The organism is Enterococcus infantis (assembly GCF_049166715.1).
Taxonomy (GTDB): domain Bacteria; phylum Bacillota; class Bacilli; order Lactobacillales; family Enterococcaceae; genus Enterococcus_C; species Enterococcus_C leclercqii.
The window spans coordinates 1-57,671 of record NZ_JBMHFB010000005.1 but is presented as its reverse complement, the minus strand read 5'-3'; the positions used below and the strand labels follow the sequence as shown (position 1 = coordinate 57,671).

Below are 57,671 nucleotides of genomic sequence, written 5' to 3'. Positions count from 1 at the left end.
CACGCTTTAGTAATCTCTTCATCCACCAAAACCAGGTGCCCAATCAGATTGCCGGCAACAGTATATTCTGTTGCCATCGGTCCGGTGAGCTCCAATACTTTGCCCAGATCGTGAATAATAATCCCTGCGTACAACAAGGATGCATTCAAATCAGGATATTCTTTGACGATAGCTTTTCCTAATCGCAACATGGAGACCGTGTGGTAAGCCAATCCATTGGCAAATGCATGGTGATTGCGTTTGGCCGCTGGGTATTCAAAAAATTCTTTTTGGTACTTGTTCAAAAGAAAACGCACAATACGATTCCAGTGGGGATTGATGATTTCAAAAAGCGTCTGGTTGATTTCTTCTTCCAAATCGTCTTTTTTAATAGGTGCCCGCTCCATATACAGCGTTGGATCAGTCGGCTCATCTGCTTTTGTCAGGCGCAATTGCATGATCTTGACTTGCGGTTGGCCGTTATAGGTTTCCCGCTTGCCGTGAAGAGCCACGACTTTTCCAGGCTCAAAGCGTTCAATCTCTTCTTCTGATGCATCCCAAAACTTGCCGTCTACTGTTCCAGTGGTATCTTGAAAAGTGAAAGCAATGAATTTTTTACCATTTTTTGCCAAGCGCACCTCGGCATTTTTGATCAGATAATACCCTTGAAATTCCTGGTCGACGGTCATTTCACGGATTTTAGTCATGGAAATCTCCTCCTCGGAAGTCGTACTTAAATGTAGGAACTGTTATGTTACAGTGGTTATTTTTCAGTTTTCCCCAGCTGGAGTACCGGTTGGGAAAGCTCCTGATAATAGCTTACCATTTCCCTATCAGAAGACAAACAGATCACCTGGTAATTTTCTCCGAATCGGGCAAATAATTGTGCCAATTGTCTTTTGCGGCGACTGTCATAATGGAGCCAGCCGTCGTCGATAATCACCGGTGAGAGCTTACGGCTGCTTTGCAACTGCAGATAGCCGAAACGAACAGCCATAATCAGCTGGTCTTTAGTCCCTGTAGAAAGTTCAAAAATTGTCGCTTCCTGTCCAGTGCTGCTCTCTCGCAGAACCAGCTGTCCTTCAAAAAAGCTCAACTGGCGATAGCGGCCTTCTGTCAATATCTCCAAATAATTGCCGGCAGCTTCTAGTAATTGCGGCAGTTGTTGTTGTGACAAATCTGTCGCTAAATCTGTCAGCGCCGCTTGTGCTGTCTTGCGGCCCCCCCATTGCACCAGCTCTTCGTAAAGTTCTGTTTCCAGCTCCGCCTGTTGCTGCCGCAGCTCGTCTAAGGTGCCGTCTTTTTGCAAAACCTCCAACTGAACGTTTTGCCGCTGCAACTCTTCTAAAAGAGCCGTTTCTTCTTCTTGCAAGCGCCGTCCTGTTTGCTGATTTGTCTCTGAGTGGTCCCGCAGCTCTTGATGCGAGATTGGCTGTGGAAAAAGGGGAGCTAAAACGTTTTGCAGCTCTTCCAAACGCTGTTGTTGTCCTTGCATCTGTTGCACGGCCTGCAATCGTTGGGGAATGGCTGACAGACTGTCTGTCGTGGTCGCCTGTAGTAGCGGCTCGGCTTTTTTCTCCAAGGCTTGTTGCTGCAAGGTCAACTGTTGCCGCTGCTCTGCTAAAAGAGTGGTCTGCTGCTGGCCGTGCAACTGCTTTTGCCGGATTAGCTTTTGATCCAACTGTTGTAGAAATTCGAAGCGTTGAACCAAATCCAACTCCTGTAAAGGCAGCCAGGCCGCAGCAAAATCAAATTCTGCTGTAAGATCTCCGTATGCCTGATCTTGTTTTTGTAATTGCGATGTTACCTGCTCCAGTTCGGTAAGGTACTGATGATACCGCAGATAATCTTGTTGGTAGCTATAGCTGTCCGCCAGAATCGGTGCCGTTGCAGCAGTTGCCAACAGTTTTGCCAGCCTCGTAGCCAACTGCTGCAAAGACTCCGACAACTGCTGCATTTGCTGTGACAAAGCGGCTAGTTCCTCCTGTCGCTGGACTTGCTGATCCTCTTGAGTCAAATCAGTCGCAACAGCTTCATTTTCAGCTGCTGTGGTCGGCTTGCCCAAAACCTGGTGAAGGGCTTTTTGCTGTTTCCGATGATAAAAATACCAACTACCCGCCACCCCGCAAACAATAGCAGCCACGCCAAAAATTGCTTTATGATTGGGAAAAATGAAAATCCCTGCCAACAAAAAAGCCAGTGCCGGTAAAATCGAAAAAGCCAGCGAATAGTCAGAAACTCTTTTTTGATTGCTGCGGCGATTTTCTTTGCTTCCAGCTTCTCCTGTACGTTCAGAAGTGAAGGTTAAGGTGGTGACTGGTTGTGCCGCCAGCCACTCTTGTTGCATCTTCACATTGCGCAAGTCTTCTGCTTGCTTGCGAATCGTGTTGATCAGCTCGTCAGCAGCTTTTAAGTCTAATTGTTCCGGCAGGTCCAACTGCCAACCGTAGCGACTTTCCAGCTTCTCGATTTGTTCTAACAACTGTTGTTGGCGAGCCAAATCCTGATGAAAGCTGTCCGTCAAGCGAACCCCTTCCACCTGCCGCTTCAGCAGCTCTTTGATAATCTGCTCGTGTTGTAAATAAAATTCATACTGAGGTGTCACTGTTTCTGCTTGCTTGGCCCGGTGATACTCCTGATCAACATTTGCCAATTGCTGGGTCAGACTCTGATTTTCCTGATAAATTTCCTGTAATTGTCGCTGCTGTGAAGCACTGAGTTCAGGCGTATCCTGCACTTTTGTCAGCTGCTTAAGGGTTTGCCACTCCTCGTATTGACTCCAGTGCAGCTGGCGGTCTTTCAAAATCAGTTGTTCTTCTTGTTGCTTTTTCAGTTGGCGTCGGACTGTCTGCAGCTGTTTGGCGGCCTGTGACTGACGAGCAAAGCGCTCTTGCACGGTTGCCTCCAGTGCTTCTTTTTCTCTAATTTGACGACTCAGCTGTTGCCAGCGAACCAGTTGTTCATTGATAGGCAGGCGGGTTCCCCGTGGCTTATAGCGTTTTTGATTTTCTGTTTGATAACGCTGGCCTGCTGCCATCAGTTGACGACTGCCGGTGATTCCCAAAGAAATCAGCGCTTCTTGCAACTCATTTTCCTGCAGGTGTTCCAATTGTGAAAGCTGTTCTTGCTGAAAGGTAAATACATCACTGAATAATTGCGGAGTCAGCCCTCGCAGCACCTGCTTCAAAAGCTCTTCATCTCCGACAGTCTCACCGATTGTCACTTTGGCTCGGCCGCGATCCACCAGTTTGTAACGCTCGATACAGACTTCCCCGATACCCTCTGCCTCTAGCCACAGTTTACCGCCAAAAGCCGTTCCGTCCTTTGGGGTATAATCCCGTTGCCGACCACGGCGTGCAGGAAAACCGAAAAGCATCGTTTGAATAAACTGATACAAGGTGGACTTGCCGATTTCATTGGGTCCATAAAGTAGCTGATTGCCTGTAAAAAAGGTAACCTGTTCACCACGGTATCGGCCAAAGCCGGTGATTTCGCATTTGATCAGCTTCATCTTTCGTCATCCTCCAATGCAAAATCCGCCGCCAAATTTTTCGCGGCTGCAGCCAAAACTTCTTTTTGATAATCGGGATAGCTCTGCAAAAGTTCACCAGCCACGGGGTGTCGATAGAGTTCTTCTACGAGTTCCCCAAAGATCTGCCGGTCTTGATAAACTGCCAAATGCTGAGCGGTTCGAGCCGCTGACAACACTGGCTTGTCTCCTCTGGTAGCGGTTTCTTCACTAATTTGCAATGACGCGATCTGAATCTCAGAATCTCGCCACAATAACTGATTCAAATAATGCTGCAATTCGCCGTTTTCAATTGCCGCTGTCGTTTGCGGATCCAACTGACTATCAGTCAGTTGGACAGTGACCAGCAATGCGCGATCTTCCGCCAACGATCGCAGTTGTTGCTCCAAATCCGCCAACAGCTGTTTTCTGTCAGAATAGTTAGCGGTAAAGGATATTTCACGCCAAAAAACAGCGGCAACCGGCAGTGCTTCTCGACGGCAGCTTCCAGGTGTCAGTTCGACATATTCTACAAAGCCACCGGCAGTTTCTTTGCGGCTGTGTCCTTGAGGTGTCCCCGGGTATAAAATCGGTGGCGCTTCACTCAAGACTGTCGGTACGTGGATATGCCCCAGCGCCCAATAATCATAGCCCTTAGCCTTCATTTCTCCAATCGAGAAAGGGGCATAGACACTAGCTGTCGGATCTCCGTGATACATGCCGATTGCATAAGTTTCGCTTCCTCGGCTTGGAAAATCTGCTACCAGCCCCCGCTCTAGATGAGCAGTCTCGTAGCTGAAGCCACTAATCCGGTAGCTCTCCTTTTGATTAGTCACTCCGTCATAAGAACGGGCGCGTGCTTCTGTGAACAAATGGACATTACTGGGAAAAGCAAACCAGTAACGATCTGCTTTATAATAATCATGATTACCAAAACTCAAAAATACGGGAATGGCGGCTGTCTCCAAGGTTTGGAGGGCCTCCATCAATGCCCCTTGCGCTTTCAAAGAAGGCTTTGCTTGGTGAAAGGTATCGCCTGCCAGCAAGACGAAATCCACCTCTTTAGCGATGGCCGTCGCCACAAGATTGTCTAACATCTGCCGATTGCGCTCCGGCAGCAGGTGGACCGCTTCTTCAGAAAGTCCCTTGAGTCCTTCAAAACTCCGATCGAAATGCAGATCGGCAGCATGGATAAAGCGCAGCATCAGTTCTCCTCATTTCTGCTTTCTTTTGTTCGGGAAGCCCCGAATACTTCCTTTATTCTAACATTTTCCTTTTCTGTCGTCAGTAAAATACGAAAATTTGTTCCCATCTGATTTTTGTGTTTTTAAGGCCAATTTTCCTCGAAAAATACGTTAGACGCATCAGTACCCACTTGCAAGGATATCGTCATTTTTCTTTAAAAAGTCGCTTTCTATGTATCAAAAAAACTCTCCGCCAAATTCTGGCAAAGAGTTTTAAACTAGCAGGGTGATTGTTTTAAGCTTCTGGATTGTAAAGTTCTCGGATTGGACCGGTGATGATGCGGTTCAAGTCATCCAACACGGTGCTGAAAGCTTGCTCCCGTTGCATCAATTGACCAATCAGTTCTTCGTTTTGGATTTTGCTGGTCATTTCTTGTGCAGCTGCAGCATCAGCTTCGGAAATTTCTTCGCCGGCCATCATTTTTTGGTGCAGGCTTTGTTGCAGGCCTTGGAATTCTTTGAACAAGTTGTAAGCTTCTTCGTTTTCTTTCAGACGGTTAAATGATTCTTTCAAGTCTCCGAATTGTTGTGACTCACGGATTTCTTTTTCTAAACTGTTCGCTGTATCATAGATATTTGCCATGGTTGTCCCTCGCTTCTTAAAAGATACTTCTATTGTAGCATGAAACAAGTGCAAAACCACAGGAAAGGGACAGTCCGTGATGCCTTTTAGAAAAAAACAAACCCTTCTTTCTTCATTTTCAGAAGCGCAGTTTGATTCCGTTTCGTTTCAGTTGTCTATTTCGACGAAAAACAGTAGTCTTTAAAAGAAAGCAGGTGGTTTTGTGAAAGAACGGGTGATTTTATTCAGTGACGCCGTGATTGCAATCATTTTAACCGTCATGGTGGTTGAGTTTCCAGTCAAAGTCGTCAATGGCCACATCCAGTTAGCCCCACTGTTCATGACGATTGGAATCTATTTTATCAGCTTTTGTTTTGTAGCTAACATCTGGTTCCAGACAGCGCAGCGTTTCAACAAAGTAACCGAGGTTACCAACAAAGACTTGGTAATTTATTTGATGTCGTTGTTCCTCTTGTCGTTGGTTCCCAAAGCGACTGACGTTTTGATTGAAGAAACTTCACAGTCTACACTGATGATGTACGGGGTCTTAACACTGTTTGTGGTCTTCTTGACTGAATTATTGCTGAATACATTGACTAAACAAGCTGTCCAGGAGAAACAAACACCAAAAGAGGAAATTGACAACGTCCGCCGTCGAGGAATCGCCTTAATCGCCTCGCGAATCTTGCTGCTGATTGTTGGACTATTCTTTCCTCGATTCAGTCTCATCGTCTATATGATTTTGCCGGTACTGGATTTCCTTCAGAATGCTGTGGATCACGAAGAAACCGAATTTTTGCAGCAAATGGGCACCGATCAACGGGAATTTTATCAAGAGGACCCTCACCAAGTTTGGCAAAACAACTGGCAGAAATACGGAACCTTGTTGCGGACAGCTTTAGCCGGTCGCGGTGATGGTGCTGAAGATGATCCGTCGCAACAACAGGGTGAACGACCGGATTGGTGGCAAAGTTTTGACCGCAAATGGCAACAACGCTTGACTAGCGAGCAAGAACATCTGACTCAGCGTTTGAAAACAGCTACCGACGAAAATGAGATTGCCGCACTAAAAACGCAACTTCAACGTCTGGATGACGAACAAGAGGCCATCGACCACAAACTGTCAGCAACGCAAGAGCGCTTCAAAAAGCGACAGGATCAGGAACAACAACGGCTCTGGTGTCATCTGCAGCCGATTCAAACTGAGATGACGGAACTGGAAACTGCACTGCAGCAAGAAACTGATCCAAAAACGATTAAAAAGTTGAATAGTCAGCTCCAGAAGGCTAAGAAAAAATACCAAGAAGAACTCTCCTCCAGTCAAGACCGTACACGGCAAAATGTTCAGCAGGCCCATGCCCGCTTGCTTAACATTTCCAAAAAGCACGGCCCTCGACCGAAAAAGACAACCGGGAAAAATATTTCCGGAGATACCTCTGCTACAGATTCGAATTCAAAGTCATAAGATAACAAAAAAAGCCGCCCCTCGAATATTCCATGAGAGCGGCCTTTTTTGTTATTTTTAGCTAAGTGATTGCTTAACTCTAGCGTCCGTTTATTTTGTCCCAAAGCCCCCCGAAAAGCTCTTTGGTGCCTTCTTTGAGCTTGTGTCCGAAATCAGAAATGCCATCTACGGCTTTTTCGCCGAAGTCTTCCACTTGTTTTTGCCAATCTGGTTTTTCCTGTTCTTCTTTGTACTCTTGGTAGTCCTCTGTCTTGACGACTTTGCCTTCAGTCTGATAGGCATCAACAACTGGAAAGGCGCCTTCCTTCACATAAGGGAGCACATTGGCTGCGACATTCCGGAAGACTTGTCCCACCCCTTGACCTGCAGCACTGGTAAGGTAATGATCCTTGCTGGTTTTTTCAAATCCGTACCAGCTGGCAATTACCACATTTGGCGTGTAACCAATAATCCATTGATCGTTGACCAATTGTGCATCGAAATTGGTTTCGGTAGTACCGGTCTTACCAGCCATTGTGTAGCCGGGATTGGCCGCGGCGGCACTCCCGTTGGAGAAGGTACCCAACAACATGCTGGTCATCTGATTAGAGGTTTCTTGAGAGATGATTCGCTTGCCGTTAGTCGTGTTGTCTACGATTACAGCGCCTTTTGAATCCACAATTTTACGGATTAGATGGGGCTTGTAGTAAGTGCCCCCATTGGCAAATACGGCATAGGCCGCGGCCATGGTCATCGGTGATTCCCCTTTTTCCAGACCGCCTAGACCAACGCCCCCCCAATACTTGTCTTTTTCACTCAAGGAAAGACCGAATTCTTTGGTCTTTTTGAACCCTTTGTCCAGACCAATTTCGTGGAGCAGCCAAACTGCCGGTACATTCAGACTGTTAGCAACAGCTTGATACATCGGAACCTCACCAGATTCAGAATAGGTGCCGCTGTAGTTTTTCACATCGTAAAAGTCCAGCTTCTGGTCTTTGAGCAGATCAGCAGGCTCATAGCCGGCTTCTAAAGCTGGCGTATAAACACCCAATGGCTTAATAGTAGACCCTGGTGAGCGGCGCATTTGTGTCGCAAAGTTAAACCCGCGATAAACATGTTCCCCCCGACGACCGACTAATGCCTGAACGCCGCCGCTATTAGGATCGATAGCAATCGTCGCTGACTGTGGCCGTTCCCCATCAGCCGTTTCGGGATCTGGAAAGACGTAATCTTGTGCATAGGTGTTTTCCATGGCCGACTGCATATTTTGGTCCAGCGAAGTATAAATTTTATACCCCTTATTCAAAATATCAGCTTCTTCCAGACCATAGTCATTGACCGCCTCGTCAATCAAAGCATCATAGTAAAATGGGTATTTATAGCCTTTATCCGACTGAGAGTACCCATCAGAAACATAGTCGCCAATATTGGCAGCAGCTGCTTGTTTTTCCTGTTCGCTAGTGATTTTCCCATTATCTGCCATCACCGAAAGCACTGTATTTCGACGTTTATTCGCCCACTCGACACTGTCAATCGGGTTATAGATGTTCGGTCCTTTCAGCATTCCCGCCAGTGTCGCTGCCTGTGTGAGATTCACATCAGAAGCGTTGACACCGAAATATTTCAATGCCGCATCTTGCATCCCCCACACCCCGTTACCCATGTAGGAATTGTTTAGATACATTTCTAAAATCTGGTCTTTTGAGTATTTTTTTTCGATCTCAATAGCCAAAAACAGCTCCTTGGCTTTGCGGCTAAAAGTCTGATCGAGGTTGAGGTAGGCATTTTTTGCCAACTGTTGGGTAATAGTGGAACCACCGCCACCGGAAGTATCCCCATTTTTCAGGACACGCAAAGCTGCACGGGCAATCCCCTTGATATCAAAGCCTCGATGATCGTAAAAACTACGGTCTTCTGTTGAAATTACAGCGTCTCTGATGAGGGGCGAAATCTTGTCCAAGGAAACATAAGTCCCTTTTTGTGATAGCAACTTGCCAGCTTCCTCATCTTTATTGTCGTACACTACCGTAGAAGTTTTCATACTTTCTTCCAGACTACCCACGTCTACTTGCTTAGACAGATAAAAAAGATAGCTGGAGGTAATCAAAAATGCCAATAGCATAAACAAAAGTAAGATCTTATTGACATGGTACTGTTTCCAGACTCGCTTTCGAGCTCGGTGAAAACGAACCAGATAAGGTTTTAGCCACTGCCAGAAATGCGCCAGTGCACCTTTGATCTTGGTCCATATTTGGTTAAAATCCATGGATTTGCTTCCTTTCTCGGTAATATTCCCTTATTAGACCGATCTTTGCTAAAAATGGTTTTCCTCAGAGGATTCAAAATAATCCCTTGTCTCTGAGTTACAAAATCGGACGAGGGCTTTGCGGCAACTTGAAATTGCGTTAGAATAATGGCTGATATGTTGCCAAATCAAAGTGTAGCACGATTTTTTGTTCCCAACATAGGACTTTGGTCCGATAGTGCTCCTAGTGACGATTTTGATAGGAGCCAAATGTACTCATAGCCGCTATTTTAGCATTGAAAAGCCGTAAAAGTGTCACTTTTTTCTTAAATAACTGTTAAAAATGCTATACTTTTGCTAAAGAAAAATACAAGGAAGGAACCTTTATGGAATATACCATCGAATTGCCCACTACCCAACCTGTACTTACGCTGCGGGAACTATTGGAATCTCAGTGGCTTGTTCCCCGGAAAGTCCGGCATTTCCTGCGCATCCGAAAAAATGTTCAGATCAACGGTGAAGCCGCACTGTTTCATCAGGAAGTTGGCCCCGGCGACCGCATTACACTACGTTTAGAAGAAGGTGACTATAACTATCAGCCGGTGGTATCCGGAAACGCGGCAGCGATTCGCCCACTTTATGAAGATGATCACCTGATTGTTGTGGATAAGCCCGCCGGCATCAAGACTCATCCCAATCAGCCGAAAGAAACTGGGACCCTTTTCAACGACCTGGCAGCTTATTTGAAGCAAAAAGATCAACAACCCTATGTCGTCCATCGGCTAGATAAAGAAACGTCCGGTGCGATTCTTTTTGCTAAAAACCCGTTAGTCTTACCTATCTTAGGGCGACTCTTGGAAGAAAAACAGATTTACCGTCGCTATCAAGCCGTAGTGGAAGGTCCTATTACAAAAGATTTGACCATCACCAAGAAAATCGGCCGTGATCGCCATGATCGCCGGAAACGGGTCATTGATGAACGCGGTGGACAAGTGGCAGTCACCCACATTAACGTCTCTGCCCATACGCAAAAAGAGAGCCGGATCTTCTGTGTACTTGATACCGGTCGTACCCATCAAATTCGTGTTCACCTTGCCTCAATCGGCCATCCTATCGTCGGGGATCCGCTGTATAATCGGCGACAATCTGGTGATCGTCTGCAGCTGCATGCATACCAACTCATTTTGAAGCATCCCTTCACCGACCAAAGACTTGAATTGACAGCAGCTCCTGGATTATGGTGAGCACCGGGTCTTTTTGACAGGTGGTGTCTAAATCGCTAAAATTGCGAATCTTTCTGCCGGCAAGAATTCTACCAGCAGCCACTTTTAGCTAGCCATCAATGACAACCAGTGGCTTCAGCGAGCGACCATAACGCTACAACAAGCGCTGTGACACAAATCATTTTTAAGTGGTAACCGGCGGACATTTCAATCGATTAAACAAAGAAGCTCCACCAAAAAGACGTGCGATAGTTGTTGTATATAAGTTTCTGCAAGAAAACTAGCCCTATTTACAAAGAGAAGTGAACGACGCTGACTTAAGCGTGATGAAAGCAAGGAAAGTCTGTGTTTGAAATTCTTAACAAGTAAAAGAGAAGGCACTTCCACAGTTTTTTTATGGAAGTGTCTTCTCTTTATTATAATGCAAACTTCTCAGTAGCTGATAGTGCTGAAAAAAATGCCTTTTGGAAGTTTCCCTCATAATTTCCCCTGCAAAACCGCCTGCAGGACAATCCCTTAAAATAGCAAAAGACCCACAGAGTGCTGAACATGCCGCTAACTCTGTGGGTCTTCTTTATCTATTATTGTTCTGCCAATGCGTCTGCTGCCAGCAATAAACAGCCGGTAATGCCACTTTCATTAGGCAATGCCCAACGAACGATATATTCACTGGCTTCCGGAGTTTCCATATAGCCGTTCATCTGATTGACAAACTGTTGACGAATCTTCAACAGCAGGTGGTCTTGATTCATTACGCCGCCACCCAAAATCATGATTTCAGGACCAAATGTCAACGCATAAGTCATCAATGCCTGACCGATATAATAGGCTTGAATATCCCAGATTGGATGGTCTTCCGGCAAATCCTGGCCTTTGATTCCCGTACGCGCTTCCAATGACGGGCCTGCTGCTAAGCCTTCCAGACAGTCTTTGTGGAAAGGACACGTGCCTTCGTAGCGATCGTCAGGGTGGCGTTTGACATGGATATGCCCGGTTTCTGGATGTGAGATGCCAGAGAATACTTTGCCGTCAATGACGACTCCGCCGCCAATCCCCGTGCCGACTGTCAGATACAGACAGCTGCTCTTTCCTTGTGCCGCACCTTTTTTCAGTTCACCATATGCCGCTGCATTCACGTCGGTAGTCCAAGCAAAAGGAATCGTCGGATAATGCTCTTTCATATTGCCGAGAAAATCATATTGTGCCCAGCCTTTTTTCGGTGTTGCCAAGACATAGCCATAGCTGTCCTTTTTAGGATCAATGCCGATAGGACCGAATGAGCCGATCCCCATTGCCGCAATCTCAAATTGATCAAAAAAGGCAAAGACATTTTCCAGTGTTTCTTCTGGTGTCGTGGTGGGAATACTCGTTCTTTCCACAATGTTGAAGTTTTCATCACTAACCGCCAAGACGAATTTCGTCCCGCCAGCTTCGATACCGCCGTAATAAGTCATCACGTTTCACGCTCGCTTTCATTTGGTAGTCGGCAGATCCTGATTGTACTGCCGGTCGAACAAAACAAAGCAGTGCTGCCCGCAAAGCTCCGCCGCTGGAAAAATTTCCAACCCACTGAGACAGCAGACAGCACCGTTTTTTATTCTACGATACCGACTGTCCGGATTTCGTAAGGATTCAAAACATCAAGAACGGTGTCTGCTTGTTCTTCCTCCAGTAAGTTTAACAGATGCAACTCTTTGGCACCATCCTTCTTGACAGAAATCGGTGTCGTTTCAGCCGCCAGATTGTAGCCTCGCAAAACTGCAATCTCATCTTCCCGGCGACGTTTCAAAGCAGTAATCGCAAAAGTTGCTCCTTCAACAGCCACATAGGTTTTAACCGCTGGCAGCTGACCTTCGTGGCGGCCAGTTTGTCGGGCAGTTAGCGGTACTTGCAAGGCTTGTGCCCGCTTGTAAGTTTCGTAACGAGTCTCAGGAGCACCGTGGAATGCAATCCCGTAATTGAACGTATGGCGACCCAAGCACTGCGCTTCTGGTGTCGCAAACCAACCCCAGTCACCTAATTCACCCGTACAACGCAACAGCGTCAAGGCAATGGTATCCTCTACGATTTCATATTCATTCAATCCATAGTTGTTCACTGTCACACCGAAATTGTCATCGTGCAAATTGACAAATGCGTGTTGATGCTGCGGATTGGTTGGGTTTTGCCAGTGGGAAGATACTTTGTTTGGTCGAGTCACCGCTTCAAAAATGCTGTCAGCTTCATGGGTATTGACAGCTAAAGTCGTTGGGAACAAGGCCCGCAGGCGATGGTCTTTGGCTTGATTGTCCACTGTTGTTTCAAACTGCACATCAGCATTTTGACGATCAATTGTAATCAGTGTTTCGATAGTGAAAGGAATCAGTTGTTCAGAGCGCCCTGCTTTACGGAAACGGAAATCAATGACCGCCTTTTGTTCTTCTTCCAACAGGTGATCAGCTGACGCCGGAATCATCATTTGGCTGCTCAAACGAACTACACCCCGCAGGTCACTGTTTTCCACAATCTCTACCGTGTGAGGAAAATCAGTTGACAACAGTGCTTTGTCCCCTTCTGGCGCTTTAAAAATATACTCATTCGCGATATCCCCGATGTTTTCAAAGACCAACAAGCCGTCCAACTGACGAGCCAGCTTTTTGTCCAGTACAGACAAGGAACCATCTGCTTTGATCTCAGCTTTGACAAAGTCATTTTCCAGGATACGGCCGTCAGCTTTCACCAAAGCATCCCCCGCAGTCCGAGCCGGACCTTCTACCAATGCAAAAGTTTCCCAGCTAAAAGGCGCCAACTCACTGACTTCAACCGCCACATTCACGAAGCGTTCCATATAAGGAATCCGGAAACGATCTTTTGGCAGATCATAATCAAAATGAACGTCTTCTGCACTGATTTCAGCTGCAACGACTTCCCCTTTTTGATTGACTACATGGTAAGTTTTCGGTGCCAGTTCTTTCAAGGCTTTGTACAAACGTCCTGGTACGCCTTCAGCAAAGGTCTTGCGCTCCAATTCGACTTCCAAAGTAGCCAAGCCACTGCGGACAGTGCCCCCTGTATTGAAGACGACAAATGGTTTGCTGCCTTCAGGAAAAGCGCTTGTATCAATTGCAGCAGTTAATTGCGCTACCGCTTCGTCTGCAACATATTTACCGACTTCGTTTGCTTTTTCAAAACGAGGCATCATTTCCCGGTGAACTTCATCGACAGAACAGCCGCAGATACTGTCATGAGGATGGTTTTGCATCAAGGTTTTCCAAGCATAGTCCAATTGATCATGAGGGTAAGTTCCCGTCACTTCATAAGCCATTGTAGCTAATGGTTCTGCAATATTTTCCAATTGGCGGGAAACCCGGGTATTCCATTGTTTCAAATACACACGAGAAGATGCCGTGTTAGCCAATGTATACCAACCATCTGTTTCTTGGCTGGTTAATTCGCCATACATCGTTCCCAAATCCTCTGGCAGATCATTTTCTACTGCATCCAAGTATTCCATAAAGCTGGAGTGGACAAATTCATAGTCTGGGAACAATTGGTTGGCCAATGCAATCGCTTTGGTCACATCTTTTTGAACCGGCTGGTGATCCACCCCGTTCATCATCAACAGATTACCGGTAGATGCAAATTTTTCAGCATCCGCCAATTTTTGGTTCCAGAATTTTTTCGCCGCTTCTTCTTCAGCAGGAATTTCGTTGCCGTTTGAATACCAGTTGGCAAACAACAGGCCAAAGATCTGGCTCTTGTCAGGGCCTTCCCAATTCATCTCAGAATATTGTGAAGTGAACTTATCATCTTCCAAGACTTCATTATCAAATCCGATTGGCTTCACACCACGACCGTATGCCGCCGCCTTCAAATTGGCTTGTAACATCATTTGTGGTGTTTGCCCCATATTTCCGAAGGTATCTGGGAAGTAGCCTAATGCTACCGGTGTGCCCCATTTTTTGGATTCTTGCATGCCGATCAACATGTTGCGGGTGTTGGATTCTGAGCTGGTCAAAAAATCATCCTGCAAAATGTAGAATGGGCCAATTTGCAATTTGCCTTCGTCGATTGCTTTTTGGACAGCTGCCCGTTTTTCAGGACGAACTTGCAGATAGTCGTCTAAAATGATGGTTTGTCCATCCAGATGGAAGCTGTGGAAATTTGGATCTGTTTCAAAGAGTTCCAACAGATCATCCATCAGTTCGACCAAACGCATATGATGCTGTTCGTAAGCCATATACCATTCCCGATCCCAGTGACTGTGGGAGATGATGAAAACTTTTTTCTTAGTCATTGCTCTTTTCCCCTTATCTTGTCTTGTTCATTCATTATCAGCGGCAGCTACCCCGAAGCTTTCGTAAAAAGGCCCAGAGCAGCTATCCTAGTTCACTTGTCTATTTTTCTACGCGGATGTCGAAGTAATCCATCACCAGTTCACAGAACATCATGTTGGCCCAAGAGAACCATTCCCGTGTGTAATTGTCAGGATTGTCCACATCAAAACCTTCATGCATCAAATGTGTTCCGGCATCAGTAGCTACCAACTGGTTCAAGATGCGTTCTTTTTCTGCCTTGTCGTCGGTGGTCATGCCTTCCATCGCCATAGCAATCGGCCAAACATAGTTTTCCGGCGTGTGGGAAGAACCGATGCCTTTAGCGAATTCTCCTTCATAATAGAAAGGATTTTCTTTACTTAATAGCGTTTTACGAGTCCGCAGATAGCGTTCATCATGGATATCTCCGTAGCCCAAATAGGGAGCGGAAATCAAGTTTGGTACGTTGCTGTCGTCTTGAATCGTAGCATTGCCCATGCCGTCGACTTCGTAAGCATAAATGTCTTCGCCCGCAGCATTTTTCGTGCGGCCGTGGGCTTGAATACCCGCTTCAATCTCAGTTTTCAGCTTGCCAGCTTGGGCAACGATTTCTTCATCAGACAACACACCGCTGAAGATTTCTTCAATGTAGCCCAAAGCAACGACAGCAAACATATTGGAAGGAACCAAGTAGCCATAGATACAGCGGTCATCAGAAGGACGGAAGCCTGACCAAGTCATACCACAAGGAGCCACGGCTGCGCCACGTCCCTCATTGATCAAGGTATCTTCTTCCCGCCAAGTATCGCGAACAAAATTATAAGGTGATTGATTGTGGTCTTGTTCCGTTTCAAAGACCTGCAGAATCTTTTTCACACCGTTGACGAAATCTTCATTGAATTGATCTGTGCGACCTGTATTTTTATAAAGCAGGTAAGCCAATTGAACCGGATAGCATAAAGAGTCAATTTCGTATTTGCGTTCCCAGATCCAGCCGTTCATTTCTGTGTGGTCATCTTGATGGCCGGCACCATTGTCTTCTTCGTTAAAGGCATTCGCGTATGGGTCGATGTTGATATAGAAGAACTGTTTTTTTACCAGACCGGAAATCATCGCCGCCAAGTCTTCGTCTTCTTTAGCAATCACCAGATACGGACGAACTTGTGCAGTGGAATCCCGCAACCACATTGCCGGAATATCACCGGTCAAAAGGAAAGTCGTGCCGTCTTCGTGCCGTTTAACAGTAGTCAACAGTGTATTCGCAAAGGCCGCGTTGAAGTTCACTGCCCAGTCAGCATGGTTTTCCCCACATTTTGCTGTAATGTCATCCATGAATTTTTGAACTGATGTTGGTATGTCTTTATAAGCCATTATTTTGCTCCTTCGCTAATTTGATATATCAATACAAGGTGATTATAACAGGTTCAGCGGGTTTGTCCACGCTTTCAAATGAATTTCTAATGATTTTTTTCTGGCGAACTATGCTATTATACAAATATGATATATCATTTAAGAAAGGAGCCTGCCAGTGAGTCTGCCATTATATATGAAGATCTTAACTGATCTCAAACAACAGATCCTAAATGGTCAGCTGACCGCCGGGGCCAAACTCCCCACTGAAAAAGAACTTTCCGAAAGTTATAGTGTTTCTCGGATCACTTCAAAACGAGCCTTAACAGAATTGGAACAAGACGGGCTGATTTATCGGGTGCGAGGCAAGGGCAGTTTTGTCAAAGCCGCGCACACTTCTGAGAGCAGCACTTCGACAGCTGCTAATGACAAACCCAAACGAATTCTTTTCGTTTTACCCTTTGTCAACGACTTGTCAGTAGGCAACTTTAATGAAGGCTTGGCACCGGTCATGGCGGAAAACCACACTGATGTGATGATGGTAGCCCTTGACTTTTTGGCCAACAAAACTGCCGCCGAAGTCATGGCAGAATTTGACGGCATGATTTATTACGTCAACGATATCGATCAATACCTTGATCTCTTATTGGAACTTTCCCTCAGTCAGTTTCCAGTAATTTTATTGGATAAAAAGCTCTATGATCTGCCTTATCCTGCGGTCTTGTCCGACAACGTGGATGGCGGACGCCAAGCTACCAAAGCGCTGATTGCAGAAGGGCATCGCCACATTGCTTATCTGTTTTGGGATGTTCAGCACCCCCAATCCGTCCGGCAACGTTACTTGGGCTATATTCAGGAATTAAAAGAGGCTGGTCTGAGCTTCCACACATCAATGGACGACCAGACCGCCAATGCCAAAATGCTGACCCGCTACTTAGCCGCTCACCCGGAAATCACAGCATTGATCTGTGAAAACGACTTAGTGGCCATTGATGCGATGCGTCAGATTCGACAAGCTGGTAAAACCGTTCCAGATGATTACTCCATTATCGGATTTGACGACATTCAGGCAGCTGCATTGGTAGATCCGCCGCTGACCACTGTTGCCCAGAACTTCAAAGAGCTGGGAGCAACGGCGGGCCGTGCTTTGTTGGAACAACTGCAACAAAATGCGATTCCCACTGACGCATTGATTCCAGTCACCTTGGTAAAACGCCGTTCAACGCGCCAAATCCACTAACTCTACACTATAATTGTCAGATCTGCCCTCACTGAAGTCTTTGGATAGATTTTTGTACTTTCTAAAGAAAAAACTGGTATATGACTTGCCACTGGCTGATGTAAAACGGAAAAACACTCGACTTTCCCTTTTTCAAGAAACAGCTAACTAATTTGATCCTGACATAATGCAGCCGCTTTTTTGGCTGTTTGCAAAACTATATCTTAATCTATTACACTGCGCGATTTTAAAAGACGCACACAAAGGAGATTGACCATGCATCCACAAATGATTGACACTCGTTTTGGTACCGCCAACCAACACAGCTTTTCTCACGGCAACTGTTTGCCTTATACCGGAGTTCCCTTTGGTATGAACTACTTTGCACCTCAGACGACCGATCAAAAAGGCAGTTGGTGGTTTCATCCGGAAGACCGGACTTTCCAAGGTTACCGGCTGACCCATCAACCAAGTCCCTGGATGGGCGATTACAGTCATCTGCTGCTGGCTCCAGTCAGCGGTCCATTAACAGAAATGAGCCTGTTTGCTGCCCAAAGCTCCTATCGTCCGGAAGAGGCAATCTTTGAACCTTCCCAACTGGCGGTTACGCAATTGCGCTACCAAGCTTTTTCCCGCTTGATTCCTACTATGTATGGCGCAATACTGGACGTGGACTACCGGCAAAAAGACAACGGCCTTTTGCTGCAACTGCCAGGACGATTTGAACTCACCATCACCGATACACACCATGCAGAAGGCTGGCTAATCAACTTTTCCGGTTGTGAAGATCCCGATTTTAAAATGTATTTTGCGCTGGAATTCGATGCACCGCTGAGTAATGCCCTTGAAACCATTACCGGTGAAGATGGCTTGATCCGCTTTGATTTCGCCGCAGCTGATCATTTGACTGCTAAACTCGGAACGTCATTTATTGACCTTACCTTTGCCCGTCGCAATCTGAAACAAGACGTCAATGGTACTCCAGAGGAACTGCTGACTGCCAGTCGCAAACAATGGCGCAACTACTTGGAACGAATCAAAATCACAACTCACGATTCCAAGCATCGGGAAACTTTTTATCATAACTTTTATCGTTGCTTTTTGTTCCCACAAACCTTTTATGAACTAGATGACCAAGCAACGCCCGTCCACTACGATACCCTCAGCCGCAGCGTTAAAGCCGGTGTCCTTTACACGAACAACGGCTTCTGGGATACTTTCCGAACGGTTTATCCACTGTACACCCTGATTGCTCAAGACAAACTCGGGGAAATGCTAGAAGGTTTTTTGAACAGTTATCGAGATGCCGGCTTTTTGCCAAAATGGTTGTCACCAGATGAACGAGGCTTGATGCCTGGTACGCTGATTGATGGAGTTATCGCTGACGCCGCTGCCAAAGGGATTCGGCTAGATTTAATGCCCGAATTATTGGAAGCAATGAAAAAATCAGCGACAATCCAAAGCGACAATCCCAATTATGGCCGCCAAGGAACCGCAGATTACCTGCACTATGGCTATGTACCATTGGATCATCACGAATCCGTGAACCACACCTTGGATTACGCGTATAGCGATTATTGTATCAGCCGGGTGGCAGAAGTCATCGGCGACAGCGAGACCGCAGCCTTCTATCAAAAACAAGCGTTGAATTACCACAATATTTTTGATCCAGAGACTGGTTTTATGCGGGCAAAAGACAAACAAGGCAACTTCCGCGAAGACTTCCTGCCAACTCGTTGGGGGAAAGACTACGCAGAAGGCAGCGCTTGGCAAACCAGTTTCTCGGTCTTCCAAGATTTCCAAGGGTTGATCACTGCTCATGGCGGTAACGATCCTTTCGAAGCCAAACTGGTAGAGCTTTTCAATCAGGAACCGGCCTATGAAGTGATGGGCTACGGTTTTGAAATCCATGAAATGAGCGAAATGGCCGCCATCGAATTTGGTCAGTTTGCCATCTCCAATCAACCAAGCTTCCATTATCCGTATCTAGCCAGCTACATCGGCAAACCACAAATGACACAGCCATTAATCAAACAAACCTTGCAAGAATGTTTCAATACTGGCTTTAACGGCTACCCGGGCGATGAAGACAACGGCACGATGGCTGCTTGGTACATCTTCAATAGCCTTGGTTTTTATCCGGTGACGTCAGGTGCCGGTGAGTACGTAATCGGTATGCCATTAGTAGAAACTGCCACAATTCATTTGGCAAACGGCCGACTTCTGACAATCGACGCCGGTCACAATCAGCCGCAACACCTGTTCCTACAAGACGTATTGCGCAACCACAGCGAACACAGTGAAATGTTCTTCACTCATGAGGATTTGCTGACTGGTGGCGAAATCCAATACCGTTTAGGTTTGGTACCGGCAGTGAAAACCTACAGTAAAGCAGATTATCCATTTTCGTTGAGTAAATAATAGTTGCCCTTCAATTGGCTGTTAGACATGCTTTGTAGAGATAAAATAAAAAAAGATCAGCAGCAATGTGTTATCTGCCGCTGATCTTTTTTTGTTCCGCAAGAATATCGCTGGAAATCCCCACAAAAAAACAAGCCAGTCGCAACGATAGTGATCGTTACAGCTGGCTTGTCAGTTGTCTTTTGTTCCTTTTTTACGTTTTTTTACCGCTTCGGTCAACAGATACTCAATCTGGCCGTTGATACTACGAAACTCATCTTCCGCCCACCCGGCCAATTCTTCATATAACTCGCCGGAAAGTCGAAGGGGCAGCTGTTTTTTCGGTTTTTTTGGTTTTTCTGTCATAGTCATCTGCCCCTCTTTCCGATTCATTTTCACAGCTCTCACGCCTCTTTTAGAAGGCTGACAACAGCCAATGCCTTTGTTACAGCACTATCAATATTACAAATACTTCACAAGATGCTGTGTTCTGCTTACTGGCTTCCAACAATAAATGCTCGCAAATGGGTTTCAGTGGTACATTCAGAAGCCCTCGAGTTTTTCAGTCATCTCTTCATTTTAATACAAGGAGCCGCTGTTGACCACTGGTTGTGCATCCCGATTGCCACACAGAACCACCATCAGATTGCTGACCATGGCAGCTTTGCGCTCTTCATCCAGATCGACAACGCTGTGCTCGTTCAGTTTTTCGATGGCCATTTCTACCATTCCGACCGCACCTTCTACAATCAGCTGGCGCGCATCCACGATAGCAGAAGCCTGTTGCCGTTGCAACATTGCTGCTGCGATTTCTGGCGCATAAGCCAGATGGGTGATCTTGGCTTCGATGATTTCGATACCGGCGACATTCACCTTACTTTGGATTTCTTCGGCCAGTTTTTGGCTGACTTCCAGACTGGAACCCCGCAGACTTTTTTCGTTGGCATCCTCATCGTCGGTGGCATCATATGGATACAGCCGCACGATATTTCGTAGTGCTGAATCCGATTGAATGGACAGGTAATCCATGTAATTGTCGACATCGAACATGGCTTTAGCTGTATCCTTCACTCGCCAGATAACGACAATTCCGATAATGATCGGGTTACCTAATTTGTCATTAATTTTTTGTTTGTTGTTGCTCAGAGCCATGGTTTTCAATGAGAGACGCTTTTTAGCCAGTCCGGCAGCTGCTGTTTTAGCCACGCCCGCTAGACTTTCAGAGTCTTCTGTTGCCGGTACGTCACTGTTTCCTGATTTAGGGACGGCCACTGCCATCATGAAAGGATTGACGAAATAAAAGCCAGCGCCTTTCAACGTACCGACATATTTCCCAAATAGGGTCATCACCAGCGCTTCATTCGGATGAACGATTTTCAATCCGGCAAACAGTAACCATACAGGCAATGCCCAATAAAAAATCGCAATACCCATCAAGATACCACCAAAGGCCCCGCCTGTATCTTCAAGTGAAATAATCCCCCAGACAAATAGCACGATAGACGCGAGGATTCCCAAGAGATTTAAGATTAGAATCGGCATGCCTTTCTTGGCTTTCAAAATAACTTCTTGGGTCGCTTCTTTTACTACCACTTTTTCATTTTCCATTTTTCAGCCCTCCATCATTTGATATCATTTTGATATCATATAGAATACAGATTCATCTTACGCCCACAGAAGCACGCCGTCAAGTAAATTCAAGTCAGAGAGTCGCGCTTTCTTTTTGCTAAACAAAAAACTACCGACTTGCAGGATTCAGCAAAGTCGGTAGGATAAAATTTATTATTTTTCTGAACTAAGAGTGAACATCAGCTATTTCTTACCATCAGTTCTTATGAATAAACTGCAAACCTGCTGCGCTTAACGTCTGATAATTAGGACCCGCGGGTGAAGCAAAGCCCATTCCGCCTTGTGAAAAGGTAAATGTGCCATCACTGTTGACGGATTCCACATAGCCCACATGACCATACTGCGCGCTTGCGCCTTGCTGTCCGGCGGCGAATACGACGACGGCACCGGCTTCTGGCGAGCTATCCACACGGTAGCCATCGGCAGCTGCTGAGTAAGCCCAGTCAGCCCCATTGCCCCAATAAGTGCCTACCCAAGGCGCCACCGTTTTAACATACCACGTACATTGTCCCCAAGAATAAGCATTCCCTGAGTCTGAGTGATCGATTCCTCGTGGTTGATTTGCAGCAGCTTCAGCGGCCGCCTTTAAAGCAGCGGCTTCTTCTTGCTTTGCTTTTTCGGCAGCAGCTTTTTCCTCTTGCTGCTTTTGCGCTTCTAATTTTTTCAATTCCTCTTGTTTAGTGGTGAGTTTCTTTTGGTCGGCTGTTGTCTTTTCAATCAGGTCTTCTTGTTTTTCAGTCAGCTCTTTGAAGCTCTTTTCGGCGCGATTGCTGGCGGTACGGCTGGCGGCTTCATTCGTTCGTTTTTCTGCCAGCTGTACATTCAGTTCTTGCACAGTTTCTTCCAGCTCTTTTTTGCGGGCAGTTGTTAACGCATAGTCGGCTGAATTGACGTTGGCAGTTTGATAGACCGCATTGGCTGTATTTAACAGCTTTTGGGCCTCCGCCAATTCCTTCGCTGCCTGTTTTGTAGCTTCAGAGGCTGCTTGTGAGCGCTGCTTCGTTGTTGAAACATTGGCTGCTTGTTGTTCTATGCGCTTTGACAAGTCCTCTGTCTGATTTTTATTATCTTTTAAAACTGTTTCAGTCTTTGTGATAGTGTTCTTAGTATCGGCGATTTTATTTGTCGTTTCAGAGGCAAATACTGGTGTCGTCATCAAAGCTGCGGCTGTTGCCAGTGTCATGAATACTGTCTTCTTAAATTTCAAAAAATGTCCCCGTTTCCTATTTTTTTCGTAGGAACAATTTAGCACGGGAAATCATGAAGCGGATGACGAGAGCCTTACAGTTACATATCAAATTTCGCCAAAAGCGGTTTTCAAACGACAAAAGTTACAGTGATTTTGCAAAAATACGGGAATGTTGCAAAAACTAAAATTTTTTCTAAAGAGTGTTTAAGAATTTCTTTGTTGAAAATGGCAGCTCCTACAAAATAAGATCGGCAACTTGGAGAAAAAAGTCGCTGATCTTATTTAGCTATTTTTTGTGTAGCCAACACACGTATTTATTTTATCCACAAAAAATGTCGGAACATGGCAATCTTTTTAAAAATCGCATCTGTTTGACACTCACTTTCCAGTCGAAACATGTTTTCCTGCCAGTCTTCCGTGAATTTGATTTCCGAATTTTGGGAGAGTCCATAAAACATCCGAATCCCATAATCGCCAGTAACCGCAGTATCTTTTTCATCCAGCCAGTCCAGCAGCCACTCGTTGGTATAGTCTATGACTTTTCCGAAATTCACAGACTGACCGGCTTTTCCTTGCAGCTCAGCCAAAGCTTGGGCCGGATCATCCCGCAACACCGCGTTAACCATGATACGGCCACGGGGGTTGTGCTTCACAAGCGAAAAATGGCCGCCAGGAACTAACAAGTTCCACAAAAAGTCCAATATTTCGTTGCGATCCTCCACATACTCCAACACGTTATGGAGTAAGATCAGATCATATTGTTCATGCTGCAGCGGAATTTTCACCTCAGCAAAATCACCGCTGAGAAATCGGTAGTTAGCCGTTTGATAGCGATGAGCGGCGATTTCACGGTTGGGTTCATAAGCGGTCACTTGATGTCCAGCTGCTGCTAGATACGCAGCCGTTTTACAAAAACCGGCACCAAAGTCTAGTACCTTCAGCGGTTCTACTGCGCCGAGGTCGGCTTGATCCAACTGTTGCCACAATAGCCGGTAAAATAATTTTCCCCAGGGCATTTCATCGACTTCTTTAAAATAAGCTTCTACATTGACGGTCATGAGCGGTCCTCCAAAGCGATGATTTCGATTGCGGTCAAGGGTCGATAGTCCCCCAGTTCCAGTGCGGGATCCAACGCCAATTTTCCGATACGCAGGCGTTTTAGATAAGTTACTTCTTTACCGACGGCTGCTACCATGCGCTTCACCTGATGGAATTTGCCCTCATGAAGAATCAGTCGGATGTCACTAGTTGCTGCCTCTTGATCTACCGATAAAATGGTTAACTCTGCCGGTAGTGTTTTTTCTCCACCGTCAATCGTCAGTCCGGCGGCAAATTTTGTTACATCTTCTGCTGTCATAATGCCGTCAACTTTTGCATAGTATTCTTTGTCTACATGTTTTTTGGGTGACAACAGGCGGTGGGCCAGCGCGCCGTCATTGGCTAATAGCATAAAGCCTTCCGTATCTTTGTCCAAGCGCCCCACTGGAAAAAGATCTTCTCGGTAGTCTTCATCTGCCAAAAGATCCACTACCGTCTCTTCATAATCATCCACCGTCGCCGAAATCACGCCAGCCGGTTTATTCATCATATAGTAGAAATATTTCTGGTAGATCACCGGTTCGCCGTCAAAGCGAATGTCGTCTTTGTTTTCCTCCACTTGAGTTTTGTCGGATTTGACCAGGGTTCCATTGACTGTCACTAAACCTTTTTTGATAAAAGTTTTGACCTCTTTGCGGCTGCCCAAAGCCATATCTGCTAAAAATTTATCCAATCGCATGTCGTCGGATCACTCCTATCGCTTTTCTTTTGAACCATAACCACAGCACACTGTTACGCATTTTCTCATAGTCTCATCGGTTACAGCTATTTTCTGCATTATAACACGACAGCAATCGGCTTTTCCCGGATACCAAATAGCCCGCTGCTGATTTTTTTGCATACCCCTGTGAAAAAGTTCCTCACGCAAGTCTCACAAAACTTCCTATACTAATCACATAGCAGCGATCAAGCGGAGCGCTCTAAAAGGTTACTTTTGGATTCATCCCAGTCGCTGCATTCAATCAATTAGGAGGACAACCTATGGACTATCATAACAAAACCATCTCACAAACATTGAAACATTTTGATACCTCTGCCAAAGGACTTAATCAAAAGCAACGTAAAAAGCGGTTGGAAAAATTCGGCGCAAACAAATTGAAAGAAAAAGCACCACAACCGCTTTGGAAAAAAATCGGCAAACACTTTATCGACTTGCTGATGATCGTCTTGATGGCAGCCGCCATACTAAAAGGAATCACCGGCGACTACGTGGAAATGGGCATCATCTTGGCGGTGGTAGTCATTAACGGGTTAATTGGCTACCTTCAAGAAAGAAAAGCCGAAAGTTCCTTGAACAGCTTGAAACAGATGATGGCACAAACCGCTGATATCCTCATGGACGGGCATCGAAAGAAGATTGCCGCTGAAGAGTTGGTTCCCGGGGATCTGCTGCTCTTGCAAAGCGGCGATATTTTACCGGCAGATGTCAGATTAATGGAAAGCCACGATCTGGTCGTTGAAGAAGCCGTTCTCACTGGTGAATCACTGCCGGTAGCCAAAAGCACGTCCCTTGTGGACAGCTCTGCTGCTCTGGGAGATCGCCTCAACCTGGCATTTTCCGGGACGCAGGTTCAATCCGGCTCGGCAATAGGTATCGTAACCGCTACCGGTGATCAGACAGAAATCGGCAAAATCAACCAAGCTCTGCAGTCGGTTAAACCACAAACGACGCCATTAATTCGCAAAATGAACCAATTGAATCAGCAAATCTTTAAAGGCCTGATGCTCTTCATCCTCTTTCTCGTCTTCTTCACCACATTACGCTACGGCTTGGAAGCCAATCTGTTGCTGTCAGCGGTCATCGCATTGATTGTCGCTGTCGTTCCTGAAGGCTTGCCCGCCGTTCTGACCATGATTTTATCGCTGGGTGTCAAAGAAATGTCAGACCAAAAAGCCATCGTAAAAAGCATGCCCGCCGTTGAAACATTGGGCTCCATGACAGTGATTTGCTCAGATAAAACAGGTACGCTAACGAAAAATGAAATGACCGTAAAGCAAGTAATTCTACCGGAAAAGTCAAAAAATGATGCCGCAGCTTCATCAGAATTATTGCACTTAATCATGAACAACTGCCAAGATTTACGGACAAGCGATACCCAAAAGGTCAGCGATCTCAAAGGAAACCCCACTGAATTAGCCGTATTGCGTCATGTCCACCAGTACCAAGCGCCAAAACTAGCCAAGCTGCAGCAGTTGCCCTTTCATTCCCGCCACAAATACATGGCAACCACCCATTTGGTAAACAACCAACTGATGCTTTTTGTCAAAGGGGCGCCAGAAGTTCTTTTGGATCGAGCAAACCTCACAACAGAGGAAAAGAACTACTGGGAGCAGGCAATCACCGCAGCAGCCAAACAAGGTCAGCGGGTATTGGCCTTTGCCGCAAAAGAAATCAATACTGAGGCCATCCGCCATGAAGACATTTCTGATTTAAAAATCAGCGGCTTGGCAGGAATCATCGATCCGCCGAAAGAGTCAGCGATTGCCGCTATCGCAAAATGCCATCAAGCTGGCATCACCGTAAAAATGATTACTGGTGACCACAAAGATACCGCCCGTGCCATCGGAGCACAGATTGGTCTAAAACATAGCGAAACGGTTGTGGAAGGCCGTGAAATCGAAAACTTCTCAGACGAAGAACTCCAACAGGCTGTCAAAAAAACCGACATCTTTGCCCGCACCACACCAGAACATAAATTGCGAATCGTGGCCGCTTTGCAACAACAAGGAGAAATCGTAGGGATGACCGGCGACGGCGTCAATGATGCCCCCGCACTGAAAAAGGCTGATATCGGTATTGCCATGGGTATCAAAGGTAGTGAGGTCACAAAAGAAGCAGCAGATATGGTCTTGGCGGATGATAATTTTGCAACAATCGCTGCCGCGGTGAAAGAAGGCCGTCGCATCTTTGACAATCTGAAAAAGACAATCAATTTCTTTCTGCCTACTTCACTAGCACAAGGGCTGTTGGTCATCTTCGCATTACTCACAGATCGACCCTTGCCACTGACACCCGTCCAGATTCTCTGGGTCAACATGGTCACTACAGTCACATTATCTTATGCACTGGGCTTTGAAAAGGCTCATCCAGAGATTATGGAACGCTCACCGAGAAACCCAAATGAGAAGATTCTCTCGCCTCATAGTCTGTTTCGAATTCTCTTTGTTAGTTTGTTAATCACTATTCCGGCTTACCTGTTGAGTTCACAAGCGACCGATCCGCAAGTTGCACGAACACTCTTACTACAAAGTATTGTTGTAAGTCAAGCTTTCTATATGATTAACTGTCGAGAACTTTCCGACATGCCATTGAATAAAAGCCTGCTGCAAAATAAAGCTATCTGGTTGTCCTTAGGTGCGTTAGTGCTCATTCAAGGTTCACTTTTTCTATTACCTTTCATGCAAAACATGATTGGTACTGCTTCTTTAAATGCGGCACAACATATCGCTGTTTTCTTGGCTGCAACCCTTGTCTTTATATTGATAGAGTTGGAGAAAAAAGCAGTCAAAGCATTGGCTCGTCGCACACGAAGTCGAACTGCTTAACGTCACAGGACTCAGCTATCAGCAAGAATGGCTATGTGACACCTGATAGCCTTACAGACCAAGTATCAAACCGGCAAGTTATGAAAAGAAACAGCCACCACCAATTTTTGTTTGGTAGTGACTGTTTCTTTTAATTGTACATCGATACTAGCATTCCATCGCACCACGATGATTGGCCTGTCAGCCGGCTCTGGAGTCTTCGGACAAATTGTTTTAATTTCAGTCCAGATATAGCACTGGCAAGAAGCGCAATTGAGATTTCAGTGACGGTCTACTTTTGTCTTCTCTCATTGGTTTATATATACTGCTTGCGGACCAATTTTTCAAATTGCTGCAGCTCATTAGCGGTTGGAATGGTCGATAAATACACAATTTGCCCGCTGCACTCAAAATTAATTGGTAAATTCGACAAAATAATGTTTTCACTGCCAAGTGTCATTTTTTCCAATTCTTCCAAGCTGATTTCATTCAGCTCTACTCGCCTTCCCGCCAAATCTTGCAGTTCTTGCAATAAAAATTGCTTCCAGGCGGGTTCTCCTTGATAGACTAAAAAGGCTTTAACTGGTTGGGGATTCAGCCGCGCTCGTGCTGTTTGGACCAACAGTACCAGGTTGCTGACTGCATGATCAGAAACACTTTCAATCCCCGCCATTCCTTCTGTCGCCAAGGTTTCTTGAATGCTCTCAAATAGCTGCGGGTAGCGTCTACGACAGACTGTCAACACCTCGGCGTATTCCATCAAAAACTTATCCGATAAGGTTTTGGACTCATAATACTTTACTTGAAACAAAACAAGGTCCTCGAGTAGTTCTGAATCTTGTGTGATACTAAAGGGCATACCTAGCCTTGTCAGGAAGTCTTTCGCCGACTTGAACAGATGAGGGTAAGCTTTTCTCAACAGCTCTGATACTTCCGGTGACAACAGATAACTCCAACTTTCCAAAAAACAGAAAAAGGCAAAGAAACTTTCATCTGCTGACAGGTTGATCCCTTCTTTTCGATACAAGTCTTTTAAAGCGGCCAGATAATCAGCAAACAAAACATCTTCTTCGTAGGCTAACGTTTCGACACGGCAACCGGCTTTGATTCGGATCGTATTGATGAAAAACCAGCAGATTCCAAAAATCTTCTCGGTGGTGACGGCTAAACCTTGCCGCTGCAAGCCTCTGAGAAAGTCGTGATAATTACTTTCATGAACCCCATAGTCCTCAAAAAAGAAGTGTTGATGGGTAAATGGAACTAGGAGCCGATGATAAAAGAGCCGAATTGCTGTTTCCTCACCGCCCCAAGAAATTTCGCTGCGATCCAATAAAATCTTCAGCTGAAAGTTCTGCAATGCAGCGTTCATCTTAGTTACCTGCTTCTTGAGAACATCGTAAGAAAGCCCCTGCTCTCTCAAAAAAGTCGGCACGGCAATCTTTTTTTTCAACAATAAGGCTTGTAATACCACCATTGACAAGGATTGCTGCATGTAAATGTCCCAGATTTCTTGAATACCTTCTGTCGCACTGGTCTTCAAAAAAACGCCGTTGCTGCCATCTGAGTCCAACTCCCAATCCTTTGGCAGTTCCAGCCGGAGACTCTGGAGATCGTTGAAAACCGTTCGCTGAGAAACCGCCATTTTTTGCGCCAATTCTTTGGTAGTTACCAGCGGAGAGTTGATTAACGTCTCCAAGATTGTGATTTTGCGCCTCACCTCTTTTTCTGCAATCATCTGCTTTGCCAATGTAAACAAGTTATCATCTCCTTGAATATCCCTCATGGGTGAAGGCTGCCACAGAAATAAACCGCTTTTTCGTCTCTGGCATTCTCCCTAATCTTGTTTTATAATCATTTATGCTATTGTACCACGGGATATTTTTCCACCTGACAGTCTAAAAAGAAATCCTTCAAAAAACACCTCAGGAGATCAACTGCTACTGCCGGCAGTTGTGTTGTTCAGAAAGCAGGAAGACCCATGACACGAACCTTTGCCGTCGAACTGACGACTATTTGTATGATTGAAAACCAGCAAGGAGAGATTCTGGTGCAGGATCGTAGAAAACCCGACTGGCCTGGATGGACGTTTCCCGGTGGTCACGTAGAAGCTCTCGAGTCACTCTCTGCCGCCATCATTCGTGAGATCAAGGAAGAGTGCGGACTCACCATCACCCCTCAGCTACGAGGAACTGCCGAGTGGCTCAACGATAAATCAGGTATGCGTGAGCTGGCCGGTCTCTTTTATGCCCGCACCAGCGAAGAACCACAAGCCGGTTCCGGTGAAGATGCTCTTTTTTGGATCCCCAAGGAGCAGTTGACTGGTGACAAGCTTGCCGGTACGCTGGGAGAGTTATTGCCGATTTTCTTTGGCAACGACCAATTAGGGACCTATTTCAAAGACAATTCATAAAAAGTAGACACTGTCAGGTAGTTTTTCTACCTACGCAGTGTCTACTTTTTTGCTTGATCAATACCAATTGTCATTGTGAAATCCAATCAAATAATACAAGGAGATATAGCCAAACCACACCAGCCCTAACAAACTGACCATCCACTTAGAGTACTGATACTGCCGTCGATTCATCCCAACCCCTAGAGCTAAAATAATAGCCGGCAGCAAAAAGTTTCTTAACAGGTTTCTTAGATCCGGCTCTTTGTGCCAATTTAAACCGATACTCACCAAAACGATACTCAGCTCTATCATTACAACTGTGATCATCTGCTTATTGTTTTTGACCGAAAATCGTTTCCCATCAGGCCACGATTTAAAAAGGAGGAGGATCCCAATAACCAGAAAATAGAGATTCAAAAATGACAGCAGGTTAATGACAAGCTCGCCATCACCAAACAAATTGCTGAAATCCAGCGGCATAATTATTACAAAAGACAAACTAAGCCCTAGACAGTACAGACTAAGTGAAAGGCTGTTTTTTCCTTCATTCACGCCCAGATACGCATCTTTTACAATAAGATAGCCAGACATCACTATAAAGCCAATCCATAACACCCAATAACAAAGCATAGCTTGACTGATAAATAGTGGTTTCCCCCGAAAACTTTCAATAGCTGCTACTAGAACCAGGCAGATGACCATCGACCAAAAGCCTAACATTACCCCTTGACGCCGCGCCTGCAGTTGCCGTTCATCAAATTTTTGCTTACTCATGTACCACTCCCCCTGTTACGTTTGCCACAAACGCTGTCTTTTGAAAGTCATTTTTTTTAAACCGTCTTTTTAGCTGTTGTTTTATTGCTTATCACTCTCAGTGCCAACGATAATTGTTAAATCCGATTAGATAATACAAAGTACAATAACCAAACCAAGTAAACCCTAGAAGCAATAGAAAGAAGCGGCCTTTTCGATATTTTTTGTCCATAGCAAACGGTAAAAACAGCACCATTGTAGGCAAACCCAGTCCGACAGCAATACCGGAAATATTCAGTTGCTTATCCATATTACGGATAACCGCAGCAATAAAGACAACGATTAAAAGTCCACATATCGCCCATACAGGAGCGGGAATACTTTTTCGTGCTTCCGACCAATTTGATAACGCCTTAATAAGCAGACAAATTCCTATTCCTAGCCACATGATTGACACTACAGCACTTGGATCGGCAGACACTTGCCCGTTTTCAATAAATGGATCAGCAGAAGAAAACAATCTCATAAAATAGAGGAGTCCTATGACAAAAATAACCAACGCACTCAGGCCCAAATTCTTTGATTCAGTAACACTCAAGTAAGCATCCTTAAAAATCCAATAGCCAATCGTGACAGTGATCCCTAAAACAGCCGTCGTCAGTCCCATGCTATATTGTGTTGCAAACAGTTCCTTTCCTCTGAAATCACCAATAAGCGGCAAGAGAAACAATAACGCCAGTATTGTCCAAAATCCAACAGCATAGCCTTTACGCCGCGCCTGCAGTTGCCGTTCATCAAATTTTTGCTTCATTTTCTTACTCCTCCCAAAACAGCTCATCTAAAGTCTTCCCTAAAGCTTTGCAGATCTTGACGCAGAGGTTAATTGTGGGATTGTAATCCCCTTTTTCAATTGCACCAATCGTCTGTCGGGTGACACCAATTCGATCAGCTAGTTCCGTTTGAGTTAAATCTTTTTCCACCCGAGCGGCTTTTAATTTCAGATTTTTCATAGTCCCACCTCGCAAATCTAGTGTAGCATAGGCTAAATAAAATGCAATATATGTTTAACATAGAGACTATTATTCTTTACTTTTCCCCTGCAGTCATGCGGATTCGTAAAAAACAAGTCTTGCCAATTCCATGCTAAAATACAATAAACGATAATTCTTGAAAGGAAGCTTCCCTATGACAGTCATTGAAGATTACATTGCCGCCGCTCCACAAAAAACACAGCCTCAATTAAATCAACTGTATCGCTTACTCAAAGAATTGCTGCCCACAGCAGAAGAGCGGATTCGCTATGGTATGCCCACTTTTTATGCCGGTGAGAATATCCTACATTTTACCGCTGCCAAAAAACATTTGGGCTTTTATCCAACGCCGGGACCCATTGCAGCCTTTCAAGAGGAGTTACAAGCTTTCAAAACTTCCAAAGGAGCTGTCCAGCTGCCTTATGACCAACCATTACCGGAAATACTCCTAAAAAACATGGTCCGCTATCGCCTGGCCGAATTAACGGAAAAAGGCAAGCCTTAGTTGGTAACTTTCAACTGCTCAAAAAGGATTATTGCTGAACACTAGCCAGCTAACAGCTCTAAGATACTGCCTACCAAAAGAAGTTCATCAGCCTTTGACCTGTTTGCCGATAAAAATAGAAGCAACTTCCGTTAAAGAACCGGAAGTTGCTTCTATTTGCTTATAGCTCACACCTGATCATGTTCGCTTCGAAGGACGGTGACACGCTGATTGTCACCCTCTCTTTTTATCTATTTTAAATGTAGTCTGCGGCGAATCTTGGCAGCCGCCGAACCCAATAGTTTGTCAGCTAGACGAACCTTCAATGCCATAAAGATGTAGACAGCGGCTCCAACTGCTGCCACTCCCATCACCATAACAAAGGATTGCAGCTTACTGTCGGTATTCAGGAATAGTCCTAACAGTTGGCGGGTAATAAAAGCTGCCACAACCATGACCAGACTCATCAAAAAGATCAGGACCACACGGCGGGAAGTCAAGACCCGGTCAAAGCGGGACACTTTGTAAAGCTTCCATAAGTTCAAAGAAACCACCACGCCAAACCCGATCATCGTAGAATACAGCGGGCCATAAACTTCAAACACGCGAATCATCGGATATTGGAAAATCAGTTTCACCAACAGTCCAATAGCAAAAAAGATGATTGCTGAGCCATTTTCATACATTCCCTGCAGCATACTGGAGGTCATTGTGTACAAGCCTAAAAATAGACCGGTAATGCAGGCAACGATCAACACCCGTGAACCAAGATCACTGGGCGCATAGAACAAGGTATTCAAAGGATACGCCAACAGCATCATCCCAAAAGTCGCTGGAAACATGACAAAAGCGAATAACTGTAGATTGTTGGAAATCAACTTCGACAATTCCTTTTGCTTGTTCAATGTCTTAGCCTCTGTAATTAGTGGCAAGCCAGTCAAAGCCATCGACGTTGCTAAACCGATTACCACCATTGTCAGCTTGTCGGGATTGGCACTGAAAATTGAGAAGAGCTTTTGCAATTGGGCTGCAGAGTAGGTGGTAAATCCTTGCATCGTCCGTACAAAAGTTACTTGATCGACGATTTTGAAGATTGTAATGCCGGTCCCGATGATGATGAAAGGAATGGCTTCTCTGATCGTCTCGACAATCAGTTCACGCGTATCTAACTTGATATTGTTGGCGCTGTGTTCCACCAAATAGTCCATTCGCACCCTGTTTTTTTGCAGATAGTACAAGAGTAGTGCGATACTTGCCAAAGCCCCCAGAAAGGCCGCAAAGGTCGATTGAACGACTGCTTCTTCATATTTGCCAGAACCGACTTTCATGATGAAGAAAGTCGCCAAAAGCATATAGAAGACTCGGGCCACTTGCTCTGCCAACTGGGAGATTGCATAAGGCATCATATCGTGTTGTCCTTGGAAATACCCCCGCATGACACTCATACAAGGAATCACCAGAACCGCTACACTCAACGAGCGTATCACCGGAATCAGCTCAGTCCCACCGCCAGAAATCTTAGCTAGCCAAGGCGCCATCAGATACATTACCCCGCTACAAATGGCACCAAAAATCGCCATCACCACTAGCGCATTTTTGAAAAGACGGCGGCTAGTAGCGTATTCGTTCAGGGAATTATAGTGGGCCGTCTGTTTACTGAAAGCAGCCGGAATTCCGGCAGTAGAAATCATCAGAAACAGGGCATAAAAATTGTAACCCATATTGAAAAGGGCATTTGCTTGGTATTGATCGCTGCCCAGCCAGTAAAACCAAGGAACGACATAGATTGCACCCAACAGACGGGAGCCGACATTCCCCAGCGTCAGCCAGGTAGAACCACGGGCCATCCGTTCTTCGGCGGACAGCGTTTGTTGCGGGGACTTATTTTCTGCCATGTAGATTCTCCTGCTCCATAAATTTAAACATACTAGCTTATTTTACTATATTCCCCAAAGCAAACAACAGATTTTGTGAACTTTTAATCTCTTTGAAATATGGATGAGAAAATCGCGAAGTTCTCCTGTCAACTACCCGGAGAAAAAAATGAAAAGCATTCCATAAAAAAGCGACTACAACCACGCTGCTTTTACCTGCAGACAGTTTTTCATGTAAACTTGGTTTTGCTGTCCAGCCTGCTAGAAAGCACCGGCCACCTGTCCATATTTCGTACTTTTTTTCCTTATGCTATAATAGACAGAGAATTTTGACGAAACGAGGCGTTTTGATATGGCTCTGACCCTGGAGACAGTTTACAATATTTTGCATCAGCACCATCTGTTGAAAGAATTTATTTTAGCAGATGGCTGGCATTTGGATAAAACAAAGTTGCCGGCGTTGTCCTTTGCTGCCATTTCTTACGATTCCCGCAAAGCTGATAGTGAGACGCTGTTTTTTGCCAAAGGCGCGGCCTTCAAAGAAGAATATCTGGCTGGTGCTATTGCCAAAGGATTACAGGTCTATGTGGCAGAACAACCCTATGAGGTCGCCGCTGCTTGTGGAATCATCGTCACAGATATTCGTAAAGCGATGGCCCTTTTAAGCGCCGCTTTTTATGACTATCCTCAAGACAAATTGAAGATTGCTGCCTTTACCGGAACCAAAGGGAAAACGACTACAGCCTATTTTGCCCACGGAATTTTACAAGAAACTACCGGCGGTAAATGTGCCATGTTTTCTACCATGGAAACAACCCTAGACGGCAAAAACTTTTTTAAATCACATCTGACTACACCGGAATCTTTGGATCTATTTGCCATGATGGCAAAAGCGGTGGAAAACGGCATGACACATCTGGTAATGGAGGTCTCTTCTCAAGCTTACAAACTGGATCGGGTTTATGGACTAAACTATGATGTGGGGATCTTTTTGAATATCTCGCCGGATCATATCAGCCCTATTGAGCACCCGACTTTCGACGATTACTTCTATTGCAAGCGAGAATTGATCTATCATTCAAAAGTCGCTGTTTTAGACGCTGATATGGATTATTTTCAGTTGGTCGCGGAAAGCTGTCAGTTGGCCGCAATCCCTGCATACACCTATGGGCGGAGTGCCGGTGATTATCGGATCAGCACCTCAGAGACCGATCAGCGGGAATTTTTCGTAGAAAGTCGCATTGATCCTTTGAAAATGACGGGCAATTACCGCATCAAGCTCCCGGGTGACTTCAATCAGGACAATGCTTGTGCAGCGCTGTTAGCTGCAGCTTTACTGGGGGCGGATACCGAATCGGCTTATCGAGGTTTAGCCGAAGTGAGTGTACCAGGACGGATGTTGCAGTTGCACACCGCAAACGGGGCTGTCGTCTACGTGGATTATGCCCACAACTACATCAGCCTGAAACTCTTCTTGGAATATACTCGGCAAACTCATCCTGCTGGCCGCCAGATCGTTATTCTTGGTTCTCCGGGAAACAAGGCTATCAGCCGTCGCCATGACTTTGGCGTTGTTCTGGCAGAATTGGCAGATGTGGCCGTCTTAACCGCTGACGATCCGGCATACGAAGATCCCCAAGCAATCGCAGAAGAAATCGCTGCTGCTATCGACAATCCGGCGGTAGAAATCATCTATGAGATGGATCGAGAAAAAGCCATCACTTTGGCATTAGAGCTGGCTCGTCCTGAAGATGTTGTCTTGCTAGCGGGTAAAGGCGAAGATCCCCAACAGAAAGTCAATGGCGTGGATACGCCTTATGATGGGGACTACGTCATCGCTAAACGTCTAATTGAAGCCGGAAAATAATCTTAATTCATAGCAGTTCCCCAATCAGAGGCTAATTTAAACTAGGCAATCAAAGAGGTTGCGCCAATCATTTTGCTGTCTTCCTCCAAAGTGAATATGACCAAACGTCAAATACAACGAAAAGCCAAGTCCCTCCCATTAAAGAACTGTGGAAGTGACTTGGCTTTTCATTGCTTAAAATTTCAAACGCTGACTACCTTTGATTCTATTAAGACAAATCAGTGGTATTTACTTTTCTTTACACACATGACCCAGTTCCGCTTATAAGTAACAAAAACAGATTGATTATTGCTTAATCCCAATATTTTTTAAGAATCTATATATCAATAAATTTCAATTGATTTTAAGCAGTTCAGACATTAAAAGCACACCAAAAATTCGCATACCAGAACACGTCTACCTAGTACAAATAACAAAAAATGTTTGCGTTTGATCTATCGTACTTAGATATATTCGAGATTAATTCCCTACAGTCACCTTAAACAACATTGTATCTCGCAAGCTTTCTAACTCAGACGTCGATATTTCTCAATAACTAGTTTTAATATCTCAATAATTTCAATATTTCCATCTACATATTCTTTTACTAATTTCATCGTATTTTCCGAAGGTATCATTGCTGCATCCAATGCTGCGTATGCCAAAGCAGTGTCTCGAAACTTTTCTCGCTCAATTTTCATGGCGTATTTCATATATTTCTCGTCAGCAGCCATACCCTACTGCCCCCTTAGAAGTTACTCATTCAAGTAAGTTTTGTTTTCATTCTACCTTTAAAAAGCCATGATTTTTCAGAGTGTACAAAAATGCAACAGCACAAAATAAAAGGGCTTAAAAAAACAATTACTGCCTAGTTTTCTTAAATCACCACGACTCTTCGGTACCTTCTTATAACGAAAATATCGATAATCTAATAAAAAGTTAATACGACTTTTTATTAGATATATATCTTGTTCATCAATTTCTTATTAGCTACAATTTTACTTTTTCCGAATAATTACGCTATTTACAAATTAGAGAGAAGTACAATTAACAATTGTCAGCCTGTGGCATTCTCAATATCGTTAATCATTAAGGATTTTTTGATAATCACACTTTAATTAACTAATGAAATTTCCCAGTTATTTTGTGTTATTATTAATAATATTTAGGAGCGTGATATTAATGAAAAGAGTGTCTATATTGTTATTTAGTGTACTCGCACTAGCTGGTTGTTCACAAAGTAAAACCGATGCCAGTTCAACTAATAAATCCTCTGAAACAACCGTAACTTCGACCACGGTTGTTCAGTCCTCCTCATCTCAACAAACGAGCGTTGTTCAGTCCTCTTCTTCTCAACAAACGAGTAGTAGTGATACACAGGATGAATCGCTTTCTTACGCCGTAAACTTAGATGATTTCACACAAGAATTGACCTTGCAAGATGGCCGCAAACAAACGGTCCATCACCTCGAGTTTGAATCGAAACAAAAAAATCAACCTGTGACCATCCTGCTAAATACCAAAGATTTAAACAACACCGGTAACGGCCTCTACATCACTACCATCGCAGGAGACGAGTTTTTTTATCCTGCGTCCATAGCAGAGGAACCTACCAAAACGATTACCGTCACAAATGATGCTGGCAAAAAACGGGAAGTGAAAGTGAACACTGTCGTAAAAGTAGCCACACCTGAGGATAGTTCCGATCCCATGCAAATCGTTGGCGACACCTACTTCCTGTTTTACAATAATCAAGGAACGATTTCTTTAGCAACTCGGAATTTCGCCGAAAATGCAGTCGGTACAACGCTTGACACCACTAATCTAGTGGAATACCTCCAAGCGGATTCCATAGCTGAAGCGCCTGTTGCTCCTGCCGAAAGTGAAATCGACAGCGATGCTTACTACAATTCCATCCTTGCTGCATGGCAACAGCAACAAGATTACATCGACTCCATCGATGATGATGCAGTGAAGCAATCCGTCCAAACGTCTCACTCTGCCGCCATATTCGAAGCCAATCGTTTAGAGATGGAACATCCCGAAGATGTAGCTATGATCAATGAAAGTCTCCAAAAAGTATTAGCCGGTGAATAACTAAAAAAGGAAAGCAGAGAAGTGAAAAATCACTTCTCTGCTTTTTCAATCACCACAGCTTTTCCATGTATCTATTTAAATTCGATTAACACGCTAAAATCTAAAAAATTCTGGATTAATCAAGTCAGCTAGAAAGTCTGCTTATTCAACTGACGTTAATTGTCGTATTTGGATAAAAAGTTCCAAACTCCTCAATTCTTGTAAATAGTTCTGAAACGCCCCTCCATTTCTTGTCTATACTTCCGGCCATTGAATTACTAGGGTCTCCCCAATGACTTTCGATAAACATTTAAGCTATAAAAAAGCTAGGTTTCATTTTGTACATTTGTTGACAACTAGTTTCTAACAGACAGTACGTTGTTTGAGCTACCGGCTAATAATCATATAAAAATGGTTGCTGTTACACCACATTTTTTAGGCTACCTGCTGATTAGCATCGGCCTTCTTGTTTTGTGTAAACGCTATCTCCACTGAGTCTCCCCGCTTTCCAAAAAAAATGAGTGAGCGTATAGTTTAAGAGTAAACGGCAAATAGAAAGGATGTTTTCTCATGACTAGTTATGCACCTCGTGATCCGCAAACCGACGAACTGCTTTCGCCGGACAACAGCGTTTTTGTCTTGATTGATTATCAACCCACCCAGATCAACTCCATCAATTCGATGGATCGCCACCAGTTGATTGACAGTATTGCCGCGGTTACTTCTTTGATGAAATCCTACGGTGTACCGATTATTTTATCCACAGTGAATGTGGCTACCGGCCGCAACCAAGATACGATTCCCCAATTGAAGGCGCTGCTTACAGACACTGCCAGCTATGATCGCACCTCCATCAATGCGTGGGAAGACCAAGAATTCAATGCTGCCGTCAAAGCGACCGGCCGCAAAAAAATCATTATCTGTGCGTTATGGACCGAAGCTTGTCTGACCTTTCCCACATTGGATGCCTTGAAGGAAGGCTTTGACGTTTATCCAGTAGTCGATGCGGTTGGCGGCACCAGTGTTATCGCCCACGAAACTGCATTGCGTCGAGTGGAACAAGCCGGCGCCCACTTGACCAGTTTTGCACAGTTGGCCTGCGAATTCCAGCGGGACTGGAACCGTGGCGAAACAGTTCCTACTTTTGTCAAAGCCATGCAAGATCGAGGAATCTTCCTGAAACTGCAATAAGAAAGGGGACGAGCAATATGCTTGATGTCCAAGGCGCTTTGAAAAATTTACAATCAACAGTCACGAGGCATTTTTTGCACATCCAAAACCAGCACCCTTTCATGCGAGCCTGGGCCGTTCAATTCGAGCTGGCCTATACAGATTTTCGGGTCATCCAGCTGGCATTGCAGTTAGCCGATGAAATGGATTTGTTGAAAGAATTCACCACCGCCTACGACAAAGTCTACCAATATGAATCTGCTTTTGCCTTTGACGGCTTGGACGGCTTCAATGCCAAGTATGCTACTAAAATGACAGACTATGAGAAAGCGAAAGAGGAACTCTTGACCGCTATCGCCAAGATTACTAAGGAACAGCCCGACGATCCCAACGATTTGATTTGAGGTGAAAGCCATGAATAGTGAAACAGATATCCTCTATAATAAAGAACAACAGCTGACCCTTGATCTTTATTGGCCGACACAAAATGCAGACAGCAAGCCTGCCAATAGTGTTGATCAACAGGCAGCCCTTGCCATTGAAACACCTGCAAAAAACAACACCTCCTCACAAAATACCAAGGGGACGATTCTCTTGCTCCACGGCGGCGGTTGGTTTCGCGGTGACAAGCAAAAAGAAGCCTTTTTAGCAGAAAAATTCACTGCTCAAGGCTATCTAGTAGCAGCTCCTAATTATCGACTGGCACCGGCTGCGATTTATCCGGCAGCAATGACAGATGTACTAGCGGCCTTCGACTGGTTAAAGGCGTCTGTCCGCCTTCCCAAAGAGCGACCAATTTTTGCCCTCGGTGCATCCGCTGGCGGAAATTTGTCCATCGAGCTGGCCTTGCAGCGAGGAATTCCTGCTGCTTCTTGGTCCGGGATTATCGACATGGCCGATTGGGTGAAAAACCACGAAAATGTCCCGGCTGTCATGAACCAAACCCAGCATTTTGATGAACACGAAAGCCGTCAGATTGATCAAGACGGTCAAAACGAATCTTTTTACAAATGGTTTGTCTTGAACTATGTCGCTGATGACCCGGCGTTGTTACAAGAAGCAACACCCTTGACCCGGGTCTCACCACAAAGCGGCCCACTGTTTTTAGCCAATTCCTTACACGAATTGGTCCCTATCAGTGGTGCCCTCATGCTACAAAAAGCATTGGCAAAAGCTAATGTGGTTTCTGAGGTCAAACTGCTCGCGGGTACGATCCACGGCGAAGGGTATTGGGAAACTGCATTGCCGGCAACCCTAGACTTTTTTGCTGAGTATCTTTCTTAGCATGATCAAGTAAAGCCCAGCTTATGGGATACAGGGTATAAAGTTGCACATTTACGACGCAGATTGCGGTGAACAGGATCAAAATATCTACCACTGAAGTTTTCAGACACACCCAAATCAGCCAACATCAGCGAAAAGATTCTGCCTGCCGAAAAAACGGCCATGGCAGGATCTTTTTTATCTATTGTCAGCTGCGCTTGCGGCCGATAAATTCCCAACCGGCATCTGACAGTCCGGTCAGCCCTAACAAGAGCTCACCGGTCGCATTCTGCCGCCAATAAGGGACGAACTCCCCAAGACTGCAGCGCCACACGCCGTCTTCCAATGCGACATCCATCAATTCTTTCAGAACTGATTGTTCGACACCGCTGTCCTGTGTAAAGGTCACGATATCCCAAGTTCCTGTCAGATCTTGCGGAAGGATCGGTGCTGCCGACAGCTCTCCTTGATAACACTCGCCGCTCACCACCGGCCAGCCGTCACTGAGCCAATAAAGTGGCCGAATTTCTACGAAGAAGTCGGCACTGTGGGGGTGGCGGCGGATATGATGTACACAAAATTCAGCACCGTCTGAACGACGAAAAATCGAATTGTGCCCCGGACCATACAGCGGTGCTTCACCAGTAAACTGATAGCTGCCCAGAAGCTTGGTTCCCACTTCCTCCGGTACAAGCGCCAAATTCGTCAATTCGGCACCGCTGCGATCCACATATGGTCCGGTGATTTCTTTCGCACGTCCGACACGGATATTGTAAGTATCGTTCAATGAATCAAAGGAGACGAACAAATAAAAATAATCGGTCTTTTCATTGTAATAAACGAACGGTCCTTCCACAGCCCCGTCAACTGAGCGGGGGCGGATTGCCAGCAGCTGACCGTAGTCGCCGGGCGTTTTCAATTTGCCGGTGGCTTTGTCGACAGGTGTGATATGGATCCCGCCGAAAAAGGAACCGTACGCCAGCCACTGTTCCCCTTTGCGATCGGTACAGATATTGGCATCGATGGCATTATGAGCGGCCAGTTCCCGACTGGTTTTGACCACCTCCCCTTGATCTTCCCACGGCCCCAGCGGATGAGTGGCTGTCGCCAGACCGATAAAAGAGGTGGTACTGCCGAAGGTCGAGGCAGAATAGTACATCCGATATCCCCCCGCGTAAGCAATGATCTCCGGTGCCCATAACCCCATGGCACCGCTCCAAGCGGCGGCAGTTGTAGGAACACCGTCTTCCAAAGCTGTTTTTTCAAAGCGCCAGTTCACCAGATCTTTGGAGCTGCGAATGGGCACGCCGGCAGTCGGCGGCTCCTGGGTATCCGTGGAAACCAGGTAATAGGTGCCGCCAACTTCGATGATCGTCGGATCGTGGACACCGTTGATTGCGTTAGTCATGAGGATCCTCCTTCTTATGATTGTACAACTTTTCTCGATTTGCCTCACTGAGTTAGCTAATTCAGAAGCGGCTCGTAAAAAAGACAAGCCCACCAAGCAGGCCGGCCTATTATCACCTTGAAGTCACAGCTCAGACTTCCTTGTCGTTGGCTACCGGCTCGCCGAAAATCGGTAGCCCATCAGACCCCCAAGTGAACTCCTGTGCAATCGCATGACGATTCGGATTGTCCAGTGGATCGCCCTCTTTGTTTTTCTCTGGGCGGGCATGGTAGATTAAAATATCGTTGCCGAATTCATCCACTGTGAATGAGTTGTGGCCGGGGCCGAATTGCCGATTTGTCTCAGAGGATGCAAAGACCGGTTCGGGTGATTTGTGCCAAGCGCCTCCATCCAGCAAATCATCATCCGCATCGGCCCACAGCAACCCCATAGCATAGTTTTCATCAGTGGCGCTGCCGGAATAGGTGATGATGATCTTTCCGTAGCGTTTAATGACAGCCGGCCCTTCATTTACCCAAAAACCGATTTTTTCCCAATCATACTCTGGAATTGACAATATGATCTGCGGTCCTTTCAGCGTCCATGGATTAGCCATTTCCGAAATGTACAGATTGGAATTCCCCGGAATACGAGGATCTTGTTGTGCCCAAACATAATAGAGCTTGCTGTCGTTTTCAAAAACGGTGGCATCCAGACTGAAGCTGTCAAAGGCTGTCTTCACTTGTCCTTTAACTTCCCACTCCCCTTCAAAAGGATCGGAATTCTCATTTGCGATGACAAACATCCGGTGATGATGTTCCCGTGAACGACCGTTTTCTTCATCACTGGCAGCAAAATAAACATACCAGACACTATCGATAAAATGAATTTCCGGTGCCCAGATCAGATTCTTCATCGGACCACTGTCAGGGGCCTGCCAAATAGTTTTGATTTCACCGTCTTCAAGATTATTCAACGAGTCGCCTCGTCGCAGTTCAATCGACTGATAACCGGGAACCGAACCGGTAAAGTAATATTTCCCGTCAGTGTGCTTACAAACCCAAGGATCTGCTCGTTGCAAAACGATGGGATTATGGATTTTATTCTTCGTGATAGTCATTTCCTACTTCCTTTCGATCAAGAACACCGGGGTGCCATCCGAAGCGGTCCCGGTAAAACTCATGACTTGTTTTTTCTGCCGAGTATCCCAAGCTGAGATAAAGCGGCCCTTGTAGTTTTCACCAGCGATGGTCAACACAGCATCTTGCCGACTGTTGTCTGCAGCCACCTGCCAGTCGCCGGAGACCGCGCCACTCACTTGACCTCGTTTGGTCAGTCGAATCTCCTCAGGTTCAGCGATTTGGTCACTGATATCCTTAGTAAAGCGGATCAAATCATAGGTACCGATCAACTGCTTTTCCTGATAAGAGCCGATAGTCTCGTTACCATAACGCAGCGGGCTGACAACCGGCCAGCCGTCTTCTGTGAACCACATTTGATGGACCCGCAACAGGTGCTGTTCTCCCGAGTTTGGAAAGCGGCTGTGAAAAATCAGGAAATAGCGGTCCGTCTTTTCATCGTAGTAAACAGAATTGTGTCCCGGTGAGACATAACCGTCATTAGTCATGCCATCGTCTTTCGTATAAGTAAAATTTCCCATCAGCTTTACTCCGTAAGGTTCGATACTTACGTCGTCAAAGCTGGTACTGGGTCGACCCATAACAGTTTCCATCGACTTGCCCTGGCTGTCTTCATACGGACCATCGGGAGATTTGGAACGAACGACCCGCATATTGTAGCCGCCGTAAGAATCCAAACCACCAAAGGACAAGAAAAGATAGTAGTAACCAGTATCCTTGTTATATTGAATATAAGGAGCTTCAATCCGACTATGATTGCCACCGATCAATCGTTTGCCATATGAGTTGCGATCTTTGGGCAACCCCGTTGTCTCATCCATCTCCAGGATATAGATTCCTCCCGAATACGACCCATAGACCATCCACAACTTGCCCGTTTCATCATAAAACATGTGAGGATCGATCACATTCGGATCAGTGGTAGCGTCATAATCAGCCTCAAATTGCGGTGATGTCCCCGAATACAGAAAGGATTCCATTTTCTTGTATGGCCCATCGACCTGATCGGAAACAGCGAGCCCTAAAACCGATAACGGGGATGTTCCCTGGCATAGGCAGTAATACATATAGTAACGGCCATCTTTTAGGCGTATAATATCGCCTGCCCACAGCGTATCGGTGTTGGCGTAGCCGAACTCAGAGGACAACTCTTTACGGATATCCTCGAATAAACGATCTTCTGCGACTGATCCCTGTAACTGCTCCCAGTTCATAAGATCCGGACTTTTGGCAAACATCATGTGGGAACCAATCACATAGAAATCATCTCCGTCTTTGATCACAGAAGGATCATGAACGGAAGCTTCTTCAAAAATCGGTTCTTTCAGCGTCGGTACAGCCTCAGCACCGCAGGCAGACAATAAAAGTACGCCTCCACCAAGGATCAGATACCGGCCCAGCTTATTCATGAACCACCAGACCTTTTTTGCGATAGCCGCTCTCCAACAGTTTGCAAGTAATAAAGAGAACAGCTGCAGCCAGAACAAAAAACAACCAGGTAAAACGCAGACACAGGATGAAGAAACTGACAAATACTAGGAGGCTCAGCAGACTTTCCACCGGTAAAAGCAGCGGTGCAGTCAGTGCAGCAAGCAGTTTAGCTTTTAGAGAATCGCCACTGACTGTTTGCACATAGCAAAACTGAACCATCGCCAGCAATAGATAACACAGCAGTAACAGCGCCGGCCACAAAAACAACGCCTTCATCAACGAATTCTCCTGCACTACCAGGATGTCCAAATAAGTCACCAAGAGAGCTATCGGAAACAGCAATACACTCAAGTTGAAAGTTTTCAATCCGGTCAGCCATTCAGAGCAAAAACGTTTGACGACTTGCCAATACGCGGTATAGCCGTCAAAAAGCTCCCGATCTTGGCAGAGTTCAATCAATGCATACGTACTGGGAACCAGGCCGCCAAAAAAGAGTCCGCACACGATTCCCGCCGCCCACAGCAGATTTAAAAGAACGAACATCATCAAGTAATTGAGGCCTTTCATCATTTGTGTGGTCATCAGTCATTATCCTTTCATACCGGAAAGTGCGACAGACTCGATAATCTGCTTTTGAAAAATAATAAAGCAGATCAATACCGGCAGCAATGAAACAACAGATGCAGCCATAATCAGTGGGTAGTCTGTCTGGATCGCATAAGCAGCATTCAAGTTGGCGATCACTACCTGCAGTGTTTGTTTTTCAGGACTGTTCAGGTAGATTAACGGTGCCAGATAATCGTTCCAGGCACCCATGAACCAGAGAATAAATTGGGCAGCTATCGCCGGTCGGATCAGCGGGAAGATTAGTTTAAAGAACGTCTGTAAGTACCCAGCGCCGTCGATTTTCGCCGCTTCCACAATGGAATCAGGAATATTGGACAGGTATTGCTTCAGGAAAAAGATCATCGTGATATTGCCGAACATCCCGGGAATGATCAGCGGCAGCAGAGTATCCACCCAACCGATTTTTGAAAAGATCATAAATTGCGGAATCATGACTGCCGGATATGGAATCATTAAAGCCGACAACAAGCATAGAAACAAGACATTTTTAAACGGCATCCGTAATTTAGCAAAAGAAAAGGCTGCCATACTGGAAGTCAGTGTCCCCACGATGGTCACCGATAAGGACACGATGATCGTATTGCGGATACCGGAAACCAGTGTATCGACTTCTGTTAAACGTTTGTAAGCATCAAATTGGATTGGATCCGGGACCCATTGCGGTGGTAGTTGGAAAACACCGGCTTTATCTTTCAATGAGGTCGAGATCATCCACAACAGCGGTCCTACCATGACAATAGCGCCAATGGACAGGATGAGCACGATGATGATATTGGAAACTTTATTTTTTTTCTTCATTTGATTCACCCCGTTAATCTAACGTATAGCTGTTGCGGCTGTTCATATAAAATTGAAAGGCTGTGATTGCAAACACCAGCAGCGCCAGGATTAGCGCCATACTGCTGGCATAACCCATCTGCCAGTTTTTGAAAGCTTTCTGCCATAAATACCAGACAACAGTAGCTGAACTATATTTCGGACCACCCGTCGGCGTCATGATATTGACTTCGGTAAAGATCTGAGAGCCACCGATAATGTTGGTCACCACCAGGAAAAAAGTTACCGGTTTGACCATTGGCCAGGTAATATTTCTGAAACGTTGGATGGAAGAGGCTCCGTCCAATTCTGCAGCTTCGTAAAAAGTTTTCGGCACGCTTTGAATTGCCGCCAGATACAGCAGCATAGAATACCCTAATCCTTTCCAAACAGTCATGATGATAATCGCCGGCTTGACGGTATCCGCATTCTGCAACCAATTGGGACCTTTGATCCCTATCAGCGCCAGCACTTGGTTCACCAAACCAAAATCTCCGTTGTAAGCCCATTGCCACAAGATGGAAATAGCTGCCAGTGAGGAAATCACTGGAATATAATAAATCGTCCGGAAGATTGTCGTTCCTTTGATCCCCCGACTCAAAGCGGATGCTAATAAAAAGGACAGCAGCAAGCCGATAGGAATCCCCAACATCAGATAGACCGTATTAAACATTGTTTTATAAAAGTATTCGTCTTTAAATAATTTTCGAAAATTGTCCAAACCGACAAAATTCATTTGACCCAAACCATTCCAGTCGGTAAATGCCGCATAAGTTGAATAGAGTAAGGGAATGGCTGAAAACAATACGAAACCGATTACCGGCAGCAATACGAATAAAAATGCCACTCGATGTTCTTGTACATATAATTTGCTAGTACGCTTTTTCTTTGCGGAGACTGTTTTTGCTTGTTCCACGATAAATCCTCCTTTATACAGGTACTCACTGGCTGCGACCCGCTTATCTGCTTAATAAGCAGCGCCTTTTGCCGGCAAAAAACATCTGCGAAAAGACCCGTTGTGACAGCTTCAAGACTTTTAACGGGTGCTTTTGCTTGCATCCACCTGCAGCTTTTCATTGAATGGGATCGCAGATGTTTTCACCTGCAATCCCACCATTGTTATTGCGCTGTTTTTTGTTGTTGAATCGCACTATCCAGTTTTTCCTGCATCCGTGGCTGCACTTCTTTTACATAATCGGCAGCTGTTTGATCGCCGTCCAATACGGTTTGGATATTAATAAAGAATTCATCGTACCATTCGGCATTGTAGGTTTGAGCAGCCGGCATTGGACGACCGTAATCTTGTACGATATCCAAAAATTCCTGTTTATTGCTTGGTACAGATTCTGTATCCGAAGCCCAATTTTCAGCCATGTCGATCAAATTTGGAATCTGAATCTCCGCATCCAAGAGCTGTTGCTGCCCTTCTTCTGAAGCAGACAGATATTCGACTAATTTGACTGCTTTGTCCGGCTGCTTGGTTTTAGACGAAACACCAATACCTAAGGAACCTACGTAAGTGGCTGATTTCCCGGTTTTACCTGCCGGCCAAGGAATCAAATCGTATTCAAAGTCAAGTTTTGCATAAGTACTCATATCCCAAGGACCTACCGGGAAGAAGGCAATTTCACCATTCATCCAGCGTTGGTAGGTATCCAGCGTTTGGGCATCTGATATTGAAGGGGTGACTTTATATTTGTTTTGCAGATCAGAGAAAGTTTGCAACGCTTCTGCAAATTCCGGTGTATCGACTGTGACTTTGGTTTTGTCTTCATTGATCCAATCGCCGCCATTGCTCCAGACAAAAGACTGCAGACTCCAGTTAACGTTAAACCCGGTCGCCCATTGATCCAGTTTGCCATCACCATCTGAATCTCTGGTCAATTTTTGACATATCTCGATAAACTCAGCCCAAGTTAATGGTGCATCTTTATCCGGCAGTTCTACACCGGCATCCTTAAACATATCTTTGTTGTAGCCTAAAGCAAACGGACCTACGTCTTTTGGCAAGCCGTACAAAGCACCTTGACCGACTTTTTTACCGTCATAACGATAGCTGTTGACGCCATATTCCCAGATGTTGCTCAAGTCGAAATCGCCGTTTTCCACTTTGTCAGTGATGTCCAAGAGTACGCCATTGTCTACATAAGGCATCAGGTTGCTTTGCTCAATATAAAAGACATCGGGGACTTTACCGCCTGAGATTGCTGCCTGGAGCTTGGTGGCATACTGATCTGCATCGGTGACAACCATTTTTACTTTGACATCTTCTTTTTCTTCAAATTTCTTGATTGCTGCTTCGTAAGCTTTCTTTTCATCTTGTCCCCCCCGGAACATGAAAGTCAGTTCTTCATTCGAACCGTTGTCTCCGGAACCACCCTTTGAATCGTTCCCACATGCAGCCAGCATGACAATCGAACCCAATGTAACCATACTTACGCCCATCAATTTTTTGAACTTCATCTTTTCCATCCTTTCTTAAAACCCTTTTTCTATTCCATCAACGACTAAATCCAAGATAGCTTCCTCACTTCAGATAAATAATAATATTAAGGAATAACGTTCTCAATAAAGAATCGTTAATGAATTTACAACCAAATAATACCTTTATATGCAAACGCTGTCAACTGTATTATTATTAATTAATGATAATACCGCCTCATTATAATTAGCTATATCATTAATCCTTAGCTCTTCGAACTCTTATATTTACAATTATTAATATATATGTTAACATAAACCCAACGATTAAGATTGAGGTGTTAGTATGCAACTAGATATCAGTGATGATTCTTTAAAAGTTTATGAAGCATTGGCCAGTAGCGTCCGAATTCGGATTATTCAGCTACTTTCAAAAAATAAGATGAGTATCAAAGATTTAGCACAAGCACTGGGACTTTCCAGCGCTATCGTGACCATGCATATTCGTAAATTGGAAGAGGCAAACATTATAAAAACAGAAAAGGTCGGCCAAAGTAAGATTTCCAGCCTAAAAGTTGACCATATTGACATCAACTTTCCTGAAAAGATATTCAATGCATTTGACATTCAGGAAAATGACATTCCAATCGGCCTATATACTGATTTTCAAGTAGAGCCTACCTGTGGTCTAGCAACCTTAACGGATTTCGTTGGCCCAGTGGATGAGCCAAAATTCTTCATGGATCCTAAACGAATGGATGCTCGTATTCTCTGGTTTACTAAAGGATTTGTGGAATATCAAACGCCTAACTACCTCTCTTCAGAAAACAAGCTGGAGATGATGGAAATTTCGTTAGAAATTTCTTCAGAATTTCCTTTTGCAAATGACAACTGGCCGTCAGATATCACCTTTACGTTGAACGGGATCGAACTAGGGACTTGGACCAGTCCCGGGGATTTTGCCGATATTCGGGGAAAACTAAATCCAGACTGGTATCCCGATAATCTCAACCAATACGGTCTATTGAAGACGATTCGAATCCTTAATCACGGTACCTACATGGAAGGTGATCCGCTTTCTGGAGTTACCATCAATGATTTTCCCACTGATGCCGATATGTGGCGGTTGAAGGTTGAAGTCAAAGAAGACGCTGAAAATATTGGCGGTTGTACACTCTTTGGTAAGGGCTTCGGAAATTATGATCAAAATATCAAGTTGAAATCCTATTACAGCTGATAAAGTACGAAAAAAATAACATTCAAAAAAGCGCTGTTGGACTCCTGAGCTATTCAGGAAATCCAGCAGCACTTTTTTTAGGCAGCCATTTTTAATACCAAACCATGTTTTGCCTAGAGAACTTAGCTCCAGACAGCACAGCACCGTTCAATTGATAGTCGTTATCACGCATTATAAGCCGCTTCAAACAGTGCCACGATGTCTTCTGTCCGTCCTTTGCGGGGATTGGAGAAAGCATTGCCGTCTTTTAAGGCGTTTTCTGCCATCAATTGGAAGTCTTTAGGATCGGCACCAATAGATTTGATGTTGGCGGGAATCCCCACGTCTTCTGAAATCCGTTCCAGTGCGGCGATTCCTCTTTCTGCGGCAGCCATTTTAGATAATCCGTCGATATTTTCACCTAGAAAAACAGCGATATCCGCAAAACGTTCTGGGCTGGCAATCATATTCCAACGCTCAACTGTTGGCATAAGTACTGCGCAACAAACACCGTGAGGAGCATCGTATTGACCACCTAGTTGATGGGCCATTGCATGGACGTATCCCAAGTCAGCGTTGTTGAAGGCCATCCCTGCTAACAAAGAGGCATAGGCCATATTGGTACGCGCCTCCAAATCGTGGCCGTTTGCAACAGCACGACGCAAGTATTGGCTAATCAATTTTATTCCTTTTTCAGCTTGCGCATCAGTGATTGGGTTACGGTTTTCAGAGACGTAGGATTCTACACAGTGGCAAAGTGCATCCATGCCGGTAGCGGCGGTGAGTTTTTGCGGAACATCTAACATCAGCAAGGGATCATTAAATGAAACTAATGGCACATTGCGCCAAGAAACAACTACAAACTTCAAGTGCGTTTCTTCATTGGTGATTACCGCATGACGAGTAATTTCAGATGCAGTTCCGGCGGTAGTATTTACCGCCATTAGTGGTGGGAGCGGCTCTGTTAAAGTTTCAATACCTGCCAATTTTGTCAGATCGTCGCCATTGGTCAGCAAAATGCCAATTCCCTTACCGCAATCATGGGCTGAGCCACCACCGACAGTGATGATGGCGTCACAGTTTTCCGCTTGGTACAGCGCTACGCCGGATTTGACATTGCGGATTTTGGGGTTGGGTTCTACTTCATCAAAAATTACATAGTCGACACCAGCTGCTTGTAGACTGGCTTCCGTCTGTTTAACCGGACCGTTTGCCATGTTCCGCAAAAAACTATCTGTTACGATCAAGACTTTTGTCATGTGAAGCATTTGTGCTCGATCACCGATTTTTTCAATAACACCAGGACCAAAAAAGTTTACACTAGGCATCATAAAATCAAAATTTGTTTTCATATTACTCGCTCCTTTTTTTGAAAAGCTTTCAAACTGCCGCGGCTCAAAAAACAAACCGCTGTACTCAAAACGCGTTCTGTAATTGTTTCAATTCTTTTAGACAATCACTACACAACGAATTTATAAATATTTCAGCAAGGCTACAAACAACAACTCGCTGGAAGCTGCTCCAGGATCAATGTGACCAATAGCTCGTTCTCCCAGATAGGAAGCCCGTCCTTTTTTCGCTACTAGTTCAGCGGTGTGCTCTTTCGCTGTATGAACCACGGTCTCCGTCAGTTGCCCTTTTTTTAAAGCCGCTACTGCAGGAAGCCAGACATCCACCATGGTTTTGTCCTCGGCTGCCGCTTTCCCTCGCAGCTGAATCATTTGCAAGCCTTGTTCCATGACTTCGCCCAGCTGTTCTTGGCTGTCGATTTCAACGATATCTTTGACGGCTTTGGTGATTCCCATAAAGGCTGAGCCGTACAATGGGCCGGAAGCACCGCCGACTTTTGAAATCAATGCCATGGCTAGAATTTTGGCGGTATCGGTAATGGATGTCGGCTGTTTTGCTGCGAAATCGGCTTCATAGGCAGCCATGCCGCGAGCCATGTTGTTTCCGTGATCTCCGTCGCCGATGGGAGTGTCCAACTCGCTGAGGTAGCCTTTATTTGCTTCGATGGCTTGACCAAAATCAGCGAGCCACGCTTGAAATTCTGTGACCGTCATTTTCATTGGTACAATCGCTCCTTTGTTCTTTCTATCTAAAAATCAATGGTCTTATTACCAGCTGATGACCTCAACCGGGCTTTGCAATGCGAAAAGCCAGCTCTCTTCTTGCAGATCCACCAGTGTCAAACTGATGCCCACCATATCCAAAGAAGTCATGTAGTTGCCCACTTTGGCAAAAGAAACAGCCACCTTTTTTTCTGCTAAAAGATTTTGCACATCATTCATAAAGACAAACTGCTCCATCAAAGGTGTGGCTCCCATGCCATTCACCAATACAGCCACTTGTTCTGGTTTTCGATCATAATTTGAAAGCAATTTGGTCACCAGCTCTTCGGCAATCCCGCGAGAAGTCAACAGTTTTTCTCGACGATAGCCCGGCTCACCGTGGATTCCCACGCCAAATTCCATTTCATCTTCAGCCAATTCAAAACCAGGTTTGCCTACTTCTGGGACAGTCGCCCCACGCAATGCCACCCCGATGGTCTTGATAGCAGGCAGTAATTGTTCACCCAATGCCTTCAGCTCTGCCAAGGAGGCACCATTACGAGCAGCATCCCCGATGATTTTGTGCACCAGAACGGTTCCGGCCACGCCCCGCTTGCCAGCTGTATAGGTACTGTTTTCCACAGCGACATCATCGTCCACTACCAGCATCTCCACTTGGATATCTTCCATTTCTGCCAAATCTTTGGCCATTTCAAAATTCAAAATATCGCCAGTGTAATTTTTTACGATCAATAAAACGCCCTGTCCTTGATCTGCATCTGCTATTGCCGTCTGGATCTGATCGGGTGTCGGTGAAGTAAAGACATCCCCCAAAACGGCTGCACTCAGCATTCCGTCGCCGACAAAGCCGGCATGGGCGGGTTCATGACCGCTGCCACCACCAGAAACCAGGCCAACTTGGGGTTGCTGCTTGTTTTTAGCGATGACCCGGCTGTCAGCAACTTGATGAATCAGATAAGGATAGCTCTTCACCAATCCTTGTTGCATTTCACTGATGATTTCACCGGGTTTATTGATGATCTTTTTCATTAAAATCCGCCTTTCTCTTGTGTCTTTTTACTTTCTTTACAGTAGTCGGTTCAAGACCAGCCTTTTTGGCCAGCATTTTGTGCTTCTTGTAAAATATGTGCCAAGTCATCGGAGACCCCCGCTGTGATCGCAGCGGCAAAAGCGCCTTCTACCAGCGGTGCATCCACCAATTTATACTTTGCCTGCAATTCCGGTTCCAGCATGTCATAGGCCAGCTCACTGGAAAGTACCGCACTGCCCAAATCGGCAAAAACCAAAAAAATATCACTGTCTTGCGCATCTTCGGCAGCAGCGATAATTTTCGTAGGATCACTGCCCAGTTCTCCTGTGGCTGTTCCTCCCAGAGAATAGATGGCAACATCCGCTGATTGTGACATTTGTCGGATCATTTCTTTGATCCCATCTGTGATTTGTTGGCTGTGAGAGACCAGAAAAATACTTTTTTTCATTTTTTCACCTCATCTGTTTTGAAGGGAGCTTGTTTCACGTAAAGCTGTCGTTTTTTAGCTTCACGAGGATAGCCGGGACCTCATCTGAGCGTCCCGGCCCGCCTTTTATGCTAATCCGTTACGAATTTTATAGTCCTGACCGATACGGTCGGCCACAATCAATGCATTCGCCACTGCTTCTTCGGAGATTGGAAATGGCATGGAATGGATGGATTCTTCTGGGATGCAGGCAATCTTAGCCACTGCCAAAGCTTCTTCAAAACTGATTTCGGTCACACCCAGATCTGCCAATGTCAGTGGCAAACCGACAGAAGCGCAGAAATCCATGACAGCTTCAAGCTCTGATTTAGCGGCATCTTCCATTACCAGTTGGACAATGGTGGCAAAAGCAACTTTTTCACCATGCAGGTAGTGGTGTGTGCCTGCCAACACCGTCATGCCATTATGAATTGCATGAGCCGCTGCCAAGCCGCCACTTTCAAAACCTAAACCGGAAAGTAAGATATTGGTTTCGATAATCTTGTTGAAAGCTTCCGTCACTAAGTTGGCTTCACAGGCAATTTTAGCTTGGAGTCCGTCTGCCTTTAGATTTGTCCAGCACAGTTCAGCCAATGCCAAAGCTGCATAGGTCCCAATTGCGGGTTCCGTCAATCCTTCGCGAGAGCCCATAGGCAAGCTGGCATTGACACGTGAGTATGAATTATGCGTCGCGCGAGCTTCAAAATACGTGGATAAAGCATCTCCCATCCCGGCTACCAAAAAACGAACCGGCGCTGCGGCAACGACTTTGGTATCAACCATGACCACACTAGGGCTTTGTTTGAAATAGGCATAATCATCAAAAGAACCGTCTGCATGATACAGTACAGCAGAATGGGAAGTCGGGGCATCAGTAGCGGCAATCGTCGGCACAATGATTAAATGTTCGCCTTCTGCTACGACTTTGGAAGCATCAATAGCTTTGCCGCCCCCTAAACCAATAATGCAGTCGGTATGATTTTCGGCTGCGACTTGTTGCAAGCGTTTGGTTTCTTCACGAGTTACTTCGCCATTGAAGCCGCCTTCTACAAAGTGGATACCAAATTTTTTGGCCGTTGCATCTAGTTGGGGACGGACCCGATTAACATCATCTGGGTTGGCGATCAACAGAGCCGATTGACCGAATGTCGAAACAAAGTAGCCCAGATTCAATAGTTCATCTTCGCCTTGCACGTATTTTGTTGGTAAGATCAATGCTTTTCTCATTTTCAAAAACCTCCAGTTTTTTTCAAATCAACAGAGCTTCACTGTTCCCGTCTGCGGCCACAATCAGGATTTCTCGTCAGTTGTTCATCAGCTTTCTATCAACTGAAAGCGCTGCAACTGATTACATTGCTATAATAAGCCCCCCGCCGATAAAAAGCATGACACTGCGATAACGCTTTCTTATCTGTTTAGATGGGATTATCTTGCAAAATGGTAATTATTTGTTATCCCACAGGAAAGTTCTATAATGAAGACAACACAATGTCGCGGCGCAACCTAACTAAAGAACGTTGCAGAAATTGAAAGCACAAGAATGGAGAGGCACAAATGGCTGAACGCTTTGATATCGAACGGGTCTTAGATCTGAACAAGTGGGAGATCTTACAAGAAAAAATCGCGATTGCGACTGACTTAGCCATCATTCTGGTGGATTATCGTGGCAAACCGATTACCCGCCACAGCCAGGTGAAACCTTTTTGCCGACTGGCTCGTGATCATCCACAGCTGTCTGTTTACTGCGAAAAGTGCGATGCCCGCGGTGGTGTCGAGGCGGTTCGAACCGGTGAACCTTTCATTTATCGTTGCCATTTTGACATTATTGATATGGCGATTCCCATCATGGTCGACAATCATTATGTCGGGGCAATTATGGCTGGTGAAATTATGGCTGAGCATCACCAAGAGCAGTTGGAACAAGTATTGAACCTGTCTGAACGAGAAGATGTCCGTTCTTTCAAAGCGCAGCACCAGGACTTGATTGATGCTTATCCCAGACTCTCCTTGACTAAATTAACTGAAGTCGCTGCCATGTTGGAACAACTAAGCGAATACATCGTCACCGAAGCCATCAAGAAAGACTATCTTGTCAAAGCCTATAAGCAGACCTTGCGAATCGCCAAACGAGAGACTGATGACGCGTATCCTTCGACAGAAGATACTGCCGACTTAGAATTTGTCAGAGAAGATCTCCGCCAATCCCTCTTGGAAAAACGGTTAACAGATACCGGCATCTATCAAGCAAAAAATCGGACACTGCAGCCGGCCATTGATGCGGTTTTTGCCAACAAAGCCGCACACTTAGATTTGGCAAGTCTGGCAGAATTGGTTAACCTCAGTCCCACCTATCTGAGTCGATTGTTGCGGGAAGAATTTGGCGAGCCCTTCAGCCAAATCTATGCCAAGCTGAAAATTCACTGGGCAGAAGAATTACTGTCTTCCACTGAACTGTCCATTGCTGAAATCAGCGACACTCTCGGCTATTTGGAACCCAGCTATTTCATTCGCTCTTTCAAAAAAATCAAAGGAACCACTCCGCTAAAATGGCGACAGAGTTTGGGGAAATGAGCTTGCCGGGTTCCCCACTACGATGGTCAAAAAAAATCTCATCCGACCATGACAGAAAATTCCTCTCGTATAATCAAAAAAACGGAGCACCGTATCTGGAAAAAGGTGGCTCCGTCTTTCTATTTCTTACATATAATCGTAAAAATTTGTAACAAACCCCTCGAAAATCGGACTAATAAGTGAAAGGTGGTGCAGAGTTTGAAAATTGATCAGCTTTACTTAGTTCATGAAAAGACAGTGTTTCGCTTTCTTCTGAGTCTCACTGGCAACCCCCAGCTTTCCGAAGAACTTACTCAGGAGACTTTTTATCAGGCGGTAAAATCCATTGCACGATTCAAAGGCAATTCAAGTGTAGCTACTTGGCTCTGTCAAATTGCTAAAAATCTCTGGCTGCAATACTTAGAAAAAGAAAAAAAGCATGGCGTCTTTCATGAATTAGATCTATCTGCACCGGATCCTCGCCCCTTACCTGATGAGCTAATTGTACAAGGTGAAGATAGATTAAGAGTATTTCGTGCTATCCATCAATTAAAAGAATCTGAAAAAGAAATTGTTCTGCTGCGACTCAATGGAGACTTCTCATTCAAGGAAATCGGCGAAGTTTTCAGAAAAACAGAGAATTGGGCCCGTGTCACTTTTTATCGCGCCAAGCAAAAACTTATTGAAAGGATGAAGGAAGATGGATATTGAAATACTGAAAGATTTACTGCCAAGTTATATCGACGGCATCACCAGTGCAGCAAGCAATCGATTGATTGAACAAGAGCTGCAGAAAAATCCCGAACTTAAAAAGTATTACGAAACAATGCTAACCAATCTCAAAGTAGAACCCCAAGCAGAAGTTGCCGAAATCAATTCCCTAAAAAAAATCCGACGAGTTAATCGGAGAAAAATTGTCCTAGGAGTACTGAGCACATTTGCTGTCATCTGTTTATTAATCTATGGCTTCTTTTGGTACTACAACAAATCCTGGCAAGCAGATTCCCGAGAAATTGTCTTGTCGAAAACAGTCAGTCACGGCATTGTCACGTTGGAATTCTCTGATCGAAATAGCCGGAGTGGGATTCGAACACTAGCTTTTCTGCAACCGGATCAAGACTTACAAAATGGCTATCAGCCAGAGCTCCTCATTAAACAGTCGCGTATCAATCCTTTTGATTCTCCCTTTGAAAAAAGTGTTTCCACTGGTATTGTTCGCCTTACTTTTGTCGATCAAAATACCCTTTTGGTCAATAATCAGGAAGTCAAGATAGGCGATACAGATATCTTAACGCTTTGCTACGATGACAAAACAGAAACCATCAAAATCAAAGACTTGCTAAAAGAGAGCACACCCTAAATTACCTGTGCTCACAAAAATACATGTCACATGAATCAATTCTGAATGGCAACTAGCAAAGCATTTAACAGCCTAAGCCTACTAAGCAAATAGCTGTCAGAAAACTGTTTTCGACAATTGTCGCCTCTGAGTCCATAGAAGGCACACTGTCCTAAGTTCAAGGTTAGTCAGCTTTAAGATTTTTAATAATGAAAAAACGAACAACTTCCACTGGAAATAGCAGAAGTTGTTCGTTTTTTGTTTGTGGCTCACATATGGTCCTGTCCTCTTCAAAGGACGGTGACAGGACCATTGTCACAAGTTTTTTCATCGATTACTCAAGTGATTGGTTTATCTCAATACTTATTCGCTGACAGTTACGTCGCCTTCGACTTTGGCGCCGTTTTCGTCAAGTTTAGCAGAATCTTTGTATTCTTGTTTTTCAAAAGTTACTTTGCCAGTTACTGTTGCGCCGTCCAGAACAAAGCCATTTGCTTTGACCAAGACATCACCTTTGACTGTACCATGTACGATGTTCAAATTTTCTGATTCAACTACCAATTGAGGTACGGTGATTGTGTATTCAGCAGTCACTTTGCGGTCGGCATCTTGAGAATACAATGCCAATTTACGGTAGATATCGTTCGCTGCTTCCCCTTTGTCATGGAATTCACCAGTTACGGTCAAATCTTTGTCAAAGTTTACATCGCCAGTCACGCCGATAATCCAGTTTCCGTCAGCACTCAATGCTTTTTCCAAAACTGATGGATCCGCACTTACAGAAGCAGAAGAAACAACTTCTGGTGCGCTAGTAGAAGTTTGTTCTGTCGTAGCTGCTGAACTGCTGGAAGCTGAGCTGTCTGCTGTTTTGTCGCTGCTGCAGGCGCCTAAAGTTACGGCTAACAGACCCATTGCTGCGATACTTGCGATTTTTTTGGTGATCATGTTCATTACCCCTTTTTTGTTCAATCATTATTTAACAACCCGTATCATACCACCCTCTGCCGAAAAACAAAAACAAAAGGCACTTTTTTTGTAAAATGACATACTTTTTTTAAGAATTGTGAGCGTTCTCATTTTGCTGTTATCACTTAAAGACCCGCAAGATAGATACCTCTTCACATCGTAATTTTTCTAGAGTTTTGTCCTTCCTTTTTTATGGTTTCCGTTCTCAATGGAACTTCTGCAATAAAAGATTAAGCGGTGCTCGTAAATGACATGCACAAAAAAGACGCAAGCCAATTTGAAAGCTGTAGTGAGACCCAAAAGTTAGACCTTATACCGACTAGATTTTCTAGTCGGTATTTTTATGCGGTCATTCGTTGCCGATACTGCACTGGGCTGCAGCCCAGTTTTATTTTGATTCGTTGATGATTAT

The 57,671-nt window shown here is 45.1% G+C and carries 48 protein-coding genes (1 of these 48 running past the window's edge); 16 read left to right on the top strand and 32 right to left on the bottom strand.

The window, feature by feature from the left end:
* From ACOMA8_RS06990 to ACOMA8_RS06975, 4 genes are all read right to left on the bottom strand, one after another.
* Nucleotides 1-686, bottom strand: partial view of a 3'-5' exoribonuclease YhaM family protein gene (locus ACOMA8_RS06990; protein WP_421369603.1) — the 5' portion only. 259 nt of this gene lie to the left of the window's left edge; the window shows 686 of its 945 coding nt (coding positions 1-686); its start codon is at nt 684-686; the stop codon falls past the left edge of the window.
* Between the two features lie 56 nt (nt 687-742).
* A complete protein-coding gene (locus ACOMA8_RS06985) occupies nt 743-3,490 on the bottom strand; it encodes an ATP-binding protein (protein WP_421369601.1) in 2,748 nt (915 codons plus the stop codon).
* The gene (locus ACOMA8_RS06980; protein WP_421369599.1) at nt 3,487-4,692 is read right to left on the bottom strand and encodes a metallophosphoesterase family protein; all 1,206 of its coding nucleotides are present in this window, start codon (nt 4,690-4,692) and stop codon (nt 3,487-3,489) included. The genes ACOMA8_RS06985 and ACOMA8_RS06980 overlap by 4 nt, the downstream gene beginning before the upstream one ends.
* Before the next feature lie 274 nt (nt 4,693-4,966).
* Nucleotides 4,967-5,314 carry a YlbF/YmcA family competence regulator gene (locus ACOMA8_RS06975; protein WP_421369597.1) on the bottom strand — a complete coding sequence of 116 codons (348 nt, stop codon included), beginning with the start codon at nt 5,312-5,314 and terminating at the stop codon, nt 4,967-4,969.
* Between the two features lie 202 nt (nt 5,315-5,516).
* Here ACOMA8_RS06975 and ACOMA8_RS06970 point away from each other — a divergent pair, with 202 nt between their 5' ends.
* Nucleotides 5,517-6,758 (top strand): TMEM175 family protein, encoded by a 1,242-nt coding sequence (locus ACOMA8_RS06970; RefSeq protein WP_421369595.1) that lies wholly within the window; start codon nt 5,517-5,519, stop codon nt 6,756-6,758.
* A 79-nt stretch (nt 6,759-6,837) separates the two neighbouring features.
* On the opposite strand, the gene ACOMA8_RS06965 is transcribed toward ACOMA8_RS06970, so the two are convergent.
* Nucleotides 6,838-9,003: a PBP1A family penicillin-binding protein gene (locus ACOMA8_RS06965; RefSeq protein ID WP_161898349.1), complete on the bottom strand. Its 2,166-nt coding sequence runs from the start codon at nt 9,001-9,003 to the stop codon at nt 6,838-6,840.
* Nucleotides 9,004-9,368: 365 nt separating this feature from the next.
* Here ACOMA8_RS06965 and ACOMA8_RS06960 point away from each other — a divergent pair, with 365 nt between their 5' ends.
* Nucleotides 9,369-10,226 carry an RluA family pseudouridine synthase gene (locus tag ACOMA8_RS06960; RefSeq protein ID WP_421369592.1) on the top strand — a complete coding sequence of 286 codons (858 nt, stop codon included), beginning with the start codon at nt 9,369-9,371 and terminating at the stop codon, nt 10,224-10,226.
* Nucleotides 10,227-10,786: 560 nt separating this feature from the next.
* Here ACOMA8_RS06960 and ACOMA8_RS06955 read toward each other — a convergent pair.
* The 3 genes from ACOMA8_RS06955 to ACOMA8_RS06945 all read right to left on the bottom strand — a co-directional run bounded on the left by ACOMA8_RS06955 (nt 10,787) and on the right by ACOMA8_RS06945 (nt 15,871).
* Nucleotides 10,787-11,659, bottom strand: a complete 873-nt coding sequence (locus tag ACOMA8_RS06955) for an ROK family protein (protein ID WP_161898400.1) — start codon at nt 11,657-11,659, stop codon at nt 10,787-10,789.
* A gap of 140 nt (nt 11,660-11,799) precedes the next feature.
* A complete protein-coding gene (locus ACOMA8_RS06950; protein ID WP_421369590.1) occupies nt 11,800-14,481 on the bottom strand; it encodes an alpha-mannosidase in 2,682 nt (893 codons plus the stop codon).
* 100 nt (nt 14,482-14,581) lie between these two features.
* Nucleotides 14,582-15,871, bottom strand: a complete 1,290-nt coding sequence (locus ACOMA8_RS06945) for a glycoside hydrolase family 125 protein (RefSeq protein ID WP_161898352.1) — start codon at nt 15,869-15,871, stop codon at nt 14,582-14,584.
* Nucleotides 15,872-16,028: 157 nt separating this feature from the next.
* Here ACOMA8_RS06945 and ACOMA8_RS06940 point away from each other — a divergent pair, with 157 nt between their 5' ends.
* Together ACOMA8_RS06940 and ACOMA8_RS06935 are read left to right on the top strand one after the other, a co-directional pair.
* The gene (locus ACOMA8_RS06940) at nt 16,029-17,090 is read left to right on the top strand and encodes a GntR family transcriptional regulator (RefSeq protein WP_421369588.1); all 1,062 of its coding nucleotides are present in this window, start codon (nt 16,029-16,031) and stop codon (nt 17,088-17,090) included.
* A gap of 255 nt (nt 17,091-17,345) precedes the next feature.
* The gene (locus ACOMA8_RS06935) at nt 17,346-19,490 is read left to right on the top strand and encodes a GH92 family glycosyl hydrolase (protein ID WP_421369587.1); all 2,145 of its coding nucleotides are present in this window, start codon (nt 17,346-17,348) and stop codon (nt 19,488-19,490) included.
* Nucleotides 19,491-19,661: 171 nt separating this feature from the next.
* On the opposite strand, the gene ACOMA8_RS06930 is transcribed toward ACOMA8_RS06935, so the two are convergent.
* From ACOMA8_RS06930 to ACOMA8_RS06910, 5 genes are all read right to left on the bottom strand, one after another.
* Nucleotides 19,662-19,835: a type II toxin-antitoxin system antitoxin gene (locus ACOMA8_RS06930; protein WP_161898355.1), complete on the bottom strand. Its 174-nt coding sequence runs from the start codon at nt 19,833-19,835 to the stop codon at nt 19,662-19,664.
* A 213-nt stretch (nt 19,836-20,048) separates the two neighbouring features.
* A complete protein-coding gene (locus ACOMA8_RS06925; protein ID WP_421369585.1) occupies nt 20,049-21,077 on the bottom strand; it encodes an SPFH domain-containing protein in 1,029 nt (342 codons plus the stop codon).
* 217 nt (nt 21,078-21,294) lie between these two features.
* Nucleotides 21,295-22,281 (bottom strand): CHAP domain-containing protein, encoded by a 987-nt coding sequence (locus ACOMA8_RS06920; protein ID WP_421369583.1) that lies wholly within the window; start codon nt 22,279-22,281, stop codon nt 21,295-21,297.
* 320 nt (nt 22,282-22,601) lie between these two features.
* On the bottom strand, nt 22,602-23,345 hold the full coding sequence (locus ACOMA8_RS06915) for a class I SAM-dependent methyltransferase (protein ID WP_421369581.1): 744 nt from the start codon (nt 23,343-23,345) through the stop codon (nt 22,602-22,604).
* Nucleotides 23,342-24,064, bottom strand: a complete 723-nt coding sequence (locus ACOMA8_RS06910; protein WP_421369579.1) for a pseudouridine synthase — start codon at nt 24,062-24,064, stop codon at nt 23,342-23,344. The genes ACOMA8_RS06915 and ACOMA8_RS06910 overlap by 4 nt, the downstream gene beginning before the upstream one ends.
* Before the next feature lie 302 nt (nt 24,065-24,366).
* Between ACOMA8_RS06910 and ACOMA8_RS06905 the strand changes: the two genes are divergently transcribed.
* Nucleotides 24,367-26,931, top strand: coding sequence for an HAD-IC family P-type ATPase (locus ACOMA8_RS06905; RefSeq protein WP_421369577.1), 2,565 nt, complete (start codon nt 24,367-24,369; stop codon nt 26,929-26,931).
* Nucleotides 26,932-27,226: 295 nt separating this feature from the next.
* Here ACOMA8_RS06905 and ACOMA8_RS06900 read toward each other — a convergent pair whose 3' ends face one another.
* Nucleotides 27,227-28,693 carry a global transcriptional activator MafR gene (locus ACOMA8_RS06900; RefSeq protein ID WP_477181483.1) on the bottom strand — a complete coding sequence of 489 codons (1,467 nt, stop codon included), beginning with the start codon at nt 28,691-28,693 and terminating at the stop codon, nt 27,227-27,229.
* A 195-nt stretch (nt 28,694-28,888) separates the two neighbouring features.
* Between ACOMA8_RS06900 and ACOMA8_RS06885 the strand changes: the two genes are divergently transcribed.
* Nucleotides 28,889-29,320: an 8-oxo-dGTP diphosphatase gene (locus tag ACOMA8_RS06885; protein WP_421369575.1), complete on the top strand. Its 432-nt coding sequence runs from the start codon at nt 28,889-28,891 to the stop codon at nt 29,318-29,320.
* Nucleotides 29,321-29,377: 57 nt separating this feature from the next.
* Here the strand turns inward: ACOMA8_RS06885 and ACOMA8_RS06880 are convergent, their stop codons facing one another.
* From ACOMA8_RS06880 to ACOMA8_RS06870, 3 genes are all read right to left on the bottom strand, one after another.
* On the bottom strand, nt 29,378-30,076 hold the full coding sequence (locus ACOMA8_RS06880; protein WP_421369573.1) for a hypothetical protein: 699 nt from the start codon (nt 30,074-30,076) through the stop codon (nt 29,378-29,380).
* A 97-nt stretch (nt 30,077-30,173) separates the two neighbouring features.
* On the bottom strand, nt 30,174-30,866 hold the full coding sequence (locus ACOMA8_RS06875; RefSeq protein WP_421369572.1) for a hypothetical protein: 693 nt from the start codon (nt 30,864-30,866) through the stop codon (nt 30,174-30,176).
* A 4-nt stretch (nt 30,867-30,870) separates the two neighbouring features.
* Entirely contained in the window at nt 30,871-31,065 is a 195-nt protein-coding gene (locus ACOMA8_RS06870; protein WP_161898365.1) for a helix-turn-helix transcriptional regulator, read from the bottom strand.
* Nucleotides 31,066-31,240: 175 nt separating this feature from the next.
* Between ACOMA8_RS06870 and ACOMA8_RS06865 the strand changes: the two genes are divergently transcribed.
* Nucleotides 31,241-31,591 carry an iron chaperone gene (locus ACOMA8_RS06865; protein ID WP_161898366.1) on the top strand — a complete coding sequence of 117 codons (351 nt, stop codon included), beginning with the start codon at nt 31,241-31,243 and terminating at the stop codon, nt 31,589-31,591.
* A gap of 230 nt (nt 31,592-31,821) precedes the next feature.
* Here ACOMA8_RS06865 and ACOMA8_RS06860 read toward each other — a convergent pair whose 3' ends face one another.
* Nucleotides 31,822-33,465, bottom strand: coding sequence for a putative polysaccharide biosynthesis protein (locus ACOMA8_RS06860; protein ID WP_161898367.1), 1,644 nt, complete (start codon nt 33,463-33,465; stop codon nt 31,822-31,824).
* Nucleotides 33,466-33,796: 331 nt separating this feature from the next.
* Here ACOMA8_RS06860 and ACOMA8_RS06855 point away from each other — a divergent pair, with 331 nt between their 5' ends.
* Nucleotides 33,797-35,311: a UDP-N-acetylmuramoyl-L-alanyl-D-glutamate--L-lysine ligase gene (locus ACOMA8_RS06855; RefSeq protein WP_421369569.1), complete on the top strand. Its 1,515-nt coding sequence runs from the start codon at nt 33,797-33,799 to the stop codon at nt 35,309-35,311.
* Between the two features lie 506 nt (nt 35,312-35,817).
* Here the strand turns inward: ACOMA8_RS06855 and ACOMA8_RS06850 are convergent.
* Nucleotides 35,818-36,024 (bottom strand): hypothetical protein, encoded by a 207-nt coding sequence (locus ACOMA8_RS06850; protein ID WP_421369567.1) that lies wholly within the window; start codon nt 36,022-36,024, stop codon nt 35,818-35,820.
* A gap of 448 nt (nt 36,025-36,472) precedes the next feature.
* On the opposite strand from ACOMA8_RS06850, the gene ACOMA8_RS06845 reads away from it, so the two are divergent.
* The 4 genes from ACOMA8_RS06845 (at nt 36,473) to ACOMA8_RS06830 (ending at nt 39,820) form a co-directional block, all read left to right on the top strand.
* Nucleotides 36,473-37,387: a hypothetical protein gene (locus ACOMA8_RS06845; RefSeq protein ID WP_421369565.1), complete on the top strand. Its 915-nt coding sequence runs from the start codon at nt 36,473-36,475 to the stop codon at nt 37,385-37,387.
* A gap of 549 nt (nt 37,388-37,936) precedes the next feature.
* Complete coding sequence (locus tag ACOMA8_RS06840) at nt 37,937-38,557, top strand: hydrolase (RefSeq protein ID WP_421369563.1); 621 nt, start codon at nt 37,937-37,939, stop codon at nt 38,555-38,557.
* Nucleotides 38,558-38,574: 17 nt separating this feature from the next.
* Nucleotides 38,575-38,940 carry a hypothetical protein gene (locus tag ACOMA8_RS06835; RefSeq protein WP_421369561.1) on the top strand — a complete coding sequence of 122 codons (366 nt, stop codon included), beginning with the start codon at nt 38,575-38,577 and terminating at the stop codon, nt 38,938-38,940.
* 10 nt (nt 38,941-38,950) lie between these two features.
* Complete coding sequence (locus tag ACOMA8_RS06830; RefSeq protein ID WP_421369559.1) at nt 38,951-39,820, top strand: alpha/beta hydrolase; 870 nt, start codon at nt 38,951-38,953, stop codon at nt 39,818-39,820.
* 187 nt (nt 39,821-40,007) lie between these two features.
* Here ACOMA8_RS06830 and ACOMA8_RS06825 read toward each other — a convergent pair whose 3' ends face one another.
* From ACOMA8_RS06825 to ACOMA8_RS06795, 7 genes are all read right to left on the bottom strand, one after another.
* The gene (locus ACOMA8_RS06825) at nt 40,008-41,207 is read right to left on the bottom strand and encodes an arabinan endo-1,5-alpha-L-arabinosidase (protein ID WP_421369557.1); all 1,200 of its coding nucleotides are present in this window, start codon (nt 41,205-41,207) and stop codon (nt 40,008-40,010) included.
* Between the two features lie 130 nt (nt 41,208-41,337).
* Nucleotides 41,338-42,306, bottom strand: coding sequence for a glycoside hydrolase family 43 protein (locus ACOMA8_RS06820; protein ID WP_421369555.1), 969 nt, complete (start codon nt 42,304-42,306; stop codon nt 41,338-41,340).
* A 3-nt stretch (nt 42,307-42,309) separates the two neighbouring features.
* A complete protein-coding gene (locus ACOMA8_RS06815) occupies nt 42,310-43,734 on the bottom strand; it encodes a glycoside hydrolase family 43 protein (protein WP_421369553.1) in 1,425 nt (474 codons plus the stop codon).
* Complete coding sequence (locus ACOMA8_RS06810; protein WP_421369551.1) at nt 43,727-44,338, bottom strand: DUF624 domain-containing protein; 612 nt, start codon at nt 44,336-44,338, stop codon at nt 43,727-43,729. The genes ACOMA8_RS06815 and ACOMA8_RS06810 overlap by 8 nt, the downstream gene beginning before the upstream one ends.
* Nucleotides 44,339-44,344: 6 nt before the next feature.
* On the bottom strand, nt 44,345-45,181 hold the full coding sequence (locus ACOMA8_RS06805; protein WP_421369549.1) for a carbohydrate ABC transporter permease: 837 nt from the start codon (nt 45,179-45,181) through the stop codon (nt 44,345-44,347).
* A gap of 13 nt (nt 45,182-45,194) precedes the next feature.
* Nucleotides 45,195-46,115 (bottom strand): carbohydrate ABC transporter permease, encoded by a 921-nt coding sequence (locus ACOMA8_RS06800; RefSeq protein ID WP_421369547.1) that lies wholly within the window; start codon nt 46,113-46,115, stop codon nt 45,195-45,197.
* Between the two features lie 203 nt (nt 46,116-46,318).
* Complete coding sequence (locus ACOMA8_RS06795; protein WP_421369545.1) at nt 46,319-47,662, bottom strand: ABC transporter substrate-binding protein; 1,344 nt, start codon at nt 47,660-47,662, stop codon at nt 46,319-46,321.
* A 304-nt stretch (nt 47,663-47,966) separates the two neighbouring features.
* On the opposite strand from ACOMA8_RS06795, the gene ACOMA8_RS06790 reads away from it, so the two are divergent.
* Nucleotides 47,967-48,857, top strand: coding sequence for an ArsR/SmtB family transcription factor (locus tag ACOMA8_RS06790; RefSeq protein ID WP_421369543.1), 891 nt, complete (start codon nt 47,967-47,969; stop codon nt 48,855-48,857).
* Nucleotides 48,858-49,021: 164 nt separating this feature from the next.
* On the opposite strand, the gene ACOMA8_RS06785 is transcribed toward ACOMA8_RS06790, so the two are convergent.
* From ACOMA8_RS06785 to ACOMA8_RS06765, 5 genes are all read right to left on the bottom strand, one after another.
* A complete protein-coding gene (locus ACOMA8_RS06785) occupies nt 49,022-50,188 on the bottom strand; it encodes an iron-containing alcohol dehydrogenase (protein ID WP_161898374.1) in 1,167 nt (388 codons plus the stop codon).
* 120 nt (nt 50,189-50,308) lie between these two features.
* Entirely contained in the window at nt 50,309-50,905 is a 597-nt protein-coding gene (gene dhaL / locus ACOMA8_RS06780; RefSeq protein ID WP_161898375.1) for a dihydroxyacetone kinase subunit DhaL, read from the bottom strand.
* A gap of 48 nt (nt 50,906-50,953) precedes the next feature.
* Nucleotides 50,954-51,937, bottom strand: a complete 984-nt coding sequence (gene dhaK / locus ACOMA8_RS06775) for a dihydroxyacetone kinase subunit DhaK (RefSeq protein ID WP_421369540.1) — start codon at nt 51,935-51,937, stop codon at nt 50,954-50,956.
* A 50-nt stretch (nt 51,938-51,987) separates the two neighbouring features.
* Nucleotides 51,988-52,386 carry a dihydroxyacetone kinase phosphoryl donor subunit DhaM gene (dhaM, locus tag ACOMA8_RS06770; RefSeq protein WP_161898377.1) on the bottom strand — a complete coding sequence of 133 codons (399 nt, stop codon included), beginning with the start codon at nt 52,384-52,386 and terminating at the stop codon, nt 51,988-51,990.
* A 105-nt stretch (nt 52,387-52,491) separates the two neighbouring features.
* Nucleotides 52,492-53,631 carry a glycerol dehydrogenase gene (locus tag ACOMA8_RS06765; RefSeq protein ID WP_161898378.1) on the bottom strand — a complete coding sequence of 380 codons (1,140 nt, stop codon included), beginning with the start codon at nt 53,629-53,631 and terminating at the stop codon, nt 52,492-52,494.
* Between the two features lie 327 nt (nt 53,632-53,958).
* Here ACOMA8_RS06765 and ACOMA8_RS06760 point away from each other — a divergent pair, with 327 nt between their 5' ends.
* From ACOMA8_RS06760 to ACOMA8_RS06750, 3 genes are all read left to right on the top strand, one after another.
* Nucleotides 53,959-54,975, top strand: coding sequence for a PocR ligand-binding domain-containing protein (locus tag ACOMA8_RS06760; RefSeq protein ID WP_421369537.1), 1,017 nt, complete (start codon nt 53,959-53,961; stop codon nt 54,973-54,975).
* Between the two features lie 198 nt (nt 54,976-55,173).
* The gene (locus ACOMA8_RS06755) at nt 55,174-55,665 is read left to right on the top strand and encodes an RNA polymerase sigma factor (RefSeq protein ID WP_421369535.1); all 492 of its coding nucleotides are present in this window, start codon (nt 55,174-55,176) and stop codon (nt 55,663-55,665) included.
* On the top strand, nt 55,655-56,314 hold the full coding sequence (locus ACOMA8_RS06750; RefSeq protein ID WP_421369533.1) for a hypothetical protein: 660 nt from the start codon (nt 55,655-55,657) through the stop codon (nt 56,312-56,314). Before ACOMA8_RS06755 ends, ACOMA8_RS06750 begins: the two co-directional genes overlap by 11 nt.
* 342 nt (nt 56,315-56,656) lie before the next feature.
* On the opposite strand, the gene ACOMA8_RS06745 is transcribed toward ACOMA8_RS06750, so the two are convergent.
* Entirely contained in the window at nt 56,657-57,238 is a 582-nt protein-coding gene (locus tag ACOMA8_RS06745) for a bactofilin family protein (RefSeq protein WP_161898383.1), read from the bottom strand.
* Nucleotides 57,239-57,671 lie beyond the last annotated feature (433 nt).

What these genes read in the sequence shown, in the direction of transcription:
- ACOMA8_RS06920 (WP_421369583.1), bottom strand. Translation starts at nt 22,281, where the DNA reads ATGACACTGGCAACAGCCGCAGCTTTGATGACGACACCAGTATTTGCC.
- ACOMA8_RS06885 (WP_421369575.1), top strand. Translation starts at nt 28,889, where the DNA reads ATGACACGAACCTTTGCCGTCGAACTGACGACTATTTGTATGATTGAA.
- ACOMA8_RS06900 (WP_477181483.1), bottom strand. Translation starts at nt 28,693, where the DNA reads ATGAGGGATATTCAAGGAGATGATAACTTGTTTACATTGGCAAAGCAG.
- ACOMA8_RS06790 (WP_421369543.1), top strand. Translation starts at nt 47,967, where the DNA reads ATGCAACTAGATATCAGTGATGATTCTTTAAAAGTTTATGAAGCATTG.
- ACOMA8_RS06825 (WP_421369557.1), bottom strand. Translation starts at nt 41,207, where the DNA reads ATGACTAACGCAATCAACGGTGTCCACGATCCGACGATCATCGAAGTT.
- ACOMA8_RS06930 (WP_161898355.1), bottom strand. Translation starts at nt 19,835, where the DNA reads ATGACAGAAAAACCAAAAAAACCGAAAAAACAGCTGCCCCTTCGACTT.
- ACOMA8_RS06960 (WP_421369592.1), top strand. Translation starts at nt 9,369, where the DNA reads ATGGAATATACCATCGAATTGCCCACTACCCAACCTGTACTTACGCTG.
- ACOMA8_RS06840 (WP_421369563.1), top strand. Translation starts at nt 37,937, where the DNA reads ATGACTAGTTATGCACCTCGTGATCCGCAAACCGACGAACTGCTTTCG.
- ACOMA8_RS06745 (WP_161898383.1), bottom strand. Translation starts at nt 57,238, where the DNA reads ATGATCACCAAAAAAATCGCAAGTATCGCAGCAATGGGTCTGTTAGCC.
- ACOMA8_RS06950 (WP_421369590.1), bottom strand. Translation starts at nt 14,481, where the DNA reads ATGACTAAGAAAAAAGTTTTCATCATCTCCCACAGTCACTGGGATCGG.
- ACOMA8_RS06845 (WP_421369565.1), top strand. Translation starts at nt 36,473, where the DNA reads ATGAAAAGAGTGTCTATATTGTTATTTAGTGTACTCGCACTAGCTGGT.
- ACOMA8_RS06810 (WP_421369551.1), bottom strand. Translation starts at nt 44,338, where the DNA reads ATGACCACACAAATGATGAAAGGCCTCAATTACTTGATGATGTTCGTT.
- ACOMA8_RS06870 (WP_161898365.1), bottom strand. Translation starts at nt 31,065, where the DNA reads ATGAAAAATCTGAAATTAAAAGCCGCTCGGGTGGAAAAAGATTTAACT.
- ACOMA8_RS06875 (WP_421369572.1), bottom strand. Translation starts at nt 30,866, where the DNA reads ATGAAGCAAAAATTTGATGAACGGCAACTGCAGGCGCGGCGTAAAGGC.
- ACOMA8_RS06945 (WP_161898352.1), bottom strand. Translation starts at nt 15,871, where the DNA reads ATGGCTTATAAAGACATACCAACATCAGTTCAAAAATTCATGGATGAC.
- ACOMA8_RS06785 (WP_161898374.1), bottom strand. Translation starts at nt 50,188, where the DNA reads ATGAAAACAAATTTTGATTTTATGATGCCTAGTGTAAACTTTTTTGGT.
- ACOMA8_RS06985 (WP_421369601.1), bottom strand. Translation starts at nt 3,490, where the DNA reads ATGAAGCTGATCAAATGCGAAATCACCGGCTTTGGCCGATACCGTGGT.
- ACOMA8_RS06850 (WP_421369567.1), bottom strand. Translation starts at nt 36,024, where the DNA reads ATGGCTGCTGACGAGAAATATATGAAATACGCCATGAAAATTGAGCGA.
- ACOMA8_RS06860 (WP_161898367.1), bottom strand. Translation starts at nt 33,465, where the DNA reads ATGGCAGAAAATAAGTCCCCGCAACAAACGCTGTCCGCCGAAGAACGG.
- ACOMA8_RS06760 (WP_421369537.1), top strand. Translation starts at nt 53,959, where the DNA reads ATGGCTGAACGCTTTGATATCGAACGGGTCTTAGATCTGAACAAGTGG.
- ACOMA8_RS06865 (WP_161898366.1), top strand. Translation starts at nt 31,241, where the DNA reads ATGACAGTCATTGAAGATTACATTGCCGCCGCTCCACAAAAAACACAG.
- dhaL (WP_161898375.1), bottom strand. Translation starts at nt 50,905, where the DNA reads ATGAAAATGACGGTCACAGAATTTCAAGCGTGGCTCGCTGATTTTGGT.
- ACOMA8_RS06975 (WP_421369597.1), bottom strand. Translation starts at nt 5,314, where the DNA reads ATGGCAAATATCTATGATACAGCGAACAGTTTAGAAAAAGAAATCCGT.
- ACOMA8_RS06750 (WP_421369533.1), top strand. Translation starts at nt 55,655, where the DNA reads ATGGATATTGAAATACTGAAAGATTTACTGCCAAGTTATATCGACGGC.
- ACOMA8_RS06830 (WP_421369559.1), top strand. Translation starts at nt 38,951, where the DNA reads ATGAATAGTGAAACAGATATCCTCTATAATAAAGAACAACAGCTGACC.
- dhaK (WP_421369540.1), bottom strand. Translation starts at nt 51,937, where the DNA reads ATGAAAAAGATCATCAATAAACCCGGTGAAATCATCAGTGAAATGCAA.
- ACOMA8_RS06835 (WP_421369561.1), top strand. Translation starts at nt 38,575, where the DNA reads ATGCTTGATGTCCAAGGCGCTTTGAAAAATTTACAATCAACAGTCACG.
- ACOMA8_RS06765 (WP_161898378.1), bottom strand. Translation starts at nt 53,631, where the DNA reads ATGAGAAAAGCATTGATCTTACCAACAAAATACGTGCAAGGCGAAGAT.
- ACOMA8_RS06925 (WP_421369585.1), bottom strand. Translation starts at nt 21,077, where the DNA reads ATGGAAAATGAAAAAGTGGTAGTAAAAGAAGCGACCCAAGAAGTTATT.
- ACOMA8_RS06820 (WP_421369555.1), bottom strand. Translation starts at nt 42,306, where the DNA reads ATGACTATCACGAAGAATAAAATCCATAATCCCATCGTTTTGCAACGA.
- ACOMA8_RS06880 (WP_421369573.1), bottom strand. Translation starts at nt 30,076, where the DNA reads ATGAGTAAGCAAAAATTTGATGAACGGCAACTGCAGGCGCGGCGTCAA.
- ACOMA8_RS06935 (WP_421369587.1), top strand. Translation starts at nt 17,346, where the DNA reads ATGCATCCACAAATGATTGACACTCGTTTTGGTACCGCCAACCAACAC.
- ACOMA8_RS06795 (WP_421369545.1), bottom strand. Translation starts at nt 47,662, where the DNA reads ATGAAGTTCAAAAAATTGATGGGCGTAAGTATGGTTACATTGGGTTCG.
- ACOMA8_RS06905 (WP_421369577.1), top strand. Translation starts at nt 24,367, where the DNA reads ATGGACTATCATAACAAAACCATCTCACAAACATTGAAACATTTTGAT.
- ACOMA8_RS06965 (WP_161898349.1), bottom strand. Translation starts at nt 9,003, where the DNA reads ATGGATTTTAACCAAATATGGACCAAGATCAAAGGTGCACTGGCGCAT.
- ACOMA8_RS06910 (WP_421369579.1), bottom strand. Translation starts at nt 24,064, where the DNA reads ATGCGATTGGATAAATTTTTAGCAGATATGGCTTTGGGCAGCCGCAAA.
- ACOMA8_RS06815 (WP_421369553.1), bottom strand. Translation starts at nt 43,734, where the DNA reads ATGAATAAGCTGGGCCGGTATCTGATCCTTGGTGGAGGCGTACTTTTA.
- ACOMA8_RS06855 (WP_421369569.1), top strand. Translation starts at nt 33,797, where the DNA reads ATGGCTCTGACCCTGGAGACAGTTTACAATATTTTGCATCAGCACCAT.
- ACOMA8_RS06980 (WP_421369599.1), bottom strand. Translation starts at nt 4,692, where the DNA reads ATGCTGCGCTTTATCCATGCTGCCGATCTGCATTTCGATCGGAGTTTT.
- ACOMA8_RS06915 (WP_421369581.1), bottom strand. Translation starts at nt 23,345, where the DNA reads ATGACCGTCAATGTAGAAGCTTATTTTAAAGAAGTCGATGAAATGCCC.
- ACOMA8_RS06805 (WP_421369549.1), bottom strand. Translation starts at nt 45,181, where the DNA reads ATGAAGAAAAAAAATAAAGTTTCCAATATCATCATCGTGCTCATCCTG.
- ACOMA8_RS06955 (WP_161898400.1), bottom strand. Translation starts at nt 11,659, where the DNA reads ATGACTTATTACGGCGGTATCGAAGCTGGCGGGACGAAATTCGTCTTG.
- dhaM (WP_161898377.1), bottom strand. Translation starts at nt 52,386, where the DNA reads ATGAAAAAAAGTATTTTTCTGGTCTCTCACAGCCAACAAATCACAGAT.